This is a genomic window from Flavobacterium sp. MEB061 (assembly GCF_000834715.1).
GTDB classification, from domain to species: Bacteria; Bacteroidota; Bacteroidia; order Flavobacteriales; family Flavobacteriaceae; genus Flavobacterium; species Flavobacterium pectinovorum.
In genome coordinates this window covers 1-50920 of record NZ_JXQR01000017.1, presented here as the reverse complement: position 1 = coordinate 50920, position 50920 = coordinate 1, and the positions used below count along the sequence as shown (strand labels likewise).

At 33.3% G+C, this 50920-nt stretch carries 42 protein-coding genes and 1 pseudogene; 19 read left to right on the top strand and 24 right to left on the bottom strand.

Annotated elements, in window-relative coordinates; all coding sequences use genetic code 11:
- Positions 1–63: 63 nt before the first annotated feature.
- Together asnS and RT99_RS10650 are read right to left on the bottom strand one after the other, a co-directional pair.
- Complete coding sequence (asnS, locus tag RT99_RS10655; RefSeq protein WP_042564737.1) at positions 64–1509, bottom strand: asparagine--tRNA ligase; 1446 nt, start codon at positions 1507–1509, stop codon at positions 64–66.
- 344 nt (positions 1510–1853) lie between these two features.
- Positions 1854–4238, bottom strand: a complete 2385-nt coding sequence (locus RT99_RS10650; protein ID WP_042564736.1) for an RND family transporter — start codon at positions 4236–4238, stop codon at positions 1854–1856.
- A 180-nt stretch (positions 4239–4418) separates the two neighbouring features.
- Here RT99_RS10650 and RT99_RS10645 point away from each other — a divergent pair, with 180 nt between their 5' ends.
- The 5 genes from RT99_RS10645 (at position 4419) to RT99_RS10625 (ending at position 9308) form a co-directional block, all read left to right on the top strand.
- Positions 4419–4748, top strand: coding sequence for a multidrug efflux SMR transporter (locus tag RT99_RS10645; RefSeq protein ID WP_042564735.1), 330 nt, complete (start codon positions 4419–4421; stop codon positions 4746–4748).
- 141 nt (positions 4749–4889) lie between these two features.
- Positions 4890–5651 (top strand): sensor histidine kinase, encoded by a 762-nt coding sequence (locus RT99_RS10640; RefSeq protein ID WP_042564734.1) that lies wholly within the window; start codon positions 4890–4892, stop codon positions 5649–5651.
- Positions 5614–6333, top strand: coding sequence for a LytTR family DNA-binding domain-containing protein (locus tag RT99_RS10635; protein WP_042564733.1), 720 nt, complete (start codon positions 5614–5616; stop codon positions 6331–6333). Before RT99_RS10640 ends, RT99_RS10635 begins: the two co-directional genes overlap by 38 nt.
- A 113-nt stretch (positions 6334–6446) precedes the next feature.
- Positions 6447–8717: a cation:proton antiporter gene (locus RT99_RS10630; RefSeq protein ID WP_042564732.1), complete on the top strand. Its 2271-nt coding sequence runs from the start codon at positions 6447–6449 to the stop codon at positions 8715–8717.
- Between the two features lie 219 nt (positions 8718–8936).
- Entirely contained in the window at positions 8937–9308 is a 372-nt protein-coding gene (locus RT99_RS10625; protein ID WP_042564731.1) for a hypothetical protein, read from the top strand.
- A gap of 9 nt (positions 9309–9317) precedes the next feature.
- Here RT99_RS10625 and RT99_RS10620 read toward each other — a convergent pair whose 3' ends face one another.
- From RT99_RS10620 to pyrH, 3 genes are all read right to left on the bottom strand, one after another.
- The gene (locus tag RT99_RS10620) at positions 9318–11810 is read right to left on the bottom strand and encodes a DUF5686 family protein (protein ID WP_042564730.1); all 2493 of its coding nucleotides are present in this window, start codon (positions 11808–11810) and stop codon (positions 9318–9320) included.
- 117 nt (positions 11811–11927) lie between these two features.
- A complete protein-coding gene (gene frr, locus RT99_RS10615) occupies positions 11928–12491 on the bottom strand; it encodes a ribosome recycling factor (protein ID WP_042564729.1) in 564 nt (187 codons plus the stop codon).
- 154 nt (positions 12492–12645) lie between these two features.
- Positions 12646–13353, bottom strand: coding sequence for a UMP kinase (pyrH, locus tag RT99_RS10610; protein WP_042564728.1), 708 nt, complete (start codon positions 13351–13353; stop codon positions 12646–12648).
- A 183-nt stretch (positions 13354–13536) separates the two neighbouring features.
- On the opposite strand from pyrH, the gene RT99_RS10605 reads away from it, so the two are divergent.
- Positions 13537–14154: a thioredoxin family protein gene (locus RT99_RS10605; protein ID WP_042564727.1), complete on the top strand. Its 618-nt coding sequence runs from the start codon at positions 13537–13539 to the stop codon at positions 14152–14154.
- A gap of 372 nt (positions 14155–14526) precedes the next feature.
- On the opposite strand, the gene RT99_RS10600 is transcribed toward RT99_RS10605, so the two are convergent.
- From RT99_RS10600 to RT99_RS10570, 7 genes are all read right to left on the bottom strand, one after another.
- On the bottom strand, positions 14527–15066 hold the full coding sequence (locus tag RT99_RS10600) for a hypothetical protein (RefSeq protein ID WP_242607191.1): 540 nt from the start codon (positions 15064–15066) through the stop codon (positions 14527–14529).
- A gap of 11 nt (positions 15067–15077) precedes the next feature.
- Complete coding sequence (truB, locus tag RT99_RS10595; RefSeq protein WP_042564726.1) at positions 15078–15773, bottom strand: tRNA pseudouridine(55) synthase TruB; 696 nt, start codon at positions 15771–15773, stop codon at positions 15078–15080.
- Positions 15773–16570, bottom strand: coding sequence for an undecaprenyl-diphosphate phosphatase (locus tag RT99_RS10590; RefSeq protein ID WP_042564725.1), 798 nt, complete (start codon positions 16568–16570; stop codon positions 15773–15775). The genes truB and RT99_RS10590 overlap by 1 nt, the downstream gene beginning before the upstream one ends.
- Positions 16571–16653: 83 nt before the next feature.
- On the bottom strand, positions 16654–16911 hold the full coding sequence (locus RT99_RS10585) for a DUF3098 domain-containing protein (protein ID WP_042564724.1): 258 nt from the start codon (positions 16909–16911) through the stop codon (positions 16654–16656).
- 85 nt (positions 16912–16996) lie between these two features.
- On the bottom strand, positions 16997–17872 hold the full coding sequence (locus RT99_RS10580) for an ABC transporter permease (RefSeq protein WP_042564723.1): 876 nt from the start codon (positions 17870–17872) through the stop codon (positions 16997–16999).
- 578 nt (positions 17873–18450) lie between these two features.
- Entirely contained in the window at positions 18451–21006 is a 2556-nt protein-coding gene (locus RT99_RS10575) for a TonB-dependent receptor (RefSeq protein ID WP_042564722.1), read from the bottom strand.
- Positions 21007–21102: 96 nt separating this feature from the next.
- Entirely contained in the window at positions 21103–21450 is a 348-nt protein-coding gene (locus RT99_RS10570; protein ID WP_042564721.1) for a winged helix-turn-helix domain-containing protein, read from the bottom strand.
- A gap of 298 nt (positions 21451–21748) precedes the next feature.
- Between RT99_RS10570 and RT99_RS10565 the strand changes: the two genes are divergently transcribed.
- The 3 genes from RT99_RS10565 (at position 21749) to RT99_RS10555 (ending at position 26241) form a co-directional block, all read left to right on the top strand.
- Positions 21749–24832, top strand: coding sequence for a class I tRNA ligase family protein (locus RT99_RS10565; RefSeq protein ID WP_042564720.1), 3084 nt, complete (start codon positions 21749–21751; stop codon positions 24830–24832).
- A gap of 352 nt (positions 24833–25184) precedes the next feature.
- Entirely contained in the window at positions 25185–25658 is a 474-nt protein-coding gene (locus tag RT99_RS10560; RefSeq protein WP_042564719.1) for an RNA polymerase sigma factor, read from the top strand.
- Positions 25645–26241: a hypothetical protein gene (locus RT99_RS10555; protein WP_042564718.1), complete on the top strand. Its 597-nt coding sequence runs from the start codon at positions 25645–25647 to the stop codon at positions 26239–26241. Before RT99_RS10560 ends, RT99_RS10555 begins: the two co-directional genes overlap by 14 nt.
- Before the next feature lie 66 nt (positions 26242–26307).
- Here RT99_RS10555 and RT99_RS10550 read toward each other — a convergent pair whose 3' ends face one another.
- A complete protein-coding gene (locus RT99_RS10550) occupies positions 26308–26709 on the bottom strand; it encodes an MmpS family transport accessory protein (protein ID WP_042564717.1) in 402 nt (133 codons plus the stop codon).
- 167 nt (positions 26710–26876) lie between these two features.
- On the opposite strand from RT99_RS10550, the gene RT99_RS10545 reads away from it, so the two are divergent.
- From RT99_RS10545 to RT99_RS10535, 3 genes are all read left to right on the top strand, one after another.
- Entirely contained in the window at positions 26877–28880 is a 2004-nt protein-coding gene (locus RT99_RS10545) for a sensor histidine kinase (protein ID WP_042564716.1), read from the top strand.
- Positions 28873–29508, top strand: a complete 636-nt coding sequence (locus tag RT99_RS10540) for a response regulator transcription factor (protein ID WP_042564715.1) — start codon at positions 28873–28875, stop codon at positions 29506–29508. The genes RT99_RS10545 and RT99_RS10540 overlap by 8 nt, the downstream gene beginning before the upstream one ends.
- 98 nt (positions 29509–29606) lie before the next feature.
- The gene (locus RT99_RS10535) at positions 29607–30293 is read left to right on the top strand and encodes a zinc metallopeptidase (protein ID WP_042564714.1); all 687 of its coding nucleotides are present in this window, start codon (positions 29607–29609) and stop codon (positions 30291–30293) included.
- 450 nt (positions 30294–30743) lie between these two features.
- Here RT99_RS10535 and RT99_RS10530 read toward each other — a convergent pair whose 3' ends face one another.
- The 3 genes from RT99_RS10530 to RT99_RS10520 all read right to left on the bottom strand — a co-directional run bounded on the left by RT99_RS10530 (position 30744) and on the right by RT99_RS10520 (position 32936).
- Positions 30744–31214, bottom strand: a complete 471-nt coding sequence (locus RT99_RS10530) for an Lrp/AsnC family transcriptional regulator (protein ID WP_035681816.1) — start codon at positions 31212–31214, stop codon at positions 30744–30746.
- 289 nt (positions 31215–31503) lie between these two features.
- Positions 31504–32253 carry a uroporphyrinogen-III synthase gene (locus RT99_RS10525; RefSeq protein WP_042564739.1) on the bottom strand — a complete coding sequence of 250 codons (750 nt, stop codon included), beginning with the start codon at positions 32251–32253 and terminating at the stop codon, positions 31504–31506.
- Between the two features lie 14 nt (positions 32254–32267).
- Positions 32268–32936, bottom strand: a complete 669-nt coding sequence (locus RT99_RS10520; RefSeq protein WP_042564713.1) for a DUF4271 domain-containing protein — start codon at positions 32934–32936, stop codon at positions 32268–32270.
- Between the two features lie 105 nt (positions 32937–33041).
- Between RT99_RS10520 and RT99_RS10515 the strand changes: the two genes are divergently transcribed.
- The 3 genes from RT99_RS10515 to RT99_RS10505 are packed head-to-tail and all read left to right on the top strand — an operon-like array spanning position 33042 to position 35613.
- Positions 33042–33767, top strand: coding sequence for a polyprenol monophosphomannose synthase (locus RT99_RS10515; protein WP_042564738.1), 726 nt, complete (start codon positions 33042–33044; stop codon positions 33765–33767).
- A gap of 10 nt (positions 33768–33777) precedes the next feature.
- Positions 33778–35118, top strand: a complete 1341-nt coding sequence (locus RT99_RS10510) for a dihydroorotase (RefSeq protein ID WP_042564712.1) — start codon at positions 33778–33780, stop codon at positions 35116–35118.
- A gap of 9 nt (positions 35119–35127) precedes the next feature.
- Positions 35128–35613: a DUF4296 domain-containing protein gene (locus RT99_RS10505; protein ID WP_042564711.1), complete on the top strand. Its 486-nt coding sequence runs from the start codon at positions 35128–35130 to the stop codon at positions 35611–35613.
- Here the strand turns inward: RT99_RS10505 and RT99_RS10500 are convergent, their stop codons facing one another.
- A complete protein-coding gene (locus tag RT99_RS10500; RefSeq protein WP_042564710.1) occupies positions 35614–36615 on the bottom strand; it encodes an NAD-dependent epimerase/dehydratase family protein in 1002 nt (333 codons plus the stop codon).
- A 152-nt stretch (positions 36616–36767) separates the two neighbouring features.
- Here RT99_RS10500 and tyrS point away from each other — a divergent pair, with 152 nt between their 5' ends.
- Complete coding sequence (gene tyrS / locus RT99_RS10495) at positions 36768–38063, top strand: tyrosine--tRNA ligase (RefSeq protein WP_042564709.1); 1296 nt, start codon at positions 36768–36770, stop codon at positions 38061–38063.
- 79 nt (positions 38064–38142) lie between these two features.
- Here the strand turns inward: tyrS and RT99_RS10490 are convergent, their stop codons facing one another.
- The 5 genes from RT99_RS10490 to RT99_RS10470 all read right to left on the bottom strand — a co-directional run bounded on the left by RT99_RS10490 (position 38143) and on the right by RT99_RS10470 (position 45719).
- Positions 38143–39843, bottom strand: coding sequence for a T9SS type A sorting domain-containing protein (locus RT99_RS10490; protein WP_042564708.1), 1701 nt, complete (start codon positions 39841–39843; stop codon positions 38143–38145).
- A gap of 143 nt (positions 39844–39986) precedes the next feature.
- Positions 39987–40967, bottom strand: a complete 981-nt coding sequence (locus RT99_RS10485; RefSeq protein ID WP_042564707.1) for an acyltransferase — start codon at positions 40965–40967, stop codon at positions 39987–39989.
- A 162-nt stretch (positions 40968–41129) separates the two neighbouring features.
- Positions 41130–41474 carry a T9SS type A sorting domain-containing protein gene (locus RT99_RS10480; protein WP_042564706.1) on the bottom strand — a complete coding sequence of 115 codons (345 nt, stop codon included), beginning with the start codon at positions 41472–41474 and terminating at the stop codon, positions 41130–41132.
- 129 nt (positions 41475–41603) lie between these two features.
- Complete coding sequence (locus RT99_RS10475; RefSeq protein ID WP_042564705.1) at positions 41604–42737, bottom strand: hypothetical protein; 1134 nt, start codon at positions 42735–42737, stop codon at positions 41604–41606.
- 204 nt (positions 42738–42941) lie between these two features.
- Complete coding sequence (locus RT99_RS10470) at positions 42942–45719, bottom strand: TonB-dependent receptor (protein WP_042564704.1); 2778 nt, start codon at positions 45717–45719, stop codon at positions 42942–42944.
- Positions 45720–45949: 230 nt separating this feature from the next.
- Between RT99_RS10470 and RT99_RS10465 the strand changes: the two genes are divergently transcribed.
- The 3 genes from RT99_RS10465 (at position 45950) to RT99_RS10455 (ending at position 49420) form a co-directional block, all read left to right on the top strand.
- A complete protein-coding gene (locus RT99_RS10465; protein WP_042564703.1) occupies positions 45950–46633 on the top strand; it encodes a response regulator transcription factor in 684 nt (227 codons plus the stop codon).
- A gap of 242 nt (positions 46634–46875) precedes the next feature.
- Positions 46876–47961, top strand: a complete 1086-nt coding sequence (locus tag RT99_RS10460; protein ID WP_042564702.1) for a cell wall metabolism sensor histidine kinase WalK — start codon at positions 46876–46878, stop codon at positions 47959–47961.
- Between the two features lie 163 nt (positions 47962–48124).
- A complete protein-coding gene (locus tag RT99_RS10455; protein WP_042564701.1) occupies positions 48125–49420 on the top strand; it encodes a porin in 1296 nt (431 codons plus the stop codon).
- Here the strand turns inward: RT99_RS10455 and RT99_RS10450 are convergent.
- Positions 49417–50493 carry a glycosyltransferase gene (locus RT99_RS10450; protein ID WP_042564700.1) on the bottom strand — a complete coding sequence of 359 codons (1077 nt, stop codon included), beginning with the start codon at positions 50491–50493 and terminating at the stop codon, positions 49417–49419. The genes RT99_RS10455 and RT99_RS10450 overlap by 4 nt on opposite strands.
- Positions 50494–50669: 176 nt before the next feature.
- Positions 50670–50920 (bottom strand): annotated as a pseudogene (locus tag RT99_RS10445) (hypothetical protein); the annotation flags it as partial.

Genomic DNA, 50920 nt, shown 5'->3' with positions numbered 1-50920 from the left:
TCTTTAATCAGTTTTTAAAAATAAAACTTAGTGTCTTTGTGCCTTCGTGGCAAATCTTCTTTTCTAAAATTCCGCACTTCCAGGAGTTCTCGGGAAAGGAATTACGTCTCTAATGTTTGTCATTCCAGTAACAAACAATACCAAACGCTCAAATCCTAAACCAAAACCTGCGTGAGTTGCAGAACCAAATCTTCTGGTGTCTAAATACCAGTATAATTCTTCTTCATCGATGTTTAAAGCTTTCATTTTCTCCACCAAAACATCGTAACGCTCTTCTCTTTCAGAACCACCAACAATTTCTCCAATTCCAGGGAAAAGGATGTCCATTGCACGAACAGTTTCTCTTCCAGGCTCAGTGTTATCGTTCAAACGCATGTAAAACGCTTTAATGTTTGCAGGATAATCATATAAAATTACCGGGCATTTAAAGTGTTTTTCTACTAAGTAACGTTCGTGTTCTGATTGTAAATCAGCTCCCCATTCTTCGATGATATAGCTGAATTTTTTCTTTTTATTTGGAGTTGAATCTCTTAAAATATCAATTGCTTCGGTATAAGAAACACGTTTGAAGTTGTTTTCTAAAACGAAGTTCAATTTTTCTAACAAAGCCATTTCGCTTCTTTCTGCCTGAGGTTTTGATTTTTCTTCTTCTAAAAGTCTTCCTTCTAAAAATTTCAAATCATCTTTACAATTGTCTAAAGCATATTTAATTACGTACTGAATAAAATCTTCAGCCAAATCCATGTTGTCATCAAGATCGTTGAAAGCAACTTCAGGCTCAATCATCCAGAATTCTGCAAGGTGACGGGAAGTATTTGAATTTTCTGCTCTAAACGTTGGTCCAAACGTATAAATCTGACCCAAAGCCATAGCGAAAGTTTCACCTTCTAATTGTCCCGAAACGGTTAAGTTCGTATGTTTTCCAAAGAAATCTTTTTTGAAATCAATGTTTCCTTCTTCATTTTTTGGAAGATTATCCAATGGCAATGAAGTTACCTGAAACATTTCTCCGGCACCTTCAGCATCAGCTCCGGTAATAATTGGCGTGTTTACATACACAAACCCTTTTTGTTGAAAATAGTTGTGAACCGCAAACGACAATACCGAACGCACACGCATAATTGCTCCAAAAGCATTAGTACGAACACGTAAATGTGCATTTTCACGTAAAAATTCTAATGAGTGTTTTTTCGGCTGCATTGGGAATTTCTCCGCATCAGAATCTCCAAGGATTTCAAGTTTGTTAACCTGAATTTCATATTTCTGACCAGCACCTTTACTTTCAACCAAAGTTCCAATTACAGAAACAGCAGCTCCGGTTGTGATTCTTTTTAAAGTTTCTTCCGGTGTATTTTCAAAATCAACAACACATTGTATATTATTAATGGTAGAACCGTCATTAAGCGCGATGAACTGATTATTTCTAAAAGTTCTCACCCATCCTTTTGCATTTACTTCCTGTAGCGTCGTCGTACTGTTTAATAAGTCTTTAACTTTTGTGTGTCTCATTTTTGTATATAATGTTGAAATTAAATTATTTGTTGTGTAATAACTGCAAATATAAACGATAATTATTAAAATTAGAAGCTATTTCCTGCTATCCGCTTGTATCTTTTTCTGTCTAAAGAAGCCAGAAAAAGGATACCGCTTCTATCAGGGCTAGGGCAATCGTTTTCAAAAGAGCCGTTTGTCATTTCGACGGAGGAGAAATCACACAAGGAATTCCGTAAACAAAATCGCCAATCTTTGTAGAATTACGTGTGTGATTTCTCCTCCGTCGAAATGACAAGTTTGCGTATTTATTTTTGTCAAAGTTTAAAACTTTGACAAAGATTCGTGATATTTAATCCGTGCTAATTTGTGAAATTCGTGTTTCCTTCCAATCCCTCCAAATCCTCTTTCTTAGCCTTCTTTTTCTCAAAAGTCAAAACCAAAGCCGGTAAAACCAATAAATTGGCAAACATCGCAAACGCCAATGTACAAGAAATTAATCCACCAAGAGCGATTGTTCCGCTAAAACTAGAAAGTGTGAAAGTAGCAAATCCTAAAATTAAAACTACCGAAGTATAAAAAGTACTGATTCCTGTTTCTCTTAAAGCACTGAAAACAGATTTTTTGACTTTTCCGTTACTTTGTATTAAATCATGTTTGTACTTCGCCATAAACTGAATAGCATTATCAACCGATATTCCAAATGCAATACTAAATACCAAAATCGTTGAAGGTTTTAATGGAATCCCGAAATACCCCATCAATCCAGATGTAATGCAAAGTGGTAAAACATTCGTAATTACCGATGCAAAAACCATTTTGAACGAACGGAACAAATACAACATCAAAATCGCGATCACCAAAATTGCGAAAATCAACGATTCAATTAAGTTGTCAACCAAATATGATGTTCCTTTTTGGAAAACCAATGCTTTTCCGGTAACGGTAACTTCAAAGTGATCTTTCGGGAAAATTTCATCTATTTTAGAATGTAATTTTTTCTCGACTTTCGCCATTTCATCGGTACCAATATCTTTCATAAAAGTTGTGATTCTGGCATATTGTCCGGTAGAATCAACATAACTTTTCATTAAGTTTTCTTTGCTGTTTTTAGTTGCGTTTTTGGCGTATGCCAAAATAAATGTCTGCTCCTGCGAAGTTGGTAATTGGTAATATTCAGGATTTCCGTTGTAAAAAGCCTGTTTTGAATATTTAACCAAATTCACCACAGAAACCGGTTTTGCCAATTCCGGCATTTCGGCAATTGTGTTTTGCAATTCGTCCATTTTACGAATTGTAGACGCTTTCATGACACCTTTTTTCTTTTTGGTGTCAATCATAATCTCAAGCGGCATTACACCGTTAAATTCTTTTTCGTAGAATAAAATATCTTTAAAGAAGGAAGCGCTTTTTGGCATTTCTCCAATCAAACTTCCGGAAACTTTCATTTGCGAAACCCCAATAATACTAAATACCAAAAGCAAACCGTAAATGGTATAAATTACTTTTCGTTTGTTTCTTACCACATTTTCTACAAAATCCAATAAAGTCGAAATGTAGGTTTTTGTTAAATGATACAAGTGTTTTTCTCCCGGAACCGGCATAAAACTGTATACAATTGGCACAATTAAAAGCGTCAATAAATAAACAGAAATTACATTGATAGAAGTTACTAAACCAAACTCAAAAAGCAGGTCGTTTCCTGTAATCATAAAGGTTGCAAAACCTATGGCAGTTGTTAAATTCGTCATTAAAGTCGAAACCCCAATTTTCGAAATAATGCGCTGTAAAGCTTTTGCCTGATTATTATGTAATTTAATTTCCTGTTGGTATTTATTAATCAGGAAAATGCAATTCGTGATTCCGATTACGATAATCAATGGCGGAATAATAGCCGTTAAAATCGTGATTTTATAATGAAATAATCCAAGTGTTCCAAACGACCAGATTACACCAACAATTAAAATACAAATCGAAATAAATGTTGCTCGGAACGAACGGAAAAAGAAAAAGAAAATCAGAGAAACCGTAAATAAAGCCGCACCAATAAAAAGACCAATTTCGCCTTTCATATTGTCAGCATTGATTGTTCTGATGTATGGCATTCCCGAAACACGTAAATCGATTCCGGTTGTTTTTTCGAATTTGTCGATCTTCGGAACTAAATTTTCAAGAATAAAAGTCTTTCTTTCGGCAGTATTTACAAGCGCTTTGTTCATGTAAATGGCCGAGCGTACACTTCCGCTTTCTTTGTTAAACAACAATCCTTCATAAAAAGGTAAATTGTGAAATAAATCAAATTGTACTTTTTTTAAGTATTCAGGATCAACTGTTTTGCTTTGGTCGATAAACGGAGCCAGAACAAATTTCTCGTTGACAGTATCTTTTTCTAATTTTTTTAAATCATTTAAAGAAACAACCAAATCTACTTCTTTTGAGTTTTTCAGACCGGTCATTAATTCATTCCATGCAGCGTAATTTTTGGGTGTAAAGAAACTTTTGTCCTGAAAACCAATTACAATAAGGTTTCCTTCTTCTCCAAACTTGTCCAGGAATTTTTGATAATCTTTATTTGCAATATGATCTTTAGGAAGTAAATTAGCTTCGGTATAAGTCATGGAAAGGTTTCTCCATTGAAAACCAAGGAAAATTGTCAGGGCCGCAACCAAAACCAAAATTGTTATTCTGTTTTTAAGTATAATTCGGGCAACTTTCTCCCAAAATCCAACTTGAATAGCGTTTTTCATAAATTATTTAAAATGGATGCAAATGTAGTGAAAAGACCTCAAAATGATAAATAATCACTTGTATTTTACGTAATGTTAACACAAATTAACAGCGTAATTTTTATGATAATTTACTTACAATTGGATGATTTCCTCGTTAGCTTTTCTCATATTTGCAATTAATTTAAATATGAAAAGAAAATGAACTGGATTTTATTAATTATTGCCGGACTTTTTGAAGTTGGATTTGCATCTTGTTTGGGTAAAGCCAAAGAAACAACCGGAATTTTGTCAACGTATTGGATGGCAGGTTTTTTTGTTTGTCTTACTATAAGCATGGTTTTATTGTACAAAGCGACGCAGGTTTTGCCAATAGGAACAGCTTATGCTGTTTGGACAGGAATAGGCGCTGTTGGAACTGTTTTGGTTGGAATTTTTATCTTTAAAGAACCTGCGACTTTCTGGAGAATTTTCTTTCTTTCAACATTAATTGCTTCAATTATTGGGTTGAAATTTGTTTCTAGTCATTAAGATATTGCCCACGGATTTTACGGATGAAACGGATTTACGCAGATTAATTAAATTTTAATTCGTGAATCCGTTTCATACGTAAAATCCGCGGGCAAAAAATATTTAGCTACTTTTACAAAACATTATAAAAAATAGGTTTTAATGCAGGAAAACAACACCATCACTTTTATTTTTTTAGCGATTATTTTACTGCTAATTGTCATCATTTGTTTTATGGTGTATCAATTAATGCAGTCTAAAAAAGCAAAAGAAGATGCTGAAAAAAGTTTTTATGCACTCGAAATGAAAGTAAACGATTTGCAGTTAGAAACATTAGAGTCGAAACTGAATCCGCATTTGTTTAAGAATATTTTAAACTCGATTCAATCTCATGCTTATCAAACTTATTTTGCTCTGGATAAATTGGCCAATGTTTTGGATTATATTTTATACGAAAGCAAAAAGAAATTTGTAACGGCAAAAGAAGAAATTGATTTTGCGTTGAATCTTATCGAAATCAATAAAATAAAAATAAGTCCGCTTTTTGAGTTGAAGATAAAAACCAACATCAACAAAGAAGATAAATTATATGAACAGCCTTTGCTCGCGCCGCTAATTTCGATTGATTTAATTGAAAATGCTTTTAAACATGCTGATCTGCAAAGTGCCGATGCTTTTATTTCGGTAGTTTTTGAGTTCAAAGACAATGCTTTTTTTATGACAGTTTCGAATAAAATATCAGATAAAAAAGTATTAAAAAAAGAACGGAGCGGTTTAGGAAATGCTACCTTAGAACATCGTTTGAGAATTATTTATAAGAATAATTTCAAACTTGAAAAATTTGTTGAAAACGACATTTATATTGCTCATCTAAAAATAGATTTACTTGAATACAAAACTGAAATGCTTGCTACTGGACGATGAGTTGCCGGGTTTAACGTATCTCAAAATGCTTTGCGAACAAATTCATGAAATAGAAATCGTAAAAACATTTAATAATCCCGAGAAACTATTGGCCGAAATTCCGGATCTCGATTTTGATTTGTTAATTTCAGATATCGAAATGCCTGGAATTGATGGCTTGCATTTGGCGGAAATGATTCAGGATAAATTGGTTATTTTTTGCACGGCATATAAAGAGTATGCTGCCGAGGCATTTAATATTGATGCTGTAGATTATATTACTAAACCCGTAAAATTAGAACGTTTGCAAAAAGCAATCTCCAAAGCTTTTGAACGTTTTCATAAACCCGAGACAGCAAAGAAATTTATGCAGCTCAATACAGACAAGGGGAAAACTTTGTTATATTTTAATCAAATTCAATATGTCAAAACTGCGGTTAGTGATAGCCGTGATAAAACGGTTCTTTTAACAGATGGCAGTTTTATGAATCTGAAAAACGTTAAATTTGATACCCTTTTGAATGAATTGCCCGATGCTGATTTCTGTCGCGTAAACAAAAAGGAAATTGTTGCTGTAAAAGCCATAAAATTCTTCAATCATAACGAAATTGTTTTGCATCATTTAGATAAAAATGATAAAAACAGTACTTTAATTTTGAGCGAAACCTATCGATCTGACTTTTTGAAAAAGGTCAAAATCTAACTTATTACAAAGTTTTTCAGACTTATTACATACATTGAAAATTAGCCTTAAATTTACTTTTTCAGGTAACTTTCACTTCTGATATTTGCACCAATAAATTAAAAAAACGAGTTATGAATAATATTAAAAACTCTTTATTTTACGTTACTGTTATTGGTGGTTTCACAGCTTTAATATATTGGGTAATTTCAAAAGGAGCTTCGCTTGAAGTAGGGCGGGGAATAGTTCAGAAAAAAATAGAAAGTAATCATTGGAATGATTTCCTGCATTCTATGATTGAAAACCTGCAGCATCCGCTGGCTATTTTACTGGCACAAATTGTCACTATTATTTTGGTAGCACGTTTGTTTGGATGGATTTTTAGAAAAATAGGGCAGCCATCCGTAATTGGTGAGATGATTGCCGGAATTGTTTTAGGGCCATCTTTGGTCGGGATGTATTTTCCTGAATTTTCAGCTCTTTTATTTCCAAAAGAATCATTAGGAAACTTGCAGTTTTTAAGCCAGATTGGTTTAATACTTTTCATGTTTGTTATTGGTATGGAGCTGGATTTAAAAGTGCTTAAAAACAAGGCTCACGATGCTGTTGTAATTAGTCACGCAAGTATCGTTATTCCTTTTGCATTGGGATTGACTTTGGCTTATTTTATCTATCATACTTTTGCTCCGGTTGGGGTAGAGTTTGCCTCTTTCGGATTATTTATGGGAATTGCCATGAGTATTACTGCTTTTCCGGTTTTGGCCAGAATTGTTCAGGAACGCGGAATGCAAAAAACAAAACTCGGAACCATTGCCATAACCTGTGCCGCTGCAGATGATATAACGGCCTGGTGTATTTTGGCAGTAGTAATTGCCATTGTTAAAGCAGGTTCGTTTACAAGTGCTTTATACGTAATTGGTTTGGCAATTTTATACGTAATCGTAATGTTGAAAATAGTTCGTCCGTTCCTGAAACGTGTCGGAGATTTAAATTCGACTCGTGAAAGTTTGAATAAACCCGTAGTTGCTATCTTTTTTATAACACTTTTGTTCTCTTCTTATGTATCTGAATTAATTGGAATTCATGCTTTGTTCGGAGCATTTTTAGCAGGAGCAATCATGCCGGAAAACAATAAATTCAGAAATATTTTTATTGAAAAAGTTGAAGACGTTGCCATAATTGTTTTACTGCCATTGTTTTTTGTATTTACAGGGTTGCGTACACAAATTGGGTTGTTAAACGATCCTTATTTATGGAAAGTTACTGCAGTAATCATCGCTGTGGCTGTGGCGGGAAAATTTTTTGGAAGTGCTTTGGCCGCCAAATTCGTTGGTCAAAACTGGAAAGACAGTCTCGCAATTGGCGCTTTGATGAACACCCGTGGTTTAATGGAATTGGTAGTTTTAAATATCGGTTATGATTTAGGCGTTCTTTCTACAGAAATTTTTACCATGATGGTAATTATGGCTTTGGTGACTACTTTTATGACAGGACCTGCTTTAGATTTTATTGGTTATATTTTTAAAGATAAGGTAACGGCCATTCCCGAAGAAATTGGAAATAAGAGTAAGTACAAGATTCTGCTTTCATTTGCAACTCCGGAAAGAGGAAAGAAGCTGCTGAAAATTGCAAACAGTTTGGTTAAAAAACAACCTGATAATTCTATTGTTGCGGCAATGCATTTGTCTTTAAGTACAGAAGTTCACTCCTTTGACGTAAAAGATCATGAACGCAAAATGCTGCTTCCGGTTATAGCAGAATCTGAACGTTTGAATCAAAATATGGTTAGTGTTTTTAAAGTAACAAATGATATTGATACAGAAATTATCGATACGGCAAATCAGGGAGAATATGATTTATTATTGGTTGGTTTAGGACAATCTATTTTTGATGGAACTTTATTGGGTAAGATTCTTGGTTTTACAACCAGAATTGTAAATCCGGATCGTTTAATTGATAAGTTTACCGGAAAAGAAGGATTGTTCGAAAATTCTCCTTTTGATGAAAGAACGCGTCATATTATTGCTAAAACAAAAATGCCGGTTGGAATTTTTATTGATAAAGATCTCGAAGATGTGAATCAGATTTTTATGCCAATTTTTAGCAAAGAAGATTCATTTTTGATAGATTATGCCAAAAAGCTAATCAATAATAATGGTTCGCAAATTACGGTTCTGGATGCCAGTGGAGAAGTAAAAAATACCCGCGACATTCAGGAAAGTATTCGCTCGATCGAACAAATTGCACCAAATCATATTATGATTATGCACGACAGAACAATTAAGAAGGAGTTTTTAGAAAGCCAAAACTTAATGATTATTAGTTTAGACAGCTGGAAAAAATTAATAGAATCTCAAAGTACATGGCTAAATAATACACCTTCGGTTTTGATTTTGAGACCATAATACGAGAGGAAATTTTAAATAAAAAAATCCCAAATTCCAATTTTACGATTGGGGTTTGGGATTTTTTTCATTTTTAAGTAACTACAAACGTTGTATTATAGCTGAATATTTTTGCTTAGCTAGTTCAGATTAAGTTAAATCTTATAATGTTTTATTAAATTAAAATAAAAACTCGTGTTTTTTCTTACATTTGAGAATAATGCTAAAAAAAATAGTAAAATGAAAAAGTTATTTGCAGTTCTGTCTCTAATTATTATAACTTCTTGTTCTTCAAGTGATGCCGAATCAAGTTACTATTATCCGCCTTCCTGGATTCAAGGTAAGTGGAAAGAAAGTGTTTCTGGAGATCTCTTAATATTCACCAAAAATGATATAATCTATGATAGTAGTAAAGGCAAGGTTTCTTTTAATAAGAGGTCTTATAATTTTCCTGGAAGTAAAGTAGTGCTTATTGCCAATACTAATGATAATTATATCTTTGATTATTTTCAGTTTATAGGAGCAGTACCCCTTAGGTTTAACTTTGTAAAAACATCAAATAAAAGAGTAAAGTCCAGCGGAACTCTATCGGGGAATTTTGTAAAACAATAGCTGGATTAATTACAAACCAAGATCAAGAACATAAGAAATCTTAGCTGCAATATTATCCTCAAATCGTAGCAATTGATTTGGCCCGTAGCGGTAAAATCCTCCTAAACCAAACCCCTTGTAGATTTTGTTTAACTCAATTCCGGATTCAAAAAAACCTTTGTTAAGTGTTTTATAGGTTGGTCCAACCTGTTGTTCGGGATGATCCATATTTCCCCATGCCATTCTGGTCACTAATACCAATGAGGGACGAACTTTTCTTAATAATCTAATTCTATCAAAGCCATGTTTTACCTGAAACATAATATATTGACTAGAGAAGAACTCATTAAAATACATGGTTTCAAAACTGTTTCTTCCGGCAAAAGTAATACGCTGTATAACCGTTTCTTTAGTTAAGTTGTTTGGAGCAGTATTGTATAAATGTGTTATTGGAACGTCGCCCATTGCATAACCTCCCTGCAGTAATAAACTTGTTTTTTGACCGTTTAGGTAATTCTTTTCGTATTCTGTTTTAAAATCTATTTTTCCAAAGGTAAAATCGTTTCCTAATACATTTGGCAATGATTGTGTGTACTGAAAAGTAAACCTCGGAAATCTTTTATCAGATTCGTTTCTGCCTGTTGGAGTTTGCATAAAATCACTAAAAGGTGCCCAAACAATAGACAACATTGCGGTTGTCATAATATAACTTGAATATAATTTTCCGTTTAAATTAAAAAGATAATCAAACTTTGGCTCAACATAATTTCTTGATAATTCCAGAACAGCTTCAGTTTTAGGAATTATTTTGGTTTGAAGATTGGTTTTCCAGGTGGTGTAGTGATAAAACGTACTAATATTAATTGGCCGTGGATCATAAATTTTAAAAACACGTTTGTCAACGGCAAAAACAGTACTTGCAATTTCTCTAATGTCATCAGTATAATAACCGTTTATCCAGGTATTTGTGTTTTTGTCTAATAAAGCTCCTCCGCCTAGACTGTATTTTACAACACCATCTTTTGTTCCGTATGCCGTGTAGCCTTCAATTCTAAAGCCTTTAGAAAAACGATCGTTAGTGATTCCGCCAATACCCAATCTAAAACCTTCGTAATTATTGTAGCTTATTATTTTCTTTAAATCAAGATCAACAGGACCAATTGGAAAATAGCCATTGATGATTTTTCTTCCTGATCCCAGTCGTTTTTCTATTCTTTTACTGATAGAAAGACTGTCTAATAATTGATATGTTTTTTGACCCTTTAAATCGAGACTGTCTTTTCGGTATTTGTTCCAAAAAGTTTCGGGTTGTTTGCTGGCATCATCCTTAATTTCAATATAAAGCGCTGGATTTTTTACTGATGGATTATTGTTGTAGTGAATGTCAAAATTGTTGCTTTCAGAAAGGACATAAGTGAAGTCTGAAGCTACTTTTTTTCTCGTTTCATAATCTTCTTCGGCATCTGCATCAAACTGAATAGTTCCGCCTAAGATTTTTATATCCTCATCGTTTTTTCCTTTTACAATTTTAAAAGTTGTATTGCTTTGAAACCATAATTTTTCACTTGGGACATATTCAAATTCATGAATTCCGCTAATATCTAAAACGCCTTTTATTCGCATTACTGCTTTTGCTACAGCAAAATTTTCCTGATCGATATACAAAACGCCTTCAAGTCTGTTTGATCTTCTTTTCTTATTTTTAAAGTAAATCATATAGGTGTTTCTTCCTTTGATAGCTACAGTATCAAGGAGTTTGTAGCTGTAATCGGCAAGCGCATTATTTGAAATAGGGCTTTCATGCTTAGTTTCAAACAATTCATATTTAGTATCGTAAATAGAAATAGACTGCAAATTGAAAGCAATGATTTCATAAATGGGTTGTTTAAAACCGGCCATTTTAGAACCCAGAATAGTTTCTTTAAGTTTATTATTTGCAAACTGATATTGTGATACTTTTTCGGTTTGAAACAAGTGCTGTTTGCTTATTATTTCCTTAAACTTATAATCAGAGGAATCTATGTTGATTTCTTTTTTATTGAAATCTTTATAGGCTGCAGAAGAATCGATCCTGCCGTCAATAGAATCCGGATTTGCCGTTACAATAAGTTTATTATAGGTTTTATATTCAAAGTTATTCAGCTTTTTTTGCGGATTGTTATTGTTTTTATTTGCAATTACTTTCCTTAAAATAGCCAAAGCAGGATTTTCGTTGGCAATTACAACTTCTTTTAAATTATCTGTTTTTTCAGAAAGTAAAATCGAATAGAACTTTTTATTGTTTAATACAGTAATAGTTTTGGTAGTAAAACCAACATAAGAAACAGTAAAAGAAGGAATATTTGTTAGCGAATGAAGAACGAATTTCCCGTCGACGTCTGTAATAGTATTGTTATTGTCTGAAGTAGTAATTGTAGCGAAAGGAAGCGGTTTGTTTTTCGAGTCATTTACAATTCCGTTTATTTGAAATTGCGCCTGAATAGTAAGCGTGAAAAACAAAGTCAGTAAACAGAATAGCTTCATACAGAGAATTATAGTTGCAAAACGAAAACAATTAAATTTTGGTATGCAAAAATAGCAATAAAAAAATCCGTCTAGTACAATTTTAACTAAACGGATTTTAATTTGTGTCAAATAAAATTAAACTTTCATGATTTCTGCTTCTTTAGCAGCCAATAATTCGTCAATTTTTTTGATAAAACTATTTGTTAAGGTCTGAACTTCTTCTTCTGCAGATTTGCAAACATCTTCTGAAGTTCCTTCTTTTTCTAATTTTTTGATATCAGTATTAGCATCTTTACGAGAGTTACGAATACCAATTTTAGCATCTTCAGCTTCAGCTTTTGCTTGTTTAGCCAAATCTCTACGGCGCTCTTCCGTCAACGGCGGAACACTGATGATAATTACATCACCATTGTTCATTGGATTAAAACCAATATTGGCAACCATAATCGCTTTTTCAATAACCTGCAGCATATTTTTTTCAAAAGGCTGTAAAGTGATTGTTCTGGCATCAGGAACACTAATTTTAGATACTTGCGAAAGCGGTGTTGCAGATCCGTAATAATCTACGAAAACGCTTCCCAACATTGCCGGAGAAGCTTTTCCAGCACGAATGTTTAAGAATTCTTTTTCTAAATGCGCAATCGAACCGTTCATTGATTCTTCAGTACTTTCTAAAATAAAATCTATTTCTTCACTCATTTTTTTTAGATTTTTAGATTTCTAGACGATTAGATTTTTAGGTTTCTAAAAAAGGCTTCGTCTAATTTACTAACTAATATGTTTTTGTTTTTTTATTTTTTCTTAAAAAGATTACCAGAATTTAAAAATTCTAATAATCTAATATCGAAGTAGTCTAAACATTCACTACAGTTCCGATATTTTCACCGTCGCAGATTTTCAAAAGGTTTCCAATTTTGTTCATATCAAAAACAACGATTGGCAATTTGTTTTCCTGGCTTAATGTAAAAGCAGTTGTATCCATTACGTTTAATCCTTTTTTCAAAACATCATCAAACGAAATAGTATCAAATTTCACTGCCGATGCATTTTTTTCTGGATCAGAATCATAAACACCATCAACACGTGTTCCTTTTAAGATAACATCTGCATTAATTTCGATTCCTCTTAAAACGGCTGCTGTATCAGTTGTAAAATATGGATTTCCGGTTCCTGCACCAAAAATTACGATTCTTCCTTTTTCAAGGTGACGATCTGCTCTTCTTTTAATGTATGGTTCTGCAATAGATTCCATTTTTAAAGCAGTCTGCAAACGTGTTTTCATTCCTTTGTCTTCAAGAGCGCCCTGCAAAGCCATTCCGTTAATAACAGTAGCCAGCATTCCCATATAATCGCCTTGTACTCTATCCATACCGGCACTTGCACCTGCAACGCCTCTAAAAATATTTCCTCCTCCTATAACAATAGCAATCTCTACTCCTTTATTGTGAATTTGCTTAATTTCTTCAGCATATTCGGCTAATCTTTTTGGGTCGATTCCGTATTGTAAATCACCCATTAAGGCTTCGCCACTTAGTTTTAGAAGAATTCTTTTATATTTCATGTGTTGTTGCGTTAATTTGTGCAAATATAGACATATTCTGATTTTTAAAAATAATGTTTTAAAAAAATTAATTTGTTCTTTTGAGTTTTAAGTTTAAGAACATTTATTTCTCTTCAATCTGACAAAAGTCATTCTTGCATCTTTTTAAAATTTGTATTTTTATCGTATCAAAACGAAAGAAATATGAAAAGTATTGTAGCCAAAGGATTATTCAACAGTCATTCTTATCTTGAGTACCGAAAATTAGTCACAGATTTATTATCACAAGGCAAATCAACAGGTAACGACCAATCAGAAAGTCTCACTCATTATACCAGTTTAAATGAAGCGAGAATGAACCGACTGGAAAAAACCATTAAAATTTCTGAAGACGTTATTTCCAAGCTGCAAAACTTAGACAACCATTATATCTGGCTCGTAATTTCTGAAGGCTGGTGTGGTGATGCGGCACAAATACTTCCGATACTTAATAAAATGGCTTTGGCATCTGATAAAAAAATAGATCTCAAGATTGTTTTAAGAGATGAAAATGACGAATTAATGAGCCAGTATTTAACAAATGGAGGAAAAGCAATCCCGAAAGTAATTGTAATTTGTAAAGAAGCCGGAATTGTTCGTGCTGATTGGGGACCAAGACCAAAAGGCGCCTCAGAATTAATGATTAATTATAAAAAGGAATTTGGCGTAATTGATGAAAAAATAAAAACCGATTTGCAATTGTGGTATTTGGCAGATAAAGGAATTTCTGTTCAGGAAGAACTGGTTCAGATTATGGAAAATATAAAATACAATAGGCTGTAAAACGGTCTGTTTTTAGGTAATATATTGATAATTAATATCGTACCATCAAAAAAAATATTAAAATATTTGGTTTTAATATAAAGTTTTGTACCTTAGTAATAAGAAACCCACTTCTATTATTATTTTTTGATTTACTCTTATTGGTGTTTATTTAATGTTGAACTATTAAAAATCCACTATTATGAAAAAGTTATTCGAAAAATTTTACGATTTTTTTTCGAGATTATTGTTTGACGGAAAAAATGTACCACACTATTAATTTCCAAAACAATTAATTTAGGAGTTGGCACATTACAATAGCACTACCTTTTGTAATGTGTTTCTAATTTATTGGAGTTTCTCTAAATAAATTTTCAATTCCATTAAAAAAACTTACAAGTCAAAATTTACGACAGATATTCCTAAGTTGATGCTGTTTATGCTTTTTTGATTATGGAGTATAATATCGTATTGGGCAGTTTCAATGAAAATAGTAAAATCATCAGAGCCTATTCCAATTCTTAACTTTCTATATTCTCCATTTAGATTTCCACGTCCTAATGCAAATCCTTTTCCGTAACCGGCTTGCGCTGTAATTACGGTGTTTTCGCCTACTTTAGGACTTAAGCCAAAATTTAAATATACAGGAACTGCCACAAGTTTATCTTCCCATTTCCAGTCTATACCACTGTGAATTCCTAAAGTAATCCATTTTTTGTAATGAATTCCATATCCAATTTTTGATCCCAATCCATCAGGAACAAACCAATCTTTATTTTTTTGATCCGGATAATCTTCTGATTCATATCTTTCATTATTTCCGGCCAAAGATGCAGAAACATCAAATTGAAGATAAGTAAATTTTTTATTTTGTGCATTAACAGATAAACTAGCTAGTAAAATCATGATAAACACAAATAAAAATCTCTTCATACGATTTACGATTAGTTTTGCTGTAGGCTTTCTTCAAATAAAGTAATATCAATCGCATTTTTAACGTCGTAATCACCAATTTTAGTTCGGCGTAAAACAGTTAAGTGTGATCCTGAGTTCATCGCTTTTCCAAAATCAAAAGCCAGTGAGCGTATGTAAGTTCCTTTGCTGCAAACTACTCTAAAATCTATTTCAGGAAGTGCAATTCTTGTAATTTCAAATTCGTGAATTGTGGTTTTTCTGCTTTCAATTTCTATCGTTTCTCCCGCGCGTGCATGTTCATACAAACGAACACCATCTTTTTTAATTGCTGAAAAAATGGGTGGTTTCTGGTCAATTTCGCCCAAAAACTGTTTTACCGTTTCGTGAATCAAAGCTTCATCGATATGGGAAGTTGGAAAAGTCTGGTCGATTTCGGTTTCTAAATCATACGATGGAGTAGTGGCTCCGATGTAAAAAGTTCCGGTATATTCTTTGGCCTGACCCTGAAGTACAGAAATTCTTTTAGTAAATTTTCCGGTACAAATCAATAATAAACCAGTTGCCAAAGGATCAAGTGTTCCCGCATGACCAATTTTGAACTTTTTAGGAAGCCCGACTTTATTGATTAAAAGGTATTTTAATTTATTGACAGCTTGAAACGAACTCCATTTTAAAGGTTTGTCAATCAATAAAACTTGTCCGTCTAAATATTCTTCAGTTGTCATTATATAATCGTAAGTGGATGAATGAAAAAGTGAATCAATAATAAAATGATTCCGGCGATAATTCGGTAATAACCGAAAACTTTAAAACCATTTTTAGTTAAAAATCCAATAAAGGTTTTAATTGCCAACAGCGCTACAATAAAAGCAACAACATTTCCTATAATCAACAGATTAACCTGATCGTGCGATAATTCGAATCCGTCTTTATAATAGTCGTAGCATTTTTTTACTGTTGCTCCTAACATTGTAGGAACCGCTAAAAAGAATGAAAACTCAGCTGCTGTAGTTCTTGATAATTTTTGCGACATTCCGCCCACAATACTGGCACCACTTCTTGAAACTCCGGGAATCATGGCAATACATTGAAATAATCCAATTTTTAGTGCCTGTAAATAAGTAATCTCCTGAGATGTTTCTGCTGTATTTGGGTTGTTAAACCATTCGTCTACTTTTAATAAAATCAAACCTCCAATTAAAAGTGAAACAGCAACAGTAACCGGATTTTCTAATAAGCGATCAATAAAATCACTCAATAATAACCCTAAAACAACCGCCGGAATAAACGCAACCAAGAGTTTAAAGTAAAAATCAAGAGTTTGAAAAAAGCGTTTGAAGTATAAAACAACTACCGAAAGTATCGCACCAAGCTGAATAACAATTGTAAAAAGTTTGGTAAAATCGTCGTGTGCAATTCCGAAAAAAGAAGAGGCAATAATCATGTGTCCAGTTGAAGAAACAGGTAAGAATTCTGTAATCCCTTCAATAATAGCAAGAATGATAGCTTGTAATGTATTCATGTAGAATTTTAGATTTTAGATTTCAGATTTTAGATTGCGACGCACTTCGACTTCGCTCAGTGAGACAATCGAAATCTAAAGTCTTATTTAGATTTTTTGAAAATAGAATAAATCGTGATTCCAAAACCAATTAAAACAGTTGTTGGAGCTAAACGGATACGTCTAAAACTAAAAACATCTTCATTAAAAACATTCGGATTATCACTTCCTCCACCAGACATTAAAATAAATCCTAATGCGATAACGCCAATTCCAATCAATAGAATTTTATAATTGATACCGTCAAAAAGGAATTCCTGTTTTTGTGGTTGTTGTTCTGTATTGTTGTTGTTGTTTTTCATTGCTATTTTTTTGTCAGCCTGAGCGTCCCGAAGCTTCGGGAGAAGGCATTTTTATTTTAAAAAATCTAAAGTCTAAAATCTAAAATTAATAAAGATCGTCTGTTCTTAAATTCAGGAAACGTTGTGTTGCAAAGTGCGTGCTTACCCATGTAATTAAGATTCCTAAACCGAAAACGGCCAATAAAACCAATCCAATTAAGATTTTGTCTTCTAAAATTCCTAATCCGGGGAAATTTGTTTCTACATAAAGTAAAAGTGCAATCAAGGCAACAATGGCTAATCCCGCACCAAGGATTCCTAATTTTACGCTTCGCATAACAAATGGTTTACGAATAAACGATTTTGTAGCGCCCACCATTTGCATCGTTTTAATAATAAAACGATTAGAGTGAATCGATAAACGTAATGAACTATTGATTAATAAAACAGCAATTACGGTAAGGAAACCGCTGATAATCAAAATCCACATACTTACTTTTTTGATATTATCGTTTACCAGATTTACCAATTGTTTGTCATAAACAATATCTTCAATCATGGTGTTTTGACGTAATTTGCTTTCAATTTTTAAGATACTGTCTCTTTCAACATAATCTGCTTTTAAATGAATATCAAAAGAATTCAATAATGGGTTTTCTCCTAAGAAAGTAAGGAAATCTTCTCCAATAATATCAGTATGTTCTTTTGCAGCTTTTTCTTTGGTTACATAAACATATGATCTTGCAAAAGGAGCTCTTTTCAATTCAGTATTAAAAGCTTTTATTACACTATCATTGGCCTCGTTTTTTAAGAAAACCGTCATCGCGATTTTTTCCTTAAAGTCATCAGCCAGTTTTTTAGAATTGATAATGAATAATCCCAGTACTCCCAAAAGGAATAAAACCAGAAATACACTTAATACAACCGAAAAATAAGAGGAAATTAACCTGCGCTTTTGAAATTTATCAAAGTTAGAACTCATAGTATGCTTAAATTATGTGGTAAAAATAATAAAGTATTTCTTTATTTAAAGTTAATAACGACCAAAGTTTTAACTTTTGTACAATAAAGATACGATTCAGGATTTAATAAATCAAGAATTAAAAATCTTGCCAGCCGATTTAACCGCAAAGTTGTTTCTGTTTAATCTCGGCAAAATCGTAAAGTTAGTTTGATTGTTTGTACGTCTCCAACGGTTTCAACCGTTGGCTATGTTTTAATGTTATAATTTTTATCTATCTATTCAGCATAGCTCGAGGTTTTAATCTTGGGAGACGTATTTTGATGAATTTTGCGTTGTGTTCCAGCAGTTGAAACCGCAGGCTATGTTTGAATGTTGTGTTTTTTTATTCAATATAGCCCGAGGTTTTAACCTCGGGAGACGTATTTTGATGAATTTTGCGTTGTGTTCCAGCGGTTGAAACCGCAGGCTATGTTTTAAAGTTGTATTTTTTTATTCAATATAGCCCGAGGTTTTAACCTCGGTAGACGTATTTTGAAAGTCAGATATAAAATCTTAGCAACTTAGAATCTTAGCGTCTTAGAACCTTAGAAAGAACCTTAAAAAGTTTCCCAAACCAGAGACAAATAGTATAATCCCCCAATGGACGGCCCGCCCAGAATGGAAGTATAAGGTTGATTTAAAAGATTGGTAGCTCCTAATTTTGCTGTAATTCCGGATTTTTGAAAATAATAATTGATTTGCGCATCCATAGACCAATAAGCGGGTACAGTTCCGGAAACTAAAAAAGAAACATAATCAAAATTGTTTTGATAACGTGCCGTTGCGCTCGCACCAAGATTTCGCCAGATATTATTGGCAATTAAAGTCCCGTTTACGTTAAATTCAGGTGTATTAAAACCATCTTCGAGACCGTCTTTATCATCGGTTCTGTCCAATTTTGTGTAGGTTAGATTTGTTAAAGCCGTAAAAGTTTCATCAATTCTATATTTCAAACCTAAACTTCCGCCGTAATTGTAAATTTTACTTTTAGAATTTGTCCATAAACGGTAACGATTTTGGGTTGTTCTCGAATATAAAAGCGTTGGAATTTGTGTTTGATCTGTTGTATTAACAGTACTGGCTTCCACCTGCGCAATAAAGTTTTTATAAGAGTTGTAATAAAAATCGGCATCAATAAAAAGATCTTTGTTTAATGCTATTCCCCTAAAACCAAATTCAAAAGATTTTACAAATTCAGGTTCCAGATAAGTATACGGGTTTTTCTGAATCATGTTTTTGTTCTTTTCAATAGCTTGTGCCTGAGTTAAACCATTTGTGTTTACATCGGTGTTAACCTGCGCCTGAAATTTATCAATCGATGCTTTGGTATACGAATTCTCAAAAACACCATCAGACATAATTCTCAAACCGCCAACACGTTTTACACCGCCAGAATTTACATTAGAAAATCCTTCAAAAATACTCGGAAAACGATATCCGTTTTGATAAGATGCCCTGAAATTAATCGTTTCTTTTGGAGAATAAACTGCCGTAAATTGAGGTGTGAATTTCACATCAAAATAATCAGATTTGTCCATTCTTATTGTGGCGCCCAAACGTAATTTGCTGTTGAAAAAGTCTTTAGTTAACTGCGTAAAAGCTCCGGTTTTTTGATACGTTAAATTTTCAGTAGCACTTTTTGGGTTGATAAAATAATTTCCGTCAGGAACAATAATATAATTTCTGTAATCGAAACCGCTTAATAATTTAGTATCGATTTTTTCGAAGAAAGAAACAAAAGCCTTATCCCAATTAATAAGCCCTTCGCCATGAACTAAAGTCGATTTTACGCGCAAAGCCGCACCAATATCCCAATTATTGATATCGATTAATTCTTTTTCCTTATTTTCATAAGCCGGAGTTCCCGGTTCAAAACGTCCCTGATCAGATTGTGATCTGGCGATTTTATGAGCGTCGGCAATACTTGCTCCGCCTGTAATAGCATTTTTATAAGAGGTTGAATAATCTGCAAACCATTTATCATCTGATTTATAAGCGCGATCCATGTTTTCTGCCAAAGAACGAAAGTTGTATGAGTTTCCGGTATTTTCGGTTGTAGCATACGCTTTTACCTGAAAAATAGGCGTGTGATAATCAACTGCAAATTGGTTCAACGTATAATCATCCAGTCTAAATCTGTTCGAACGCTGATAGATAGTATTAATCAATGCGGTTTTATAAGTAACAGAAAGTTCGTTTCCTTTTTTCGGACGGAAATAAAAACCAACATCGGCTTTATAATTTTTAATGTCGTAATCAGTAATGTCCGTTTCGCGATAACCCGTTCTGGCTACGACATAATTTTTACCGTTTAAGTTTAAGGTTTTTCTGTTTGCCGATTCATTTCCGTAACCGTTTACTTCATCATAAGCCGGATTATCTGCGCCGGATAAATTGGTCGAAGCATTGGCATTTGGCGCCAAATCGGTTCTGTCATCGGCAACCCAATCTGTTCCGCCTGTAGTTGAAGCATTTATTTTGAAGGCAAATTTTTCGGTGAATGCTTTTGCAAATCTTAAATTAAACTGAGAATAAATTTTCGGTGAAAACCGATCAACATTGCCAACATGATTTACGCCCGTTAATTGCTGAACACTTACGCCCTGATATTCAAAAGGATTTTTAGTCTGAATATTTGCTAAACCGTTAATAGCGTTCATTCCGTACAAAGCCGCAGCCGTTCCCGGAATAATTTCGATTTTATCAATATCCAAATCATTTGCGCCGAGTGCATTTGCAATTGGCGCGCCTAAATGGGGTGCCTGATTATCGATTCCGTCAACCAATTGCGCAAATCTTACATTGGTAGAATTGGCAAAACCTCTCGTATTAATAACTTTAAACCCCAAACTTGGCGTAATAATCTGAACTCCTTTTACATTTTCTAATGCCTCATAAATACTTGGCGAACCCATTTTTTTGGCTTCCGCCGATTTTAACTGCTCTATACTAATTGGCGAACGCATAATATTTTCAGATCGGCGGGAAGCAGTAATCACAACTTCGTTTAAATCTTCTTTTTTAATGCTGTCCTGAGCTTTTTTTGAATTTTCTATTTGAGAAAAACCTTTTAAGCTTATCAGAAGCAGAAATGTGTAAAGTTTTAGTTTCATAAGAGAATATAAATTTCAGTATGTTTTTAAATGAATACTGACAGTTGTAAAAATTGGTTTTGGTTATTTGTTTTTTTAAAATGAAATTAAGGTGTTTTAAAATTTTAAATTTTGGGTTTCTTTTAAAGCAAAATCTTTAATGCGTTTTTCAATTTCATAAAAAACAACAATAGCTTTTTCTCCCGCTTCAGTCAGTTTTGCGCCGCCACCGCCTTTTCCGCCAAGAAGTTTTTCTACCAGCGGACTTTCGGCACGCTGATTCATTTCTTCAACCAATTGCCACGCCTGGCGATATGACATTTTCATTTCTTTTGCCGCATTGGTAATAGATCCTGTTTTTCGAATATTCTCTAAAAGCCAGATTTTTCCAATTCCCAGAAATGGACCTTCAGTTTCTTCAATCCAAAGGCGTACTTCAACAGAATATTTTTTGCTATTACTCATTTTATTCTTTTAGTGATCTTACAAAAATAGCCTATTATTCTTTATTTGTGCTGGATTGAAATCCAGCCCTACAATATTGGTCGTTCTTCCGGAACTTTTCTTCATGATTCAGAAAACGCAATTTATCTAAGTATAAAAACACGAATATAAGTATATTTACGTAATTAAAAATAAGTAATGTGTTTTTTTATTTGTTTGTCAACGAAATAGCTTTGGTACAATCTACAATAAATGTAAATTTGCGATCTTAATTCGGTGACAAACCTTTGAATCTTTGTCACTCTGAACCTTAAAGAGAATGAAATACAATCCAAACGAAATCGAAGAAAAATGGCAAAAATATTGGGCTAAAAACCAAACTTTTGCTGCATCAAACAATTCTGAAAAACCAAAGCATTATGTTTTAGACATGTTTCCTTATCCATCTGGAGCGGGATTACACGTTGGGCATCCGCTGGGTTACATTGCTTCAGATGTATATTCTCGTTTCAAAAGACATCAGGGTTTCAATGTTTTGCACCCAATGGGTTATGACAGTTTTGGATTACCGGCAGAACAATATGCGATTCAGACAGGACAGCGTCCCGAAGATACAACACGCGTAAATATTGACGGCGGAGTTGATAAAGAAGGAAAACAAATTGCCGGATACAGAAAACAATTAGATAAAATTGGGTTTTCATTTGACTGGGCGCGTGAAGTACGTACCTCAAATCCTGATTATTACAAACATACACAATGGATTTTTATTCAGTTATTTAATTCATGGTACAATAAAGAAACAAACAGAGCCGAAGATATTTCGACTTTGACCGCTATTTTCGAAAAAGAAGGAAATGCAGAAGTAAATGCCGTATCTGATGATAATATTCAAAGTTTTTCGTCAAGCGAATGGAAAGCGTTTTCAGCAGATGAGCAGGAAAAAATCTTGTTGCAATACAGATTAACGTATTTGGCAGAAACAGAAGTAAACTGGTGTCCTGGTTTAGGAACTGTTTTAGCAAATGACGAAATCGTAAACGGAGTTTCTGAGCGTGGTGGATTTCCGGTTATCCGTAAAAAAATGACCCAATGGAGCATGCGAATTTCTGCTTATGCAGAACGTTTGTTGCAAGGCTTAAATGATATCGATTGGAGTGAATCTATAAAAGAATCACAAAGAAACTGGATCGGAAAATCGGTTGGTGCAATGGTTTCTTTCAACGTGAAAAATCATGATGAAGTAATCGACGTATTTACCACAAGACCTGATACCATTTTCGGCGTAACTTTTATGACTTTGGCACCGGAACATGATTTGGTAGCTAAAATTGTAACTGCAGATCAAAAAAATGCCGTTGATGCCTATATCGAAAAAACGGCAAAACGTTCTGAACGTGAGCGTATGGCCGATGTAAAAACCATTTCGGGAGTATTTACCGGAGCTTATGCAGAACATCCTTTTACTAAAGAACCAATTCCGGTTTGGATTGGAGATTATGTTTTGGCAGGTTACGGAACTGGAGCTGTAATGGCGGTTCCTTGTGGAGACGAAAGAGATTACGCTTTTGCCAATTTCTTTAAAGGTCAAAATGGAATGCCGGAAATCAAGAATATTTTTGATAAGGATATTTCTGAGGCTGCTTTTGGAGCCAAAGAAGGTTTTCAATTAGTAGATTCTGATTTCTTAAACGGATTAGATTACAAAACAGGAACTCAAAAAGTAATTGCTGCTTTAGAAAAAATAGAGCAGGGAACAGGAAAAACAAATTACCGTTTGCGTGATGCCGTTTTCTCTCGTCAGCGTTATTGGGGAGAACCTTTCCCGGTTTATTATGTAAACGGATTGCCGAAAATGATTAGTGCAGAACATTTGCCGATTATTTTGCCGGAAGTAGAGAAATATTTACCAACAGAAGATGGTTTGCCTCCGTTAGGAAACGCAACAATCTGGGCTTGGGATACCAAAAACAATGAAGTTGTTAATACTGATTTGGTTGATAATAATGAAATTTTCCCTCTTGAATTAAACACCATGCCAGGTTGGGCGGGAAGTTCTTGGTATTGGATGCGTTATATGGATGCACATAATGAAAAAGAATTTGCAAGCAAAGAAGCTTTGGCTTATTGGGAAAGTGTAGATTTATATATTGGCGGAAGCGAACATGCAACCGGACATTTATTGTATTCTCGTTTTTGGAATAAATTCTTAAAAGACAAAGGTTTTGCTCCAACCGAAGAACCATTCAAAAAACTGATAAATCAGGGAATGATTTTAGGAACTAGTGCTTTTGTTTATAGATTGGATTTAAAAGATTGGAGTGACGGCCTTAGTAATGCATTTACTGGTAGAGAGTTTAGTTCTGATGAGGTTGAAAAAATTAGAAATTTTATTGAAAAGTATAATAATAAGATATATGTTTCTAAAGCATTTTTAGAGAATCAAATGTTTCCTTCTGCAAATTTTGGTACAGGAGAGCTTATAATTTCTTCAGCTTTTCCTAAATTAGATAAAGCGTTAGAGGAATTTTTTCCTGAAACTGTGGGAATATTTGATGGCATTTTTGTAAATATTATTAAAACTCACGCAGATGTTTCTTTGGTTAATTCTTCTGATGAATTAGATGTTCAAAAATTCAAAGCATGGAGAGAAGATTATGCCGATGCTGAATTTATCACTGATGAAAACGGAAAATACATTGTTGGTCGTGAAGTCGAAAAAATGTCGAAATCAAAATACAATGTTGTAACTCCGGATGATATTTGTGCTGAATACGGAGCAGATACATTACGTTTGTACGAAATGTTTTTAGGCCCGTTAGAGCAGGCAAAACCTTGGAATACTGCTGGGATTTCGGGAGTTTTTGGTTTCCTTAAAAAATTATGGAGATTGTATTTTGATGAAAATAACGGTTTAATCGTAAACAACGACGAACCTACAAAAGACAACTTAAAATCATTACACAAAACGATCAAAAAAGTAGCAGAAGATATCGAGAGTTTTTCTTTCAATACTTCGGTTTCACAATTTATGATTTGTGTGAATGAATTGTCGACTCAAAATTGTCATTCGAGAGCAATTTTAGAACCATTAGCAATTTTGGTTTCGCCTTACGCGCCTCATATCGCAGAAGAATTATGGTCGCAATTAGGAAATAAAGAATCAATTTCAACAGTTGCTTTTCCTGTTTTTGATGCGAAGCATTTGGTTGAAACAAATAAGGAATATCCGGTTTCTTTCAACGGAAAAATGCGTTTCACAATCGAATTGCCTTTGGATTTAACCGCGGCGCAAATCGAAGAAATTATCATGAAAGATGAAAGAACATTAAAACAACTTGATGGAAGAATCCCAAATAAAGTGATTATTGTTCCTGGAAAGATCATCAATTTGGTTGGTTAACCAGATTTAAATTCCAATATAAAAATTCCAAATTCCAACTTTACGATTGGGGTTTGGGATTTTTTTTGTAGTAATTTTTTCTGCCACGAATTACACGAATTTTCGCGAATTTTATTTGTGTTAATTCGTGTAATTCGTGGCAAAACTTCACCATGCTTCAATTGGAATTTTGAATTTTTTTATTGAAATTTTCATTTCAGTTGTAACATTTTAATAGTTCTCGTATCAAAAGGACGGATCCGATTATTTATCAACTTAAAATTATTTGAAATGAAAAATTATATTTTAATTATCGCCCTTTTATTTTCGAAATTGTATTTAAACCAATTAAGCAATTTTATAAAAGCGTAAAATGAAATTCGAAGATATTTATAAAACATATTGGGATCGAATATTCAGGCTTTGTATGGGGTTTGTTAACGATTATGATATTGCGCAGGATCTGGCTCAGGAAACCTTTATTATTGTCTGGCAAAAACTCGAAACTTTTAGAAACGAATCGAGTATAGGAACCTGGATTTTCAGGATCGCTTCTAATAATTGTTTGAGGCAGATTGAGAGGCAGAAACGTTTTCCGAAATCGGCATTACCACTTCATCTTACTGAGGAAAAGCAATATTCATTAGAACCACAAATTCAGTTTTTATATAAATGCATTGCTGAATTGCCCGAAACCGACCGTATTATTATCTCACTTGAACTTGAAGATGTAAAACAATCAGAAATAGCTAAAATCGTCGGACTTTCGGAAACCAACACAAGAGTGAAAATTCATAGAATTAAAGAAAAACTGACTCAAAAATTCAAAGAAAATGGACAGCAATAATATAGATTTTAAAGATTTATGGAAAAAACAAACCGTAAATCAACCGAACATAGAAGATTTACTGGCAAGATTAAAACAGTTTAAAAAAACAGCTTTGCGCAGTTTATGGATCACTAATATCCTGCTTTTTGCAACATGTACTTTTATTATTTTTATCTGGTATTTTTATCAGCCTGATTTGATCTCGACTAAAATTGGAATTGTTCTAACGGTTTTAGCAATGCTTATTTATCTGATTGTTTACAACAGGTTATTATCCACTTATAAAAATATAGACACAACCCAAACCAATCAGCAATATTTGCAGAAACTCGTTTTAATTAAAAGAAAACAACAATTTTTGCAATCCCGAATTTTAAGCTTATACTTTATTCTATTAGGAATAGGAATAAGTTTATATATGTATGAATACGCATCAAAAATGAGTTCGTTTTTTAGTGTTTTAACGTATGTGATGTTGTTTTTATGGATAGGATTTGCCTGGTTTTATTTGAGGCCAAAGGAAATCAAAAAACAAGAAACCAAATTAAATAGTCTGATAGAAAAATTTGAAGAAGTCAATAAGCAATTAGAAAATGAATAAAAAAAAGCGGTTTGTAAATTTTACAAACCGCTTTTTTTATCAAATTAAATTTCTAACCTCTGGTTCTTATCTCGGAAATACATAAGTGTTTGGATGTACTACAATAATTCCGTCTGAATTTGCCGTTCCGGTTAATTCAGAAACCACTTTTCCTCCCACATAAATTTTAGCCGTTACCGTTTGTCCTGCAACACCGCCAAGACCGCTTGTGTGTACTAAAGCCCCGTCAGAATCTGCATTAGCCGTAAATTCTTTTGTCCATGGTAATGCCAGAACATCTTCAATAAGCGGAGCACCACTTTTTTCCATATAAGTTACATCAAGTTCACCCGTAAAATTTCCTGTTATTTCATATTTTACATCTCTTGATGCTGTTGGTCCTGAGTTGTTATCATCGTCGCTGCTGCATGATACTGCTGTAAAAGCAAGTGTTAATACAAGCACTGCTGTTTTAAAAATTGATTTCATAATAAATTCTTTAATAATTAATATTCATTTAAAACAAAATTACAGGCTTGAAAAACAGTTGGCAATACCTGATAAAATGTATTTTTTATTACCTGATATCAGGTAAAAGCAACTGATTTTTTTTTGAAACACTTTTTAATTTAATAAATTTGAATAAATACCACTTTATGAAGAAAATCTGCTTTTTGACGCTGTTTTTGTTTTTATCCGCCTTTGCACATTCACAAGTTATTCTTTCTTTAGATGATGATACCGTTTACATAGACAGTATTGCAAAAGTGACCAGAAATACAAAATCGGATAGTATAAAATGTCTTTACAGTTTCAAATTATCAAGATTGTTTTTGATGGTTCAGAATGTTGAAAAATCCAAAGAATACTTAAATCAGGCCAATAGACTAAAATCAGGATTTCCCTTTTTGAAGGATGCTTCGATTTATTATAATTCCTATAGTTTCATTGAAAAAGGCGATATCGCAGGTTTCGAAAAAACATTATTAGAAGCCAATACCAAATTAAAACAGTACAATAATACAGAAGCTTTTAGACTCCGCGCGATCCTGTTGCAGAATTACGGAATAATGCAACAGCGAAAAAACAACGAAAAAGGCTATATGAAATTATTGGTCAATGAAGCTATTCCCCTTGCAAAAAAGAGCGGCGATTATGAACTGATAAGCGGCTTGTATAAAGCGGTTGCTATTATTTTTATGAATAATAACGAACGTCAAAAAGCAAGTGAATATTTGGATGAAGCACAAAATTATATCGAAAAAGCAACCAAACGATCTCCTACATTGGCAGAATCTAAAATGGAAACATATATTATTAATGCCGAAAATTTAGTAGAATTAAAACATTTTTATGATGCTAAAAAAGTACTTGACAAAGCTTTTTTCACACTCGAAAAATTTCCTGAATCCAATTTAAACGATTCTTATTTTTATTCTGAAGGATTATATTATGCCAAACAAAACAAATACACGCAAGCTTTAACGAGTTATGAAAAAGGAATAAAATCTGCCAACAAACATCAAAATGCAATTGCCTTAAACAGGTTGAAATTTGCGGAATATGAAATGCTTTTTAAGCTAAAGGAATATGAAAAAGCTAAAAACAACCTGCAATATCTTTTAGAAAATACACCATTTATTGTAGATAAAAAGAACTATTACAACGAATTGTCTAAAGTTTACAGCGCTGTTAAAAATTATGACAAAGCTTATTTTTATGCCAATAAATATAATGTTGTAAACGATAGTTTAAACAATACAAAATTTCAAAAAGAGATTGTAGAACTCGAAGCAAAATATAAAAAAGCCGAAAATGAGAAAAAAATAACTGCTCTTCAATCCCAAAATGAAAAAGCAGCACTGTTGGTATATAACAATCGGTTGAACTCTTTTCTGTTTGCGGTATTGTCGGTTTTATTATTTCTGATTGTTTTGTTTTTATGGATTTTGAATAAAAACCAAAAGAAGCTGAGTTTTCAAAAAGAGATTAATCACCAGCAGGAATTGACAGCACTTGAAAATCAGCAGAAATTATCAGTTTCAAATGCCCTAATCGAAGGTGAAGAAGTAGAGAGAAAACGAATTGCACGAGATTTGCATGACGGACTTGGAAGTATGCTTTCGGGATTGAAAATTCATTTAAAATTGGCAGAAAAAGATAATGTAAGTACGACAGAAGTAACGACTTTACTGGATAATTCGATCAAAGAACTCCGCAATATTTCTCAAAACTTAATGCCCGAAAGTTTGCTGAAACTAAGTTTAGAACATGCTTTGCGTGATTTGTGCATGGCAAATTCAAACACAATAACAAATGTTGAATTTCAGTATTTGATTAACAAATCGAACTTGTCTAAAAACCATCAAATTTTTATTTATCGCATTATTCAGGAATTATTGAATAATGCTTTAAAGTATGCAAATGCATCAGAGATCTTGGTTTCATGTTCTCAAAATAAAGAAACTTTTTTTATAACGGTCGAAGATAATGGAATTGGGTTTAACGTTTCGGAAAGAAGTAATACCGGAATGGGCTTAAGAAATATAAAAAACCGTGTAGAGTTTCTAAACGGGAAATTAGAAATTGAAAGCATAATTAATAAAGGAACTTCGGCCTATATTGAGCTGAAGGTAAAAAACGAAATGCTAAATGACTAAAAAATATAAAACAGTAATTGTAGATGACCATCCGATTGTGATTTCCGGAATTTCGGGTTTACTGTCAGATTTTCAGATTGTTGAGGTCGTGGAGAAATTGCAATCAGGCGTTGCGCTTTTAGATTATATCGAAACAAATGAAGTGGACCTGGTTTTAATCGATATTTTTTTGCCGGTAATAAACGGAATTGATCTTTGTAAAACCATCAAACAAAAATATCCTAAAATAATTATTATCGGGATGAGCAGTCAGTCAGAGAGAAGTCTGGTTATGCAATTTGTTCAAAATGGAGGAAATGGTTATATTTTAAAAAGTGCTTCTTTTGATGAATTTAAAAATTGCATTTATAAAGCAATAGATGGCGAAATTGTGTTTAGCGATGAGGTTCGGGCAGTTATAAGTCAGCCGCAATCTGAAGATTTAGATCGAATCCCTAGCCTTAGCCGTCGGGAAAAAGATATTACTTTATTACTTTCAAAAGGCAAATCGACCCAGGAAATTGCAGATGAATTGTTCTTGAGTTTTTTGACCGTACAAACACATCGACGCAATATTCTTCAAAAATATAAAGTAAAAAATGTTGCCGAATTAATTACTTTCCTTCTGAAGAACAATCTTTTAAATTAACAAAATCTTCTGAATGCCAAAATGACATTTTTTGAAATTGGTTCGTAAATTGCTGTTTGTTTTGTAACTTTAAATTTCAATCAAAAAATCAAAAAAAAATGGGAAGTGGATATTTAATTATTGCTGGGGCAATTATGTTATTCAGCTGGTTGGTTAGTTCAAAATTAAAAAGCAAGTTCGAATTATACTCTAAACTGCAACTTCGAAACGGAATGAGCGGTGCAGAAATTGCAGAGAAAATGTTGGCAGATAATGGTATTAGAGACGTTCGTGTTATCTCGACTCCGGGGCAGTTAACTGATCATTATAATCCGAGTGATAAAACTGTTAATCTAAGCGAAGCAGTTTATAATCATCGTAATGCGGCTGCGGCTGCTGTTGCGGCACACGAATGTGGTCATGCCGTGCAGCATTCTATTGGTTACGAATGGTTAACAATGCGTTCGAAATTAGTACCAATTGTAAGCGTCGCCTCAAATTATGTACAATGGATTTTGATTGCAGGAATCCTGATGATTAGAACTTTTCCTCAATTGTTACTGATAGGAATAATCATTTTTGCAGCAACAACCTTGTTTTCGATTATTACTTTGCCTGTAGAGTACGATGCAAGTAACAGAGCGCTTGCCTGGTTAGAAAATAAACACATGCTGACACAAGAAGAGCAGGCTGGGGCAAAAGATGCCTTAAAATGGGCTGCAAGAACGTATGTAGTAGCCGCCATCGGATCAATTGCAACGTTGTTATACTATATCTCTATTTATTCCGGAAGCAGGAGAAATTAGAAATTAAATTCCAAATTTTTAAATTCCAAATTCCAATCCCGAAGCTTCGGGAGGGAATAAAAGCAAACCCGACAGGTCTTTAAACTTGTCGGTTTTTTTGTTTTTATATTGATGTGTTTTTAAATAAGAATATATTCTAATACTAAATAAAATAAAATCCACATTCCTGATATGATATAAACACAATTTAAATATTCTTTATTTTCAGATTTGAAATACTTAAAGAAAAGAATTAAAGTGTAAACTATGCTTATTGGGATTAGTAATAAAAATAAAATACTGCTAAAACCCGGGCCGTGTGGGCTGCCTGTTTCAACGCTTCCAACGAAAAAAGTTATAGCAATATAAAATGTGAAAAACAATATGGTTTTAATCTCAAGTCTGATAGAATGTAATTTCAAGATTTCTAATTGGAATTTGGAATTTTTAAAAATATTGGAATTTCTTTTTCTAAAGCTGAATCTGCCTATCAATCTGCTGATCGAGTGAAATAAATGTTTCTGTTCTTGAAACTCCTTCAATAGCCTGAATTTTGGTGTTTAAAAGCTGCATTAAATGTTCGTTGTCACGACAAATGATTTTGATCAAAACCGACCAGTTTCCGGTGGTATAATGACATTCTAAAACTTCGGGGATTTTTTTTAAATCTTTTACAGCTTCTGAGTTTCGGGAAGCTTTGTCCAGATAAACGCCAACAAATGCCATTGTGTTGTAACCTAAAACTTTTGGGTTAACAGTAAATTTCGATCCTGAAATTACACCCGATTGTTCCAGTTTTTTTAAACGCTGATGAATCGCCGCTCCAGAAATCCCAATTTTATTAGCAATTTGTAAAATAGGTTTTCGGGCATCATCCATTAAATAGCGAAGTATTTCTTTGTCGATGCCGTCAATTTCGATTAAAAGAGAATTGATTTTCATGAGAGTTGTGGTTTGAAACTAATATTGGTTTTTTGGTTTTAAATAGAAATCAAATTTAAGGATTAAACTTTAGAATATTTAAAAAAATGAAGATTTGAATTGGTATTCTTTGCGTTGAGTTTTTTTTACCATTAAGAGGTTAAGAAAATTAAGTCTTGTCTTAATGAATCTTTAAAGCAAAAATTAAGCGTTCCGTTCTTTATTTTCTTAATGGTAAAATAAAAAAAATCCAAATCCCAACAAGAAAGTTGGAATTTGGATTTTATAAATTTTGATATTTAAAAAAGGATTATTTTCCTTTGTTTGCTTCGCTAATGTATTTTTCTAAAGCCATTGTCATAGAAGGCGTTTCTGGAGTTGGAGCAAGAATATCGATTCTTAAACCATAATCTAAAGCTTCTTTTTGAGTTGTGCTTCCAAAAACAGCAATTCTTGTATCGTTTTGTTTAAAATCAGGGAAGTTTTTGAACAATGATTTAATTCCGGTTGGACTAAAAAATGCTAAAACATCATAATAAACATCTGCCAAATCAGATAAATCACTCATTACTGTTTTGTAAAAAACAGCTTGTGTCCAATCTACTTTTAAACCATTTAAGGTAATAGGTGCATCAGCATTTAACTGATCTGATGCCGGAAGCAGGAATTTTTCGTCTTTGTATTTTTTAATTAGTGGAGATAAATCAGCAAAATCTTTAGCACCTACATAAATTTTTCGCTTTCTGTACACTACATATTTCTGCAGGTAAAACGCAACTGCTTCAGATTGGCAAAAATATTTCAATCCTTCAGGAACTTTGTAGCGCATTTCGTCTGCTACTCTGAAAAAATGATCTACAGCATTTCTGCTTGTCAAAATAATCGCAGTGTAATGATTAAGGTCGATTTTTTGTAATCGAATCTCTTTTGCGTTAACCCCTTCCACATGAATAAATGGTCTGAAATCAATTTTTATTTTGTGTTTTTGTTGGAGCTCAAAGTAAGGAGAATTTTCCACTTTAGGTTCAGGCTGTGACACCAAAATTGTTTTCACTTTCATATTATAAACATTTACTAAGCCACCTCTTTTGTTATCCAATAATACATGAAATAATAAGGGGCTATTTCAAGAGCGCAAAGATATAAAATAAAATAAAATAACTTACCGATTATTATATTTTGATACGTTTTAATTGAAATAAAGTAGGAAAATAGACTTATACATAGCGAAACGCCTATTATTACTAGCGGGACAATCTTCGGAATATTGTCATAATAGAACAAAACTGCGTTAAAAGGCAGTATTAAAACACCTATGTAAGTCCTGTAAGTCGCTTTTTGTAGGTTGAAAAGGCTTACAAAATCATCAATATTGAAAGAAGTTGCAACGATTTTTTCGATTAAAAATTTCCCCAGAATAAAATAAAGTAAAAATGTAGCGATCTGAATGTATAAGATCCAATCTGTTTTTGAAGCATATCCAAAAATATGCAGCGTAAGCAAAATGAAAAATGAAAACGACAGAATTTGAACAAAAAACAGCCCAACAATAAAGCTGCCTTTCAGGTTGCTGGTGTCGCGATAAATTTTAGCATATTTATCAGAAAAAATAAGTTTGCTAAACTCACTAAATCTTGTTTCGTAAGTTGATTTAGTAATAGCAACGAGAGCAAAGGCCACCACAAATAAAAGTGTTGCCCAATCTTTGTTCTCTAGAATTCTGGGTTGAAGATGTTCAATCATAGCGTTACAAAATTAGTAATTTTTTGTATCAATACTTTTATTATAAATTTATTATGAATGAAATGGCATAAAAAGTTTACTTTTGCCATGAAATTGCCAAGAAAAATGAATGATAGTATTGTCATAATTCCCACTTATAACGAAATTGAAAACATAGAAAGTATAATAAGAGCCGTACTTTCACAACATAAACCTTTTCATCTTTTAATTATTGATGATAATTCTCCGGATCATACTGCAAACAAGGTGATTGCATTGCAGGAAGAATTTGCGGGCAGATTATTTTTAGAACAAAGAGCCAAAAAATCTGGCTTAGGAACAGCTTATGTTCATGGTTTTAAATGGGCTTTGGAACGTAAATATGATTACATTTTTGAGATGGATGCCGATTTTTCGCATAACCCGAATGATCTTGAAAAATTGTATGATGCCTGCCATTTTGGTGGTGCCGATTTATCAATAGGTTCTCGTTATGTAACGGGTGTAAATGTGGTAAACTGGCCTTTAAGTCGTGTATTAATGTCTTACTTTGCTTCGGTATATGTAAAATTTATTACCGGAATGAAAATTCATGATGCCACAGCCGGTTTTGTTTGTTATAAAAGAGAAGTTTTAGAGAAAATAAATCTCAATAAAATAAAATTTGTTGGTTATGCGTTTCAGATTGAAATGAAGTACAGAACCTATTGTGCTAAATTTGAAATTACCGAAGTTCCTATTATTTTTACAGACAGAACAAAAGGAGTTTCAAAAATGAGCAATGCCATTATTAAAGAAGCTATTCTTGGGGTAATTTCACTTCGATTAAAAAAATTAATCAATACATTATAATACCACGGTCATGAATAGGATTTTAATAAAGAATGCTAAAATTGTAAACGAAGGGTCTATTTTTGAAGGTGATGTCTTGATCGAGAACGACTTAATTGTTGAAGTTGCAGATAGTATCAGCCTAAAAACTTCAGATTGTATTGTGATAGATGCCGAAGGAAATTATTTAATGCCGGGTGCTATTGATGATCAGGTACATTTTAGAGAGCCTGGATTAACTCATAAAGGAGATATAGAATCTGAATCAAGAGCTGCAGTTGCGGGCGGAATCACTTCTTTTATCGAACAGCCAAATACGGTTCCTAATGCAGTTACTCAGGAAATTTTAGAAGAAAAATATCAAATTGCTGCCGTAAAATCATTTGCGAATTATTCGTTTATGATGGGTGCAACCAATGATAATCTGGAAGAAGTTTTAAAAACGAATCCAAGAAACGTTGCCGGAATCAAAATATTTTTAGGTTCTTCAACAGGAAATATGCTCGTAGATAACGAAGCAACTTTAGAAAAAATATTTTCCAGCACGCCAATGTTAATTGCGGTTCATTGTGAAGATGAAACGACAATTAAAAATAATCTTGCCCTTTTTAAAGAACAATATGGTGATGATGTTCCGGTAACGGCGCACCATTTAATTCGAAGTGCAGAAGCTTGTTATATTTCGTCATCAAAAGCAGTGGCTTTGGCGAAAAAAACTGGAGCGAGATTGCATATTTTTCATCTTTCGACAGCGAAGGAAATGGAATTGTTTTCGAATAAAATTGCATTAGAAGATAAAAAAATAACGGCCGAAGTTTGTGTGCATCATCTTTGGTTTACCGATGAAGATTACAAAACAAAAGGAAATTTCATAAAATGGAATCCTGCTGTAAAAACTGCCGAAGACAGAAAAGAACTTTGGAAAGCTTTGAATGACGGTCGAATTGATGTTATTGCAACAGATCACGCACCTCATACAAAAGAAGAAAAAAGTCAATCCTATTTAAATGCTCCTTCAGGTGGACCATTAGTGCAGCATGCTGTTGTGGCAATGTTTGAAGCGCATCACCAAGGAAAAATTTCTGTTGAAAAAATCGTAGAGAAAATGTGCCACAATCCGGCTAAAATTTTCAAAATCGAAAAAAGAGGTTTTGTAAAAGAAGGTTATTTTGCTGATTTGGTAATTGTAAACCCGAGTTTGCCGTGGAGTGTAAAATCAGAAAATATCTTATCAAAATGTGGCTGGTCTCCTTTTGAAAACTTTACTTTTAAATCGAGGATTACGCATACGTTTGTAAACGGCGAATTGGTTTATAACAATTTTAAAGTGAAAGACGTTCGCAACGGAAAAAGATTATTGTTTGACAGATAAAATAGGAAGATGAAGAATTTTGTAGTTATAATATTGGTTTTATTTTTTGCTGTAAGTTGTAAAAAAGAGCTTGTAAAAGAGCCCAAACGACTTATTGAGAAAGGAAAAATGATTGATATTATGTATGATTTATCTGTTTTGGATGCGATAAAATACCACAATCCATTATCCTTAGATTCACTTGATGCTAGCCCGAAGCGATTTATTCTTCAAAAATATAAAGTAGACAGTCTACAATTTGCGCAAAGCAATATGTACTATGCTTCAGATTATGAGAGCTATAAAGATATGTTTGATCAAATTGCAAAACGATTAGAAAAAAATCAGAAAAAAGCAGATTCACTGTTTAAGATCGAAGAGAAGAAAGCGGTAAAAGCAAACAAAAATAAGAAGAGCAAAACAACTGGACCAGCTCCTAAACTTAATGAAACTCAACCTGCCCGAAAGATTAATGTTGATTCGATACGACGAGCAATAAGACAGACAAAAAGATAATTATAACTTTGATACTTCTTTAATGTATTGATGTACATCTAAAAAAACCGTTCCCAGAGCGGTTTTTATTTTTTCATTTGAATACAAATTTTTCGAATAAGAGGCTTTCGCTGTTGCTTTTGTTAAACGTCTTTTTTGGAAAAATAAAGACGAGAATATTTTGTCCGCAATCCAAAGAAAATTCATGAAAAACGGAGTTGCATGAATGCTTGGTTTTTTTACTTTTAAGACTTCTGCAATTGTGTTTAGAATATCCCTAAAAACAATATTGTCTGCAATTAAGGTAAAACGTTCATTTTTGATTGTGCTTTTCATTAATTCGTAAGCAATTCTCACTACATCATTTATAGCAACAAATCCTGTATTTCCAAAAGTATAAAACGAAAGTCCGTTTGCCACTTTTACGTATATCTCAGCGCTTCCTTGTTCGCATTTTTTTGTTTTTGGGATTGGTCCTAAAATCACGCCTGGATTAATAATGATAATATCCAGGCCTTCCTGAACGCCTCTCCAGACTTCCATTTCGGCGCCATATTTTGAAATAGCGTAATCGCTGTGAGGTTTTTCAGGATTCCAGTCGGTTTCTTCTGTAATATAGGTTTCATGTGGTGGTAAATCTCCCAAAGAGGCAATTGAGCTTACAAAGCAGAATTTTTTGATTCCTTTGGCCAACGAAAAATTAACCATATTGGCGGTTCCTTCGATATTGGTTTTTCGAAGTGCATCTTCGTCTTTAGGATCAAAAGAAATCAAAGCGGCACAATGGTAAACGTATTCAATGTCGATAAAAGCAATTTCAAGAGAAGGAACATCTAAAATATCGGCTTCAAGCCAATTAATTTTTTCGAATAAATCTCCTTTTTTATACAATTCAAAAACCGATTTTGTTTTTTGAATGTTATTTAGGTTTCGGTAAATAGCCCGGACATTTTCTCCATTTTCGATTAAATGAAGCAATAAATGCGCGCCAACTAAACCTGTTCCTCCAGTTACTAATACCATTTTGTAAAGATAAGTTTTTGCTTTTTTGCCACAAAGGCTCAAAGCCACAAAGTTTTTTTGTTTTTAATAATATTTGCGCCTTTGTGCCTTAGTGGCATAAGTTTTTGCCATTGCCATTACCATTGATTATATTTGCGCAAAATATTTTAAAAATGAAGAATCTAGTTGAAGAATTAAAATGGCGCGGTTTATACCATGATAGCATGCCAGGAACGGAAGAACAATTGCTAAAAGAGGTAACGGCGGCATATATTGGTTTTGATCCAACAGCAGATTCGCTGCATATTGGCAGTATGGTTCAGATTATTTTATTGGTTCATTTAAAGAATTTTGGTCATCAGCCGGTTGCTTTGGTTGGTGGTGCAACTGGAATGATTGGTGATCCTTCCGGAAAATCTGACGAAAGAAATTTGTTGAACGAAGAAACTTTGGCTAAAAACGTTGCCGGAATCAAAAGTGTTTTGTCTCGTTTCTTAGACTTTAATTCAAAAGAACCAAATGCTCCAATTATGGTAAATAACTATGATTGGATGAAAGAATTCTCGTTTATTGATTTTGCCCGTGAAGTTGGAAAACGTATTACGGTAAACTATATGATGGCGAAGGATTCTGTTAAAAAGAGAATTAACGGAGAAGGCGAAGGAATGTCTTTTACCGAATTTACATATCAATTAATTCAGGGATACGATTTTTATCATTTATATAAAAATAATAACTGCCTTTTGCAAATGGGAGGTTCTGATCAATGGGGGAATATTACCACAGGTACGGAATTAGTTCGCAGAATGGGAGGAGAAAATGCTAAAGCGTTTGCTTTAACAACTCCTTTAATTACAAAAGCAGATGGATCTAAATTCGGAAAATCTGAAGGAGGAAATGTTTGGTTGGATGCTGATAAAACTTCAGTGTATAAATTTTACCAGTTTTGGGTAAATGCAACGGATGTAGATGCTGAGAAATATATTAAAATCTTTACATTTTTAGACAAAGAAACTATTGATGCTTTAATCGAAGAGCATAAAGAAGCTCCACATTTAAGAGTTTTACAAAAGAAACTGGCTGAAGAAATTACGATTTTTGTTCATAGTAAAGAAGAATTAGAAAAAGCAATTCAGGCTTCGAATATTTTATTTGGAAATTCTACTTCAGAGGATTTGAAACAATTGGATGAAACGACTTTCTTAGAAGTTTTTGACGGAGTGCCGCAAGCAGAAATCGCAAAAGAGGATCTTGAAAATGGATTGGATATTGTTTCTGTTTTAAACGAAAAAACAGGTTTCTTTAAATCAAACGGAGAAGCGAGAAGAGCTTTAACAGCAAATTCAATTTCTGTGAACAGAGAAAAAATCAAAGAAGATTTTGTTTTGACAGCGAATGATTTGATTAATAATCAGTTTGTGTTGTTACAAAGCGGAAAGAAAAATTATTTTGTATTGAGGATTGTTTGATCCACATTCAGAATTCTTAAATTATAGCTATAAAAAAAGCATCCGCCAAGCGGATGCTTTTTGCATTATTAGATGTTAATTATTTAATAACTTTTCGGGTTTCATTTTTAGATTTGATGATGTAAATGCCGCTTTTTAATGAATCTAGAGATTTGTTTTCTTCATCTTTAGAGCTAACTTCTTTGGTTAAAACTTTTTTACCTTCAAGATTGTAGACATTTATTGAATAAGGCTCCACTTGTTCATTGGTTACTAATGTAGCTGTTGCTGTTTTTGCAAAAGGATTATAGAAAGTTACAGGAATAACAGTTACATTGTTATTTTCGTTTGATTCCGTAATTGTTTTAGAGTCGTCGACCACCATGAGAATGTTCCAGTTATTTTGGAAGGTAGTGCCAGTATTGCTAAAATCCGATGGAAAAATAGTTCCACCTGATACTACATACGATTCTCCGGATTTGACTCCATTTATTTTAATAGCAGTTCCATTGGATTTTAAATCCGCACTATCAAGTGTAGTGTTAGATGATAAATAAAACGTGACATTTGTTGGGGATGATATGCTATTTCCTGTATTTTTAACTGCTATAAACGGTAATGTTATCTGTCCGGATTGATTATTTATTTTGTGCCTTTTGTCTTTTAATTCACTTAATGGGATTGAACTACATTCACCACAATCACTGCTGATGAATGTTTTATCTGAATCTATAATTAAATCTGGCTTTCCGGTTGGAGTTGGAGTTGGAGTTGGAGTTGGAGTTGGAGTTGGAGTTGTTGGAGGTGTCCCATCTTTAACCGTTATTCTTGATGCTGATGAAACTATATTGTTATATACATTAAAATCTTCCGCATTTGTTATCTCTAGGGTTAAATAATAATCACCAATACTTGCATTATAAGGAATACTGTAAATTAGCGCACTGACAACACCATTATTTACGTATTCTCGATCCCATCCACTCGCAACAAGCTTAATATCGTTTCCATTTACAAAGTTTCTTGATGCCGTTAGATATAGTGTAAGTACAGTATTGGTGTTTACAATATCTGTGCCTATATTTGTTACATGAAAATAAGCTCCTTTTCTTATTCCCGATCCTCGATAATAATTATCATTATTAGTTTCAGGAGCAATTGATACGGCTTGTGGATCTGGTTTTTGGCAATTGAATGCAACAAGAGAAAAAATGCTATTATTATTTGTTGGATCAAGTTGATACTCGCTGTCTCCCGCTTCTAGATCTGATGCTGTAATTAAATAATAATTGGCACCTTTACCAAAATTCATCAAATATACGTCTCCAATATTTAAAGGTTTTTCTGTTCTAACATTTACTCTTTCTCTTGTAGTATTAACGGTTAGATTTGAGCAAAAGTTAGTTTGAGCTTCTTGTATAGTTGATCCTAATAAAATTGGTCTGATGTATTTCCATGACAAAGAATTACATAAATCTGGGATTAGTTCAAAATTTGCAGGCTCATCTATTTCCGCTCCTTTATCAAGATAATAATCAACAGCATAAAGTACCTTGTAGTATCTTGAACCGGAAGTTGATCCTGAAACTAAATCAGATTTGTAAATTTTCCCAACTTCTAATTTAAAGCTTTGATTTAAATTTACATCTCTATTTGGTCCAACTGTAATGCTTTTAGCACATTCAGCAGAAATAGCTGTTTCGATATTCGGCCCTAAATCTTGTAATGTATGAAATTTGTAGGTCTGAGTCCAGCCTGTAAAGTTTAAAAAAACAAACAGTAATAAAGTAATTTTTTTCATAATTTTATATTTAAAATGTTACTCTAAAAGTATATTTTAAATATAAATGTAGTATTTTTTTTATATTATATATGTGTTATTAAATCCTGTATATTCTTACATTAAGATAGTTAAAAATAACAATGTTGATTATAAACACCTGTTTACAAAACCATCAAATTACATCCACGAATATCAGAATTATCAAAACGTCCCAATACCTCAAAAGAGTTGTTGGGATTTTTTTTGCCTAAATCCTGAGTGGCAATAAAAGAGCATGAATTGATATTGGCCAAATCAATAACGTTAATTCCACCTGTTTTTCCATTATTTACGTAAGTAAGTGCGTCTTCGGGATCACGAACTAAAATATGCATCCATGACGGACATTCGAAAACGCCTTCGCCTAAAGAATAGGCTTGCGCCAGAAGTTCGGTCATTCCGTATTCTGAATGAATTGCCGAAACTCCAAAGCCTTTGCAAAGCTGTTCATGAAGTTCTTCGCGAATCATTTCTTTGCGTTTTCCTTTCATTCCTCCGGTTTCCATAATGATGGTATTTTGAAGGTTGAATTGATGTTTTTCTATTAAATCTAATAAAGCATAAGTAACACCAATTAAAATCACATTTTGTCCCGATTCGTCTAAAGCGGTCAGTTTTTTAATTAGGTCGTCGTGATTGTGTAAATAAAAGCCGCTTTCGGGCTGATTGGATAGTTTTATTAAGTCTTCGACCATATAAATAAGCGAAGATCCATCTCTTTCGAGATAAGACGGCAAAAGAGCTAAAACAACGTAATCTTCGATATTGCCATAAAACTGAGAAAACCCCTTGCGGTAACTTTCCTCATATAGGGAAATATCGGTCACTAAATGTTTGCTCGTAATCATGCCCGTTGTTCCGCTGCTGGTAAAGATAACCTGAACAGGATTTGAATTGGAAACTACATTATGGCTTTTGAAAAACTGTATTGGTAAAAACGGGATTTGCTCCAGTGATTTTATCTGTTGCGGATTTACTTTTAGAAAGTCGCAAAAGTCACGATATACCTGATTGTTTTCATGCTGAAAACGAAACACTTTTAATGCTATTTTTTCAAATTGTTTCTGACTCGAAATGGTAAATATATCGCTGGCTGTAATCAAAACTTTTTTTGTGCAAAGGTAAGTATAAATGTAAATAGTTTTCAGTTTTTGGTCACAGTTTTCCTGTACAGAGTCTCAAAACCCATACTGTGACTGGAAACAAAAAAAACGGTAATAAAAAAGCCCCAAATAAACATTGGGGCTTTTGATGTATTTTATGTTTTACCGAATGATAAGTTTTCTGGTAGCGGAAGCATTTTCTTCGCTTATTTTAATAATATAAACTCCGGGAGTTAAATCACTAACATTTAATTCTCTGGTAGTTAAATGTGCCTGAATTACTTTTTTTCCTAACAGATCAAAAACAACAATTTCTTTTTCTAAATCGTTTTTTGATGTTATATAGACTTTGCCGTTTGTAACAGGGTTAGGGTACAAGCTTAGGCCCTCAATGGTACTTCCGTCCTGAGGTTTTGGTAATTGCTTACTATTATCCTGCGCTGACGCCGTTATAGTAGTAAAGAAAAAAGCCAATAAAAATATAATATAAAAGTAGTTTTTTGCCATCGCTATTTTTTGATTATTGTAAATATACAAAAAAAAATACAAAAACTACGCCAAAAAAAAACATCCTAAAAAATTAGGATGTTTTTAACATTTTATGTGTGAAGTGATTAGAAAATCAACTTAGTTTAATTACTTAGTCCAGTTAGCCCAAGTTGGTAAGTCAGCACCAGCACCAGCACCTAAAGCACCAGTAGTTGTTCCAGATAATTTAGGACCATCAAATGCAGTAACAGAAGCTCCAAAAGTATAGTTTGTGATAGTAAAGTTACCAGCAGCGATATTTGCAACTGCACCAGCATCTGTAGATAATTTAGCAAGATCTTTAGGCATTCCGTCAGCTACATATAAGTTTGTGTAAGCTTGTTTTCCTCCACCTTCTTTGTAATTGATTGCTTTTTCGTCAGCTAAGAAAGCAGCATCACCTTTAACGATAGAGATGTTAGTGATTTTAGCGTTTGTCATTGGAACAGCTCCACTTGGATCTTTTGCGTTTGTAGATCCTTCAACACCTGCTTTAGTAACACCTTTAATGTATACGTTTGTAGCAGTACCTTGCCATCCGTCAGCAAAATCTAAAGAATCATCATAAGAGTTTACAATTACTAAGTTAGAAGCGTTCACAGCTCCTCCGAAGAATTCAATTCCATCATCACCACTTTCGAAAGTGTATATGTCAGATACTACTGTTCCTGAACCTACTCCGAAGAAAGAAACTCCATTGTATTCTTTTTCAGCAGTATATTTAGAACCTGTATAAGAAATTCTTAAAAAGTTGATATTTCCAGAAGAATCTGCATTGTCATTACCACCATAGCTTAAAGAACCTACTTCAGAAGTACCATTGTCTCCTGTGTTCACTTTACCATTACCAGCGATAATTAATCCACCCCAGTCACTTTGAGCTGGAGTTGCTTTTCCAGAAGTCATAATAACTGGCTTAGCAGCAGTACCATTGATGTTAATTTTAGCATTTCTCTCTACAGCGATATATAAAGAAGTAGCTTCTGCAGTAGCAGAACTTTTAATTACTGTTCCAGCAGGAATAACTAAAGTAGCTCCACCTTTAACAACAAGACCACCTGTTAAAGTATAAGTTTGAGTTGGGTCCAAAGTTACAGTACCATCTTTAATCTCTCCCTTTAAATCGTCAACTTTTAAAACAAAAGAACTGTTGTTCGTATTGTTGTTGTTATTGTCATCAGAACTACAGCTTGTTAAAGCAAGTCCTAATATTGCAGCCATTGCAAATAAACTTTTTTTCATTTTTGTTGTGTTTTATTGTTTTATTTATTCAAGGCAAAGTAAATGAACATATGTTTTTGTTGAGTTAAGACCGTATTAACAATGTATTAAGTATAGTGGTATAAATAAGACTCGACTTAATATAAAATTTACATTGCCGTTTTTAAATTACAAAAGATGATTAGAGTTACCTAATCACCTTTTGTATTTATTTAGAACAGTTTCTTAGAATGTATAATTTAAAGTAAGTCTGAAATCTGAACCTGCTTTGTATGAAACCGCAGTAATATCACCAACAGATTCTTTTCCTGGTACTTTTCCTTGCTCTTGTACACGTTTAAAAGTTGGATTCAGGATGTTATTGTAAATAAGACCTAATTTTAAGTTTTTAGTTAAACTTGTATTAGCGATAAAGTCTAATTTATTTACAGCTTTATCAACCAGGTTTCCTACTCTTGAGGTTCCAATAACAGCTAATTTATCTGAAAAATAAGAGTAAGATACCGTTGCACTGAAATCCTGTCCTTCTCTGAATTCATTTAAAAATGATAAGTTAGCATTGGCAAGGAAATTAGAAGCCCCTGTTAATTTACTTTCTGAAAAAGTAAAGTTTGCTCCAAAATCATTTTCGTTGTTTACTTTATCGTTGCTTAGATCTTGGTTGGTGTATAAATAAGATCCGTTTGCGTCAAAAGAAAGTTTTGTCTTTAGGTTGTTATTATTTTCAATTTCAAAAATATCTTTTCTAAATTCTACTTCTACCCCAGCTACTGTTCCTTTATCTCCTGTATTTGCGTAAGAGATATCATTTGAAGAAGAGTTAAGGAACATTTCGTTGATTGGGTTTTGAATGATTTTTCCGAATGCAGTTACAGAAATTAATTCCCCTGCTTTCGGGAAAAATTCCCATCCTAAATCGAAGTTGTAATTTGTTGAAGCATATAAATTAGGGTTTCCTTCGTATGCTTGTGCGACATCTTCATAAATAATTGGCACTTTTTCTTTAAACTGAGGAAGTGTATATGTTTTGCTCGCAGAAAACTTTAAGTTCTGTTTGTCTGTTAAAGTATATTTTGAAATTAAACTTGGTAAAATGTTAAACTTTGAATCATCAGAATTGCCGCCACCCGGAACTGTTGTTGTGATATAGAAAACACTTTGATTCAATTGTTCCAGTCTAGCCCCTAATATCACACTCAATCTATCCGTTAAAGAGTATTGAACATTAACGAATGCAGCATTAATATCTAAATTTCCATTATACAATTGGTTAATTCTGTTTGAGTATGATGAACCCCAGTGTGCAGGATCTAAATAATTATCTACATGGTGTATGTCTTCTTTAGGAAAAGAAATTGTAGTTCTGTTCGGGAAAAATGAATATTGTTCCATGTTGTAATCTACACTCTTGAACTTTCCTGAATAACCAACAGTTACTTTTCCTTTGTAAGTATCATCACTGCCTTTTTTGAAGTTATAAGAAAGAGCAACATTTGCAGCGATTTCATTTTCTTTTAAGTCCTGAAAAAATCTGTGATTATTGATGTTTGAATTGGTAAAAAATGTGTAGTCTATAGCATTTGGAGCATACACAAAAGAGTTTTGCATACGATCCGGAGTTGCACTATTAGACATGCTGTATCCTACACCCCAATTTAAATTCCACTGATCGTTGAACTTATTTTTTCCTGTTAATTGATTTACAATTAATTGAGTTCTTTCAAAAGTTCCACGTTTAATAAATCCAGATATTTGTTGAAGAGCGTCTCCACCACCATCAAAATTCTGGTTTGTTCCTTCATACTCGCTGTAATCTTGCTCACTTGAATTCAAGAATAAAGAAGTAAAGAAGATCGAGTTTTTGTTGTTGATTTTATAATCAGCTGTACCCATCACAGTTGTAGTAGTACTATGTTTGTACGCCGTTCTGTAAAAATCAGAAAAGATATCTCCGTCAGAAGTAATTCCCCCTCTACTGTATCCTTCTGTGTATTTATTTTTTGCACTAAATGAACCAGTAACAAAAGTACCAATTGAACTTTCATCATTTATATTAAATCTTTTACCAGCAGATAAAGTATAGAAAGCATTTAATATGTTTTTGTTTTCCTGTCTGTCCCAGCTTGTTGCATAGCTATATGGTTGTAATGGAGAGTCTGGAACTCCAACTTTTTTAAATCCAGTATAAGTAGGACCATCTTGTAGATAAAAATGATCTTGACCTAAAACATTTGTGTTAGCCCCTGTTCCAATTGAAAAACTTACAAAAGGTTTACCGCTGAATTTTTTTGCAGCAATATCTATGTTTGCTCCTCCGAAATCGGCATAGTTTTGAGCTTCAAATGTTTTGCTTACTCCAATATTATCTACAATATTTGTCGTGAAAATATCTAAAAGTATATTTTTATTTGCAGGGTTGTTTGATGGTAATGGAAGTCCGTTTAATGTTGTAACATTATAACGATCTCCTAATCCTCTTACGAAAACATTTCCTGAATCGTCGTTTTTAGAAACTCCACTAACTTTAGATACAGCATTTGCTACATCGTTAACTCCTTTTCGAGCTATTTCTTCGGCACCAATTGCAGCTTTAAAAGAAACTGCATTTTTTTGGTCTAATAATAGAGCTGATTCTTTTTGTTTGTTTCCAGCAGATGATTGCACAACAACATCCTTCAAAGCATAACCTTCTCCAGAAGTAAGTGTTTTGTTGATTGTTACAGTTTCGTTTGCTTTAACTGTAACCGGCGCTTCTATAGTTTGGTATCCTAAAAAGCTGAAAATTAAAGTATAGCTTCCCGGATTTACAGATATTGAATATTTCCCGTCGATGTCAGTGTTTGCGCTAATGTTTGTTCCTTTTATTAAGACATTCGCAAAAGGAAGCGATTGATTGTTCATTTCTTTGTCGGTTAATACCCCAGAAATTGTACCTTTGTTTTGAGCGACCGAAATCGTGCAGATAAATAATGTAAATAATAGAAATTTTAGATTGAATTTCATTTTAGTTGTGTTTAATTTATTTTTTTGCAAAGAAAGAACCGCCCTGTAAAGTTCATGTTACGCACTTGTTATGTTTTTGTGTTCTGTAGATTATCAAATTGTTACGAGATTAAATTACCGTTAACTGCGATTTTTAACCGTCGATTTATTATTATATTTACCATCGCAATTAAAAACCATCAGATTTATTAGAATCAAATTTGATGAGAAAACTCAATTTTTGCTATTTTATGAAAAAAACTCAAACCAAGATTTTATTGGTCGACGATGAACCGGATATCTTAGAAATCGTAGGCTATAACCTTGCTCAGGAAGGCTATCAAATTGTAACAGCTTCAAACGGAAAAGATGCAATTGCAAAAGCTCAGAAAGAATTACCAGACCTGATTATTATGGATGTGATGATGGCAGAAATGGACGGTATGGAAGCTTGTGAAAACATCAGAAAAATACCAGAATTAAATAATGTTATCATAACATTTTTAACAGCAAGAAGCGAAGATTATTCGCAAGTAGCTGGTTTCGATGCAGGTGCTGATGATTATATCACAAAACCGATAAAGCCAAAATTACTGGTAAGTAAAGTAAAGGCTTTGTTAAGAAGGTTAAAAGAACAAGAAGTTGTTAGTGATACCTTAAATGTTGGCGGAATCGAAATTAACCGCGAAGAATATAAGATCATAAAAGGGAATGTAGAAATTGCATTACCAAGAAAAGAATTCGAATTGTTTTACCTGCTGGCTTCAAAACCTGGAAAAGTTTTCAAAAGAGATGAAATACTTGATAAAGTTTGGGGTAACGAAGTAGTAGTTGGCGGAAGAACGATCGATGTTCACATCAGAAAATTACGTGAAAAGATTGGAGAAGATCTTTTTAAAACAATAAAAGGAGTAGGTTATAAATTTGAAGTTTAATTTTTTAAGCTGCAATCCCGAAGCCTCGGGACTAGATACTAAGTTGCTAAGTATTTGATTGTGATCTAACATTCAATTATAGTCCATACTTTTGAAATCAAAGTCAATCTTTGTCAAAGTTTAATTTGACAAAGATTGACTTTTTCAAATTTTTACTCAATACATAGAAAATAAGTTTTACTTTTAAATGAACTTATATCACTTATATGGTGAAAAAATCCCTTAATGGTTAAAAATATTCAATGAAAATTAATTTTAAGAAAACATACAAATTTGCTGTAAAGTCGGCATTATATATAAGTCTTTTTGCAACAGGATTTGTGCTGATTTTGATGTCGTTGTTTTATAAAAATCAACTGAAACATCAAATAGGGTTTGGATTAGTTTTTCTCTTATCGATTTACATTTTTTCTTTCCTGGTTTTGCAATATCGTGTAGAACGTTTTATATACAGAAGAGTAAAAAAAATATACGATGAGGTTTCGTTATTAGAATCGACAACACTTATCAATCAGCCCATAACAACAGATATGGAAACGCTTTCGCGTGAAGTAAAAAAGTTTGCTACAGATAAAAAACTCGAAATCGAAATGCTCGAAATTCGTGAAGAATACCGCAGGGAGTTTTTAGGAAACGTTTCGCACGAACTTAAAACACCTTTGTTTACGGTTCAGGGCTATGTTTCTACTTTGCTTGATGGTGCAATGGATGATAAACACATCAGAAAAAAATATTTAAAACGTGCCGAAAAAGGAGTAGAGCGACTTATATATATAGTAGAAGATCTCGACATGATTACCAAACTTGAGTCTGGTGATCTGGATTTGAATATGACAGATTTTGATATCGTTGAGTTGATTCAGAATGTTTTTGATTTATTGGAAATGAAAGCCGAAAAGAAAAAAATCAAATTGGCTTTTGAAAGCAGAAATGTAAAATCGGTTATCGTTCGCGGAGATCAGGACAGAATTCAGCAGGTTTTGGAGAATTTAATTGTAAACTCAATTAAATACGGAAAAGAAGGTGGTTTAACCGAAGTTGGAGTGGTTAATTTAACTAAGAAAAAAGTCTTAATCAGAATTAGTGATAATGGAGAAGGAGTTGAAAAACAAAATATCCCAAGACTTTTTGAACGTTTTTATCGTGTCGATAAAAGCGGAACCCGATCTGAAGGTGGTTCTGGTTTAGGATTGGCTATCGTAAAACATATTATTGAGGCACATAAAGAGAAAGTATATGTAGAAAGTGAATTCGGAATTGGTTCTGAATTCTCTTTTACACTCGAAAAAGCATATAAAGCGCAGAAAGTTGAGGTTAAAAAATTGTAAGCTTCAGAGCTATTAAGTGCTTAAAAATAGAGTTTGGCAATGCGAATAATATTTGCGTAACTATTTCTAAACAAATCTTCTTATTATGATAACACGGTGTTAATGATTTCTTAACATTGGTGATACATCTTTGCACCTTGAATTTTAGTGCATTAGAGAAAAAATGATAAAAAGAAAAATAATTGCAATTTTATTGCTAATTACTTGTGTTGCAAATGCGCAAGAGTTAACCAAAGAAGATGTAAAAAAAGAAGTAGTTCGTCTTCTTGATTCTATCAACAAAGCCAAACTTCCGGATACCAAATCGGGCGTTAGTAACGATGAACACTGGTACGACAGAATCTCCCTAAGAGGTTATGCACAAATACGATACAATGGTTTGTTTTCTACAAACGATAAAGTTTCCTGTGACCAATGTGATAAATCATGGGGAACAACTTCTACAGCTCCGGATGCAAAAGCAAACAACGGACTTTTTATCAGACGTGCACGTCTAGTGTTTTCAGGACAAGTGCATCCAAATGTGTTTTTTTACTTCCAGCCAGATTTTGCCAGTTCACCAAGTAGCGGAATTCAAAATTTCGTTCAAATTCGTGACCTGTATTTTGATCTTTCTTTTGATAAGAAAAAGGAATACCGTGTGCGTGTCGGACAAAGTAAAATTCCGTATGGTTTTGAAAACATGCAATCCAGCTCGCAGCGATTGGCTTTAGACAGAAACGACGCCATGAACAGTGCTATATTAAACGAACGTGATTTAGGGTTATTCTTTTATTGGGCTCCGGCCGAAATCAGAGAGCGTTTCTCGATGTTAGTAAAAGATGGTTATAAAGGTTCCGGCGATTTTGGAGTTTTTGCTTTTGGAGTTTATAACGGACAAATAGCCAATAAATTAGACGGAAACAGAGCGATAAATGTCGTAGCAAGAGCAACTTATCCGTTTGTAATTGGAAATCAGATTATCGAGCCTGGAATTCAGGCATATACCGGAAAATGGGCTTTTACCGGAGAGATTTCTTCAGGCGTAATAGTTAATGATCCTCAATATGTAAAAGACCAGAGAATTGGGGCAACTTTTGTTTTGTATCCAAAGCCATTCGGAATTCAAACGGAATATAATATTGGAACCGGACCTCGCTATAACACACTTACAAACACCGTTGATGAAACAGATCTAAACGGAGGTTATGTATTATTGAATTATAAATTAGACATAAAAAAACAGCATATTTATCCTTTCGCCAAATTTCAGTATTATGACGGAGGAAAAAAATACGAGAAAGATGCCAGAAGTTATGTTGTACGTGATTACGAAATTGGTGTAGAATGGCAGCCGTTTAAAGCATTCGAACTTACGGCAGAGTATGTTATTGCCGACAGAACTTTTGAAGACAGTGCGCTCCCAATCAACAGACAACAAGGAAACTTATTGCGATTGCAAGCGCAGTTTAACTTCTAAGCTTTATCTTCAAATATAGAAAATAGAGAATCCCAGTCGATATTATCCTGAAACTGAGAAAAACCTGTAAACGACTTTACTCTTGATAAATCTTCAATGGTAAAGTCGTCTTGCAATGCATACGGCACCAGATTTTCATCCTGAAGTTTTATCGCTAAATATTCCTGCTCATATTGCCCCGGAGTTGGAATAAAAAAAGCTTTTTTACCCAATTTTGCCAAATCCATTACGGTAGTATACCCCGAACGGCATAAAACCAAATCACTTTCATTGAAGGTTTGTTCCAACTGTTTTGAATTCATGAAATTGTAATAAGTAACATTTCCGGATTCTAGTTTGGTTTGGTCTTTTTCGACTACACCTTTTACAAACACAACTTTCCCTTCATAATTAAGAACTTCTTCCTTTAATTTTTCTTCCAAATAAGTACGTTGAGGTTCCGGTCCCGAAAGAATAATCATCAAATCATAAACCTTTGGAGTTTCCTTTTTGCGCATTCTGCTCAAAGGCCCAATATATTTTAAGTTTAGTTCATTAGTTTCAAGATGTCCTAAATCACCGGTAAGATTTACTTTTTCATTCGTATCAGGAACCCAGCATTCCGTATATTTTTTTATAACATGCTGATGACATTTACTCGTAAACCATGTTGTGTTTCCAGTCATCACATTCAATTGATGCGTAATAAATACCGATGGAATTTTTTTGCTAAAAACCCCTAATCTGTTATCTGAAATAATACCATCAATGCCGTGTTTTTTAACCCACGATTTTACCATTTTTTTCTCATCACGAATGGCTGTAATCATTTTAGGAAGATTTTTAATCAGCTTCCACTTAAAATTTTTACCATTTTTAGCATATTCAATATGATAAGATGGCAATTCAAGAGTTTGCACATATGGAAATTCTTTTCTTAACAAAGCCAGTGCAATTCCGTCAGAAGCGATTATTGGAATAAAGTTATTTTCCTGTAATGCTTTTATAATCGGGATACATCTTGTGGCGTGGCCCAAGCCCCAGTTTAACGGTGCGACTAAAATAGTTTTGTTTGCCGAATATTCAATACTCATATTAAGTTTGCTTTTTGACGAAGATATATAAATAAGTGATTTCTGTTATTTAGCGCATATTACTAAATTATTAACTCTATTGTAAGGCTTTGTTTATATATTAACATAAAAGTTAATGTATAAAAAAAGAGACTAAATTTTTTTAGTCTCTTGATTATTAGTTATCAAATTATTTCTTAATCCTGAATATAAGTTTTGTTACCGTTTGAGTTTATGTAGTATTTACCACCTTTAGGCCCGGTATATACTTTTTTACCATTGTATTCTCCGGTCACTTTGTCTGCAACTTTTGGTGCTTTTTCAGTTGTTTCTTTTACAGTTTTGGTACCGGTTTTTTTAGTTGCCGTTGTTTTAGCTTTTGTGTCCGATTTTATGCCTTCAGCTTTTGCTTTAGTTGCATCGTTTTTTGCTTTGGCAGCGTCAGAAG

Coding starts and splice junctions, on each gene's coding strand:
- RT99_RS10555 (WP_042564718.1), top strand. CDS start 25,645: ATGGACAGCAATAATATAGATTTTAAAGATTTATGGAAAAAACAAACC.
- RT99_RS10560 (WP_042564719.1), top strand. CDS start 25,185: ATGAAATTCGAAGATATTTATAAAACATATTGGGATCGAATATTCAGG.
- pyrH (WP_042564728.1), bottom strand. CDS start 13,353: ATGAAATATAAAAGAATTCTTCTAAAACTAAGTGGCGAAGCCTTAATG.
- RT99_RS10570 (WP_042564721.1), bottom strand. CDS start 21,450: ATGAGTAATAGCAAAAAATATTCTGTTGAAGTACGCCTTTGGATTGAA.
- RT99_RS10600 (WP_242607191.1), bottom strand. CDS start 15,066: ATGAAGAGATTTTTATTTGTGTTTATCATGATTTTACTAGCTAGTTTA.
- RT99_RS10450 (WP_042564700.1), bottom strand. CDS start 50,493: ATGAGTATTGAATATTCGGCAAACAAAACTATTTTAGTCGCACCGTTA.
- RT99_RS10530 (WP_035681816.1), bottom strand. CDS start 31,214: ATGAAAATCAATTCTCTTTTAATCGAAATTGACGGCATCGACAAAGAA.
- RT99_RS10470 (WP_042564704.1), bottom strand. CDS start 45,719: ATGAAATTCAATCTAAAATTTCTATTATTTACATTATTTATCTGCACG.
- RT99_RS10455 (WP_042564701.1), top strand. CDS start 48,125: ATGATAAAAAGAAAAATAATTGCAATTTTATTGCTAATTACTTGTGTT.
- RT99_RS10545 (WP_042564716.1), top strand. CDS start 26,877: ATGAAGAAAATCTGCTTTTTGACGCTGTTTTTGTTTTTATCCGCCTTT.
- truB (WP_042564726.1), bottom strand. CDS start 15,773: ATGACAACTGAAGAATATTTAGACGGACAAGTTTTATTGATTGACAAA.
- RT99_RS10650 (WP_042564736.1), bottom strand. CDS start 4,238: ATGAAAAACGCTATTCAAGTTGGATTTTGGGAGAAAGTTGCCCGAATT.
- frr (WP_042564729.1), bottom strand. CDS start 12,491: ATGAGTGAAGAAATAGATTTTATTTTAGAAAGTACTGAAGAATCAATG.
- RT99_RS10525 (WP_042564739.1), bottom strand. CDS start 32,253: ATGAAAGTGAAAACAATTTTGGTGTCACAGCCTGAACCTAAAGTGGAA.
- tyrS (WP_042564709.1), top strand. CDS start 36,768: ATGAAGAATCTAGTTGAAGAATTAAAATGGCGCGGTTTATACCATGAT.
- RT99_RS10580 (WP_042564723.1), bottom strand. CDS start 17,872: ATGAGTTCTAACTTTGATAAATTTCAAAAGCGCAGGTTAATTTCCTCT.
- RT99_RS10550 (WP_042564717.1), bottom strand. CDS start 26,709: ATGAAATCAATTTTTAAAACAGCAGTGCTTGTATTAACACTTGCTTTT.
- RT99_RS10510 (WP_042564712.1), top strand. CDS start 33,778: ATGAATAGGATTTTAATAAAGAATGCTAAAATTGTAAACGAAGGGTCT.
- RT99_RS10575 (WP_042564722.1), bottom strand. CDS start 21,006: ATGAAACTAAAACTTTACACATTTCTGCTTCTGATAAGCTTAAAAGGT.
- RT99_RS10585 (WP_042564724.1), bottom strand. CDS start 16,911: ATGAAAAACAACAACAACAATACAGAACAACAACCACAAAAACAGGAA.
- RT99_RS10490 (WP_042564708.1), bottom strand. CDS start 39,843: ATGAAAAAAATTACTTTATTACTGTTTGTTTTTTTAAACTTTACAGGC.
- RT99_RS10535 (WP_042564714.1), top strand. CDS start 29,607: ATGGGAAGTGGATATTTAATTATTGCTGGGGCAATTATGTTATTCAGC.
- RT99_RS10565 (WP_042564720.1), top strand. CDS start 21,749: ATGAAATACAATCCAAACGAAATCGAAGAAAAATGGCAAAAATATTGG.
- RT99_RS10480 (WP_042564706.1), bottom strand. CDS start 41,474: ATGGCAAAAAACTACTTTTATATTATATTTTTATTGGCTTTTTTCTTT.
- RT99_RS10465 (WP_042564703.1), top strand. CDS start 45,950: ATGAAAAAAACTCAAACCAAGATTTTATTGGTCGACGATGAACCGGAT.
- RT99_RS10640 (WP_042564734.1), top strand. CDS start 4,890: ATGCAGGAAAACAACACCATCACTTTTATTTTTTTAGCGATTATTTTA.
- RT99_RS10505 (WP_042564711.1), top strand. CDS start 35,128: ATGAAGAATTTTGTAGTTATAATATTGGTTTTATTTTTTGCTGTAAGT.
- RT99_RS10625 (WP_042564731.1), top strand. CDS start 8,937: ATGAAAAAGTTATTTGCAGTTCTGTCTCTAATTATTATAACTTCTTGT.
- RT99_RS10645 (WP_042564735.1), top strand. CDS start 4,419: ATGAACTGGATTTTATTAATTATTGCCGGACTTTTTGAAGTTGGATTT.
- RT99_RS10520 (WP_042564713.1), bottom strand. CDS start 32,936: ATGATTGAACATCTTCAACCCAGAATTCTAGAGAACAAAGATTGGGCA.
- RT99_RS10475 (WP_042564705.1), bottom strand. CDS start 42,737: ATGAAAAAAAGTTTATTTGCAATGGCTGCAATATTAGGACTTGCTTTA.
- RT99_RS10605 (WP_042564727.1), top strand. CDS start 13,537: ATGAAAAGTATTGTAGCCAAAGGATTATTCAACAGTCATTCTTATCTT.
- RT99_RS10460 (WP_042564702.1), top strand. CDS start 46,876: ATGAAAATTAATTTTAAGAAAACATACAAATTTGCTGTAAAGTCGGCA.
- RT99_RS10515 (WP_042564738.1), top strand. CDS start 33,042: ATGAATGATAGTATTGTCATAATTCCCACTTATAACGAAATTGAAAAC.
- asnS (WP_042564737.1), bottom strand. CDS start 1,509: ATGAGACACACAAAAGTTAAAGACTTATTAAACAGTACGACGACGCTA.
- RT99_RS10620 (WP_042564730.1), bottom strand. CDS start 11,810: ATGAAGCTATTCTGTTTACTGACTTTGTTTTTCACGCTTACTATTCAG.
- RT99_RS10500 (WP_042564710.1), bottom strand. CDS start 36,615: ATGGTATTAGTAACTGGAGGAACAGGTTTAGTTGGCGCGCATTTATTG.
- RT99_RS10540 (WP_042564715.1), top strand. CDS start 28,873: ATGACTAAAAAATATAAAACAGTAATTGTAGATGACCATCCGATTGTG.
- RT99_RS10590 (WP_042564725.1), bottom strand. CDS start 16,570: ATGAATACATTACAAGCTATCATTCTTGCTATTATTGAAGGGATTACA.
- RT99_RS10630 (WP_042564732.1), top strand. CDS start 6,447: ATGAATAATATTAAAAACTCTTTATTTTACGTTACTGTTATTGGTGGT.